The organism is Nostoc sp. (genome assembly GCF_036917395.1).
Classification (GTDB): domain Bacteria; phylum Cyanobacteriota; class Cyanobacteriia; order Cyanobacteriales; family Nostocaceae; genus Nostoc.
Map to the genome: position 1 here is coordinate 1 of NZ_JBALDI010000084.1, position 57,671 is coordinate 57,671.

Here is a 57,671-nt window from a genome sequence, read left to right on the forward strand (position 1 = left end):
ATCCTTCTTTCTATTCACTCTACTTTAGTTCCTATGTACTACTAAAGAGACTTTTTATTGATGTGTGACAGTTAGGGTGCGGAAGGTGGGATCTAAGCTACTTACCAGTAAATAAATTTCCAGCCTACCCTTGGGTATTTATTTAACTTTCATTTATTGTTTTTTTCTTTTCAATCTCTATAATCCGCTTGGAAGCCTACACTTACTGCGAAGCAGAAGTGTAGGAGATGTCACTTGAAATCAATACCTGTTAAGGTGTAATTCCAGTGTGTTGAGCAACTTGGGCAAGTCCTTCTGAGAAACCTTACGTGTACCCGTCTCTACTGCATCAACCCAGGAAACGCTTTTCCCCATCGTTGTAGCGAAAAATGCCCTAGACCAGCCTTTTGCTTTTCTAGCTTCTCTGATCACATTACCTGATAGAGGCTGGATATTGTTTACACTTAGCTGATTTGAGTCCATAGTCAAGCGTGACTGTACTTCTACTGGTAGATGAAAACGCCATTTAGAATTCAGTATTTCACTCCAGTAACCTATAGGTCTTTTAGTGCTTGTGCTGCTTGTTAACCAAGCTGGGCCTGTTTCCAGTTCTGCTTGCCATCCTGCTTCTTTGACAACTTTCAAATCAGTTTCAAAGTCATCAGCCATTTGCCGTCTGAGCTGTCTGTCTTGCTCTGCTGTTGACACTTTATCTGCACTGTAAGCAATCTCCATCAAAGTCTTGCCGATTACACAATCTTGGAATTCCGGCTGGATTTGGAAAGTTAGCCAAACTAATATTCTAGCCGCGCCAGCATTTTGTTTACCAATGCTAAATAGTTTCTGTACGGTTTTCTTGGTAATAATTCCAGTCTGGTAGTGATATTTAGATTTATTGAGGAAGTATTTTGTCCATACTCCAGCTTGACCTATCACCTTTAAACCCACTAGCTTGCTATTGCCAGCTTTATCTGTTTCAAAATCTCGTATTATGCTAACGTCCCAAATCTTTAAATCAGCAACAGTAAAAGCTCCTACTTTCCCCTGTTTAGGCCATGCAATACAAGCTAGTACCTGAGCAGGTTGCCGTAACAAGTCGTACAAAATACTCAATTTTTCATGCTTGCATAAGTCCCTGCGTTTAACAAGCCCTGTGTATTCAAATAGTTGCTTGTCATCTATAATAAAATTGCCTGACCAAGGTTTATCTAAGCTGGCTACTAAAGCACAGTAAATTAGGTGAATTGCACACGCCCTTGGGTCAAATTGATCTATAACAACTAGAGCAGCCTCTTCGGCCAGAGTTTCTGGTTGTGAGGTTTCGGGATTATCTGTTACATAGTAAAAGATTTTTCCTTTTCCACTTTCAACTTCTTTTTCATAGCTGAAAGTACTACTTACTTCAGTTTTCCATGGTAGATTCATTTTTTGAGATAAGACTTCAGCAACTCCATGCAAAACTGACGACAAGGCAGCAATACTAGTCTGATCAGGAAATAAGGAAGCTTTTTTGAATTGTCTGGGTTTAACTGGATACTGCTTATTTAATAGTAATTTTTGCTCATCTTCCTTAGAAGATATCTGAAAAGTAATTTGCTTTTCTAATTTAGCAGTCTGGTCTTCTAGAATTTCTTCACCTTCAGCAACATTAGTTTCGTTTGGATTTGGATTACGGGAAAAGGTAATTCCTATTACCTGCTGAATTAGATGCGAAAATTTTTTATGTAACGTTTTTGCTAACTGTTTCATTTATCTAAAAATCCACTGCTCACGTAGGTAAAAATGGTAGACAATAACTGTGAAAACTGTTGGAATATAACTTCATTCAGCAGTGGTACGCCGCAGTAGGATTAGTTATATGATGTCCAGTTTGGAGTAGGGACTGAAATTCCTAAATCGAGGATTAAAGTCCTGATTACAAGCACAAGTCTATTCTCACCTAATACGGCGAAGTGCGTAGGCCTAGCCCGCCGCAGGCATCGCTCAGTTTGGAGTGGGGACTGAAGTTCCTAAATCGAGAATTAAAGTCCTGACTACAAGCGCAAGTCTATTCTCACCTAATACGGCAAAGTGCGTAGGCGTAGCCCGCCGCAAACATTGCTCAATAAGAAACGTTGCAGTATAGAAACATTAGACTACAACGTTTTCACCAATAACCTTAGAGAATATTTTATAAATATTTAAAGCTGACATCGAGTGTCAGTAACTCTTGCTTTGGGCGCAGTAGTTCAAATAAAAATCCCTGCCACAGTGGACAAGGATAGTAATTTTTAGCTAAAGCTTGTCTGCTAACTAACAAAATCTTTATGGGCAGCGACAAGCATCTGAGCCTGCCTTAAAACGTTTCCGAATAAATAAATAGGAATCTGCCAAGCAGCAACTGTAACTTCTTTGACTATATCCTGTACACTAATTGCTATTAATTCATGCTCTGGCGGCTCTCCTTCAACTGTACCAGACCAAGTAAAAGCTAATAAGAAATCATCGTCTCCAGGCAGAGATCCAATCAAACATTCTTCTGGTGTGGGCTGGCAAATAATTCCATGATCATTTGCAAGTTCTACTAGTCTTTGAAAGTTGTTTAGGTTCGTCATCTGTCTTTTGGATGTAATTTAATCTCAGTTTGAGAAGAAATCATATTTTTACCTCCATAACTCAAGTTAGTTGCTCTATCCCATAAATTACGAATTATTAATTATTTGGTCAGAGTTAGGAGTTATTGGAGTTGGATCAGGCTTAAGTTCAAAATCTTACCGCGATCGCCTGGTTCTATCAGCAACAATTGCTACTGTTTTAAAAAAATCTAGACTACCTACTTTTTCAGTTAACCGTATTTACATACACCTCCCTTCGTTACCATTTCAATATTGATGCCTTAATCTCACCCAGGCTGACGGAGTGCATTGAGAAATGCGTAGACACGTAGCGGTGAGGGAGTCGCATTCTTCTGTCCTCCCACGGTATAAGACTCAATTCGGGCAGCTAAATTAACATGACTGCTAATAACTGTATATTGAGCGCGTTTTTAAGAAATAACATTTTCCAGCACAACCTCGCCTGTATTCATTCCAATTCCCATTTCGAGGATTGGGAAATTCAGATGATTTTCGATTAAATTTCAATCTAAAATCCAAAATCTAAAATCGAAAATTCTTACTCCCCTCCCCCTTTTGGTCACAATATGGCAATATATAAAGTTGTACCTAACCGCCTACGTAGAGGTTTAACGTGGATACCATTGCAATTCCTGCTCTAAATCGGCCAGTGGATGCCACGGTAGAAATTCCCGGTTCTAAAAGTCTTACTAATCGCGCACTGCTTGTTGCTGCTTTGGCACAAGGTGATTCCATTTTAGAAAATGCCTTATTTAGTGAAGACAGCGAGTATTTTGCCAAATGCATAGAGCAATTGGGCATTCCCATTACTTTGAATCCTGATCAGGCACAGATCCAAGTCGCGGGAAGAGGAGGCGACATTCCAGCGAAACAAGCAGATTTATTTGTGGGTTTGGCAGGCACAGCAGCACGGTTTATCTCGGCGTTGGTGGCATTGGGTAACGGCGAATATCGCCTAGATGGCGTTCCCAGGATGCGAGAACGACCGATGGGTGACATGTTGACGGTGCTGCAAACGGGTGGAGCAACCGTTAACTTTGAGGGAAACTCCGGGTTTATGCCCTACACCGTGTATAGCCAGGGATTCGCTGGCGGAAATTTTCGCTTGAAAGCTAACCAAACAAGTCAGCAACTTTCGGCATTGCTGATGATTGCGCCTTATGCTCAACAAGATACGAGCATTGAGGTTGAGGGGACATTAGTTTCTCAGTCTTACGTCAAAATGACCTGTCGTTTGATGGCAGATTTTGGCGTGGAGGTGATTCAAATCAGCGATAATCAATTTCAGATCAAAGCAGGTCAACGTTACCAAGCTCGACATTACACAGTAGAACCTGATGCATCAAATGCCTCTTACTTTTTTGCCGCCGCCGCCGTCACGGGTGGACGGGTGCGCGTCAAACATTTGACCAAACAATCGTGTCAGGGTGATATTCTGTGGCTGAATGTTTTAGAACAGATGGGTTGCCAAATTAAAGATTCGGATGATTACACGGAAGTGACGGGGCCGAAGCAATTGCAAGGCATCGACATTGATATGAATGATATATCAGATTTAGTGCAAACATTAGGAGCGATCGCCCCCTTTGCCAGTTCACCTGTTACCATCCGCAATGTGGAACATATTCGATATAAGGAAACCGATCGAATTCGAGCTGTTGTCACAGAGTTGCGTCGGCTAGGAGTTGAGGTTGAAGAATTTGCAGATAGACTGAAAATTGAGCCTGGCGCGATTACCCCAGCGGCGATTGAAACCTATCACGATCATCGAATGGCGATGGCTTTTGCTGTCACTGGCTTGAAGGTTCCAGGAATTGTAATTAAAGATCCTGGCTGTACAGCGAAAACCTTTCCAGATTACTTTACCCGATTTTTCCAAATGTTAGAACAATAAGAGATTGACCAGTATTCTCTGTCGTCGGGTCTGTTATACCGTTCGCTTTTAGCGTTCCCGGAGGGCAGGGGAAACGCATCTAAATTACTCTTGATTGTAACCAAGGTTAAGAACCAAGGAAAAAATCAGCATTTATCGTTTGGTTTGCTTTCCGAGACTCAAAGCGATGTCTACGACGGGCTACGCCTACGCTAAGTACAGCATTTCATTATATTCGTAGCGAATTAAATTTGGCAATACCTTGCAATGCTAATGCATCCCGATACAATGCTAATGCGTCAGCTGCATTGTTAATGCATCCCGATACAATGCCAATGCGTCAGCTGCATTGTTAATGCATCCCGATACAATGCCAATGCGTCAGCTGCATTGTTAATGCATCCCGATACAATGTTAATGCGTCAGCCGCATTGTTAATGCATCCCCCTGCGTTAAAAACGCTACGCTTTTACGCAAAACTGTACTAACAACACCCTCAACCTCAACTATCGCTTTCCTAAATCCATATTCCTGGATCAAGCCTGCTGTATAATGCCAAAAATAATTATTAATCTTCAAGCAGATTCTGCAAAAATTTTTTAATAAGAGTTATTTCTGCTTTGTTCATATCAGTATGACATTGTTCCTTTCCGAGCCAGAATCTTTAGTACAATCCTCTCCGAATCATTTGTACTTGGATAGCTTACCTAATTTTGGAAAATTAGATAGCCCTGTTCATGATCCGCACAAGCATAGCCAGGGAAAGCGACAGATAATCTTGCTTCGCTCTGGAATTTATCTGGTGATTGATCAATACAGCCTGCAAGAAAACTTGATCGTTGAAACTGCTCCTGGAAAACCTGGATTTGATTTGGAGTTCAGTTTTATGGTTGCGGGGGATAATAACACTGAGCAGACACTCGCTGGAGAAAACTTTTTGTGTCTTGGATTTGAACCCGGAATCAGTGGGTTAGTTGACTGGCAAGCAGGACAAAGAATTCTGAAATTTGATATTCATATTAAGATTGAGGCATTTTTGAAAGCGATCGCCCATTGTTTAGAGCTGGTCGATCCGAAGCTGAGGCAGTTTCTTGAACATTCAGATAATATAGATTGTTTCCAAATGGGTGTTAACACACCTGCAATGTGTACAATCATTTACCAAATTCTGAATTGTCCCTATCAAGGGCTAACACGGCAGTTGTATCTTGAAGGTAAGGTGCTGGAACTGATGGCGCTACGTTTGGATCAGTACATCCAGAAGGAACCACAGCCAAGCCAAAAGTCATCATCAAAATCACAAGAGCGCGATCGCCTGCACTACGCCAAGGAAATCCTCATCCACAACTTAGAACATCCGCCATCTCTGTTAGAACTTTCTCAACAAGCGGGACTCAATACTCGCAAACTCAAAGAGGGCTTTCGACGAGAGTTTGATACAACGGTGTTCGGCTATTTGCATAGTCATCGGATGGAACAAGCCAGGAAATTTATCGAAGAAGGGCAAATGACTGTAGCAGAAGTTGCCTACGCGGTGGGCTATGCGAATCGCAGCCATTTTGCAGCAGCGTTTCGCAAACGGTTTGGCATAAATCCGAGTGAGTTTTTCAAGCAAACACAAAAACGGGAGATTTGAATTGTTCCGCTGAGAGTCATCGCGGTTCCGCTAAGAGCCACCTCAATTTGTCAAATCCTCTATTCTCAGGTAATAAGAATTCTTCCTGATAATTTTTTGTGGGAATTGTGCAACCGCGTGTGAGGTGAAAGCGTGAAGAGGAAGCAACTGTGGCAACTACTAGCGATCATAGGATGGATAGGCTTGGCAATTCCGGCATATGCCAAAGAAGTACTCCAACCAATAAGACGACTGCAAGTAAGCGATCGCGCAATCATCCTAGTGCAGTCGCCAGCATCAGAAATAGCGCCTTTAACAAAAGTTGTGCAAGTTACGGCAGTCAAGGCAAATCCTACTGATAAAGGTGTAGAGGTGATTTTACAAACTGACAAAGGTCAAAAGTTGCAAGTAGTAAATCGCAGCGTTGACAACAGCTTTATCGCTGATATTCCCAATGCCCAACTGCGATTAACCAAAGGTGATACCTTTAGATTCCGTTCAGAAAAACCGCTTGCGGGAATTATTGAGATTACAGTTACTAACTTTAATGCCAATACTATCCGGGTGACGGTAAGAGGCGAGGCGGGTGTACCAATTGTCGAGTTGTTTGACAGTCCAGACGAGGGTTTAATTTTTAGTGTTGCGTCTTCTATACAGCCACAAACACAACCACCTCAAAGTGACACTAAACCAAGTCAACCATCAGCTCAAAGTGACGAACCGATTGAACTGGTGGTGACAGGTGAGCAAGACACAGGATATAGCGTACCGGATGCATCAACAGCAACTAAAACTGATACCCCATTACGCGATATTCCCCAGTCGATTCAGGTGATTCCCCGCCGAGTGATTGAGGATCAAAAAATCACTCGCCTATCTGATGCTCTCCGCAACGTAGCAGGTGTGATAACTAGTGGTAATCGTCGGAGTTTGGCACCTGATTACGTCATTCGCGGATTTACGACACAAAACACTCTGAGAAATGGGTTTGCTTTTCCTGGTTCATCCACAACTCCAGCAAACGCATCAGCGGTGTCTAATAATATTGAGCGAATTGAGGTCTTGAAAGGCCCTGCTTCAGTGCTGTATGGCAACCTGGAACCGGGAGGAGTGGTGAACTATGTGACAAAACAACCGCTAGAAACACCTTATTACGCGGGCGAATTTATTGTTGGCAGTGACAGTTTCTACAACCCCACACTCGATTTTTCTGGGCCACTGACAACGGATAAACAATTGTTGTATCGCGTCAATATTGGCTATGAAAATTCCGGTAGCTTTGTTGATTTTGTGAATCGGGAAAACTTTTCAATCGCGCCAACCCTAAGCTACAAAATTGGGGACTCTACCACATTGAATTTTGGCTATGAGTACATTAGACAGGATGGAACGCCTTATGAAGGTTTTCCAGCAAACCCCCTAGTTTTTCAATTACCACGTAACCGTTTTTTGGGGGAACCAGGCGATCGCCAGCAGAGTGACACTCATAATATTAATTTTGCAATTTCTCATCGCTTTAATGACAACTTAGAAATTCGCAGCGGCTTTTTTACTCAATTTACCAACTCCAAAGGCTCGTCATTTCGGCTAGATTTTGGAGATATAGACGGTTCGTTAGCACCAAGATTCTACGAAACAGGCACAGACGACAATCAACTATACTCCCTGCAAAATGATCTGATCTGGAAGTTTAATACAGGCAGTGTAAAGCATCAACTACTGTTTGGACTTGAATGGACTCAATCTATTGGTCACTTTAATTATGATGATAACTCTGCTGATTATTCAATTGATATCTTTGAACCAGTTTATGGCGCGACTATCCCTAGAGAGTTTAACTTTTTTTCATCACAAAAGAAAGAACGGAATACCATTGCTCTTTATCTCCAAGATCAAGTCACGTTACTCCCAAATTTAAAGTTATTAGTTGGGGGTCGATATGATTTCAATAAACAGACTGATATCTTTATTGAATTTAATAATATCAATCCTGATGAACCAAGTGTTTTTAATGAAACAAATGAAGTTGATGCTAACGCTTTCTCACCCCGCGTTGGTATTGTCTACCAACCCATTGAACCTGTATCACTCTACGCCAGTTTTAGCAGGTCTTTTGTTCCTAATGACTCTCGTACCAGAACTGGAGAAATTATCGAACCCACTCGCGGCACTCAATATGAAGCTGGTATCAAAACCGAACTTTTGGACAACAAATTATCAGCTACTTTAGCTGCCTATGAAATTACAAAGACAAACATTCCGACAACAGATCCACAAGATCGTAACTATTCGATTGGTGTTGGTGAAGTTAAGAGTCGAGGGGTTGAATTCAGTTTAGCTGGAGAACCGTTACAAAACTTGAATATTATTGCTTCTTTGTTTTTTAACGATACATTTGTTAGCGAAGACAATAACTTACCAGTCGGTGACAAACTCATAAATGCGCCTAGTCAAGGGGCGAGTTTATGGATGAGTTACGAAATTCCAAAGGGAGATTTCAAAGGGTTAGGCTTTGGTGCGGGAGTATTTTATGTGGGAGATAGAGAAGTTACTTTACCTAACACATTTACAGTTTCCTCTTACGTTCGTACTGATGCGGCAATTTTCTACAAACAAGATAACTGGCAGCTTGGGCTGAACTTTAAGAATCTATTTAACAAGCGGTATTTCGAGACAGATGGTTTTATCCAACCTGGTGAACCATTGACTGTGCTGGGATCGATTTCAGTGCGATTTTAACTAGTTAGGACGCTATTCTTTGCTGCTTTTCAATGTTTTTAACTGTGATTCACTTGAGTTCCTTAAGTATATTTTGACAGTCAATTTTAAGCCCTTGAGTAATCCATTATGACATCTACCAAACTTTCCCAAAACAACACTATCACCCCTAAAAGGCTCCGTAACTTTGTATTTTATCTGCACCGTTATCTCGGTCTAGTTTTGGGACTAATTATCGTGGTAATTGGTGTGACTGGCACATTGTGGATGTTTGATGCAGAAGTTTATCGTCTTATCCTCGGTAAAAGGTTGACACAAGTTACACCACAAGGTCAACCGCTACCATTAAATGTGCTGGTAGAAAAAGTCCAAGCTGCATATAGTAGTCAGCCAGACTTGAAAGTTAGCACGATTAGCCCTGATTACTTTCAAACAGGCACTTCACCTGCATCCGTAGGCATAATTGACAAAAACGGCATCTCCTTAGATGTACTTCTCAATCCTTATACAGGTGAAATTCTTGGCACTCATCAAACAACAGGTGACTGGCTCGATATTGCTGGTCAATTACATATTGGCTCAGTCGCAGGTCATACAGGTGAAATAGTTTATGGCATTATTGGTTTGCTGATGTTTATTTTGTGCATCACAGGAATCTTTCTCTGGCCTGGTTGGCGCAAGTTAGTAAATGGCTTCAAAATCAAGCTCAACGCCCATCCCAAGCGAGCAAACTTTGATATTCATAAAGTAGTAGGTATCTTCGCAGCTGTATTTCTAGCGATTCTAGGCTTTACAGGCTTCTGTATGAATTGGGGAAGCATGGTTAATCCAGTTATCCATGCTATTACTTTTTCTCCTTCTCCACCAGAACCAACCCTGGTTTCTGTGCCGATTCCTGGTAAGAAACCAATTTCACTTCAACAAGCAATTCAAATATCAAATACACCACTTCCCGGTGCTGTAACCCCAATTATTTGGCCTCCCACTACACCGGAAGCCCCCTACGTTTTTCGCAAGCGCTTCCCTGAAGATTTAAATGGATCTGGTTCGAGTGAAGTTTATATAGACCAATACAGTGGGAAAGTGCTACGGGTCAGGAACATCCGTCAGTCATCCAGAGGTGATAAGGTGATTGAGTGGATTGGAAACCTACACTTTGGTCATTATGGCGGACACACAACAGAAATTATCTACGGTTTGGTTGGTATCACTCCCACCATTTTGCTGATTACAGGTTTTGTGATGTGGTGGTATCGCTATAAAAGGAAAAATAGGAAACAACCAGCTGAATTTTATGATCAATAATTTTTGGGCTGATGAATCACAAGATGAGCGATCGCACAGGATAGTATCAACCCACATTTCGCACCTCAACCAATAGTACAAATAAACTATATCAAGGTGAGATATGAATTTATATACTCATCTTCCCAATCCCCAGTGCAACCAGTCCCCATTGCCGCTTATCCCCAGAGAGCGCCACGTGTTCCCCAGTCCCCAGTTCAATATAAATGTTTTAGTTAACTGTTATGAGCTAATTTGTAAACTCAACTAAAGTACTTATCTTGTAAGGGTTTCAGGAATTTAAGTCAATAAAGCACTTATTCTCTGAAACTCAGATATAGTAACGAGTTGAGTATCCTTAAGATTATCTTTACGAATCAGATCTAACTCTTTCATTGGCAAACTTAAATTCTATTTTATTTTACCTCTAATTAAAGTCTGCTTAAACTCATGATTCTAAAATAGGGTGACTTCAATTATTTGGAGACTAGTTTCTTTTTCTCAAAAAGGGAAAAAGCATTGATTCTCATCACTGATTAGAACAGTGATGAATACCCATTTGGAAAATAAACAAGTTAGAAACAAACTATTTCTATACCTTGCAGTGTGCATTGTTTACAGAGGTTTATGGTAATAAAAACTGAGATGAAATTGGTTACACGATTAGTGCTTGCTGCTACTTTAACTTTAGGTTTTGCTACTGAAAATGCAAAATCTGCATCTGCTGCAATTATTAATTACGCTTTCACAGTTGATAGTCCCGTAACAAAGGGAAATGGCTTTTTTAGCTTTGATGACTCAACTTTCAGTAATGAAGATAATCCTGTAGCTACCATTAAGTCACTCTCATTCCAATTTGACGGTGATTCTACTGTTTATACTGAAAAAGATGACACCCAATATCCAGAATTTCCCCTGGTATTTCCAACTACGTTCTTAACTGGACAAACATCTTTAGCATTAGACTATCTGTTCAACGATAAATCTAATCCTTCCAGTTCTATAAGTTACGAAATCATTGGTGATGATTTTACAATTTTCTCTAGAACCTCTCCAGATGCTGAACCGATATCAGGTAGAGTTTCGTATACACAAATACCTGAACCTACGCCCTTAATTGGTACTCTCTTTGCTTGTAGTCTGGGCTGGATGATGAAGAGAAAAGTAACATCAATGAAAAAGGTTAGATTTTAACCTTAGTTAAGTTGATATTAACGCTTTCTTTGCCAAGGATTAATCTTTTCCTAATATGCTTTGATGTGGCAAAACAACATCTAAGACATTGATGCCAGAAGAAAAAATTGGGAATTAAAACCTGATTTTGGTAAGGGAGTTAATTACGAAGTTTGCCTAAAACCACCCTGCCTTCTTCGTGTTAGCTGTTGCTGCGTTTTAACTTACCTGTTAGTCAGGAGTAGAGAATGGTAGATTACCGGAATTTTGAGCAGTTCCTACACAGTCGAATCAAACGACGCAATTTAATTATCGGGGCAGGAGGATTGTCTGGTTTGGCGATCGCTAACCAATTTTCTGCTCAAAGAGTGATCGCTAGAAGCAGATTTTCCAATTATCCTTTCACTTTGGGTGTAGCGTCAGGTGATCCCTATCCAAGTAGCGTAGTGATCTGGACTCGTCTCGCTCCTGAACCCTTAAACGGAGGTGGAATGCCACCTGCTAATGTACCAATTCGCTGGGAAGTAGCAACCGATCCCGATATGAGGCGCATTGTCTCCAGAGGTACGGTACTGGCAACTCCACAACTAGCTCACTCAGTTCGAGTTGTAGTAGAGGGACTGCAATCTGATACTTGGTACTGGTATCGGTTTCTTGTCGGCCAAGAAGCTAGCCCCATTGGCCGCACTCGTACAGCTCCTCTAGCAGGTGGCTACTTAAATAAATTAAACTTTGCCCTTGTCTCCTGTCAGCACTATGAGCAGGGGTACTATACTGCCTACAAATATATTGCCCAGGACGACCTCAGCTTGGTAGTGCATGTTGGAGACTACATCTATGAAGGAGGAATATCAAACAATCGCCCCAGAAAGCATAACAGTGCAGAAATTCTAACCTTGGAAGATTACCGCAACCGTCATGCCCTCTATAAAACCGATACCAATCTGCAAGCAGCTCATGCAGCGTTTCCCTGGATTGTTACCTGGGATGACCATGAGGTAGAAAACAACTACGCCAACAACATCTCGGAAGTTGATACTGAACCAGATCAAAATCGGGCAATCTTCCTGCAACGACGGGCTGCTGCCTATCAGGCTTACTACGAACACATGCCACTGCGACCCTTCTCGCGTCCCGTTGGCCCCGATATGCAACTTTTCCGTCGGCTTTCCTTTGGTAACTTAGCCACCTTCCATGTCCTAGATACCCGTCAATATCGCACCGATCAGCCATGTGGTGATGGTACTAAAGAACGTTGCCCAGAAAATTTAGATCCGAATGCAACGATTACTGGCAAGCGTCAGGAAAATTGGCTATATGATGGTCTAAATAGCTCACAAGCTAAGTGGAACGTTTTGGCCCAGCAAGTTGTAGTTGCTCAGATAGACATGAAACCAGGGAAAGGCGGAACCTACAGCATGGATAAGTGGGATGGTTATGTGGCTTCCCGCGATCGCCTCATGCGTTTCTTAGAACAGCGCAAACCATCTAATCCAGTAGTTTTATCAGGCGATATCCATTCCAACTGGGCGATGAATTTAAAGGCTGACTTTAATAACCCAGAATCTACTACAGTCGGGAGTGAATTCGTCTGTACTTCAATAACCTCCGGTGGAGATGGGGCAGATACCACCCCAAATGTTCAAGCTTACTTACCCGATAACCCACACATTAAGTTCTTCAACGGTCAACGGGGGTATGTTCGCTGTGCGCTGACTCCCACAAGCTACAAGACAGACTATCTAGTTTTATCAAACGTCACAACTCCATTTGGCACGATTAGTAAGCGGGCTTCATTTGTCGTTGAAGATGGTCGTCCCGGAATACAACAAGTCTAATCGTTTAATTCCCAGGTATTGAAACCAGATAATCACACATGGATACAGATAAATCATTAGTATTTATCTGTATCCATGTGTGTTTTCATTTTCAGAAAATTGACTTTTGTAAAAAGTTTAATCTGTTTCTGCATAGATGATCGCACTTACAGCCGCCATATTTTTCTCAGGCTTTGCAACGAATCTTCTTGTCGCTGCTCAATAACTGCTGGAGTCCATTCAGATTGCTGTAAAACTTGGGTTGTCAGAACAAAAGGCACGATACTTGTATTGCTAACAAAATACTTCTTTTTCTTTTTATCAAAATCGTAGTTTTGCGCCTCAGCATTCTTCTTTCGAGAGAGCAACACTAAATTACCTATGCGATGCACATACTGAATACGCTCCTCATCATTCGGGAACCATTCAAGCCATATACTCCCTTCGCTGGGATTTTGAGGAAGAACATGCTCAACCGTAATAACTGGATAGTCATAAGTCGCTTCCCCTTGAGAAAGCGTAGAGTCAAGGCGCAGAAGAACATATTGCCTAATTCGCTTGATCTGATATAAATCTCCATCAAGCGTTTTAATAATTCGATTGATTTCTTGAGGAGTTAGCTGTAAGGGTGACTCAAGTGCATATAAATCTACATTTTCTTCAATAGCAGCAAGAAGTTTAGCATATCGTCCGATCCTGTCGTTAATATCTGCCCGCAAAATGAATAAGCCTGCTGCTAATCGCTCAATATCAGTAAAAAATTGTTTTAATTTATCAGGAGCGTGGCTATTTTTAGAAAAATAGAGAATTGCTGGCGGAATCCAATCAAAGTTGTCTATTTGGTTCAACCATCGAAGCAAAGAATTAATCATTTCTGCATCTTTATCACTTCGGTAATTTGCCGTATTGATAATTTCTAAAGCATCAGAATAAGGCTTTAATACTTCCTCAATAAATTTCTGTGGCTCTATCTTAGGCAATATATCTTCGCGAAATTCTTTGAGAGTTGTCTTACGCGGTTTAGCCTTACGATCAATCATGCGGATATGGGCAAATAGTTCTTGAAACTTCTCTCGACCTAAATCTTCTTCTTCCGTTTCCCAGATTTTTGTGTATTTCTCCTGTTGAGATGGAGGAATTGAGCCAATAACCTCTGATTTAAGAAAATCACTGAGCGAGAGGTCTAAACCACGCGCATTTAGAATAGAAAATATACGATAAGCAGAGTCAAGATCAGGCGTAGAAACAACTACTAAGAAACAGCACGTCATTAAATATTGACTAAAACGACTTCGCTGTTGCTCAGAAAGTTGACCTAATTGCTCAAGGAAATAACTTGCATTGGCTTTAATGTTTTTTTGACTATCGCTTAACTGGAAAGTATCAAGTTTACAAAGTTTATCTAACCCATTTTCGCATTGTACATAGGAGCGAAAAAAATCTTCATCTCTTTCTCGTAACTTAAGGCGATAACAATCGTATGTTCCTTCAAACTCATCGCCTTCTTGATAAATATATTTTGTAAGTCTTGATGCATTCTTTTCACTGAATAAACTTCGTAAAACAGATAAAAGAATTGTAATCGTCGTCAGACGTTGCTGACCATCCACTACATCTGCTTTAGGAGCATCTTCACTCTTAATCAGAACTATACTTCCTAAAAAATAAGGATTGGCATCAGTTACAGCTTCTGAACCATCCCCTAAAAAAGACAATAAATCAGTTAACAACTCACTTGCTTGGTCTTTTGTCCATGCATAAGGACGCTGATAAGCCGGTATGGAAAATGCGAAGTCGTTACTAAAAACCTTTAATAGTGCTTTCTCTGTGGCGTGAATGGCTACTGGCATAAAATTTCAAGTACTCCCTGAGTATAATCTGATGCAAATTTCCCTAATCAAACGCAGTTTAACTCACTCATTACTGCGATCGCCAGACTGATATCACGAGTAGTGTTATCGCTATTTGACGACAAGGGAATGCCATAAAATGGCTTTTTGCGATCGCACGATGTTTTCAATCTCAACCGCAGAACTGTTAGTACTCAGCGCCTGTAAAACCGGACTAGAAGAAGATATGTCGAGCAGATTTTTCTTCAGCTTTTCTTTATTCACTCAATGTTGCATTTTTTTTAACATCTGTTACATTACTTTACAGACAGTTACAACTGCTACAACACTTGAACTTTGGAGTTTTACTCATGTCAGGTTTAAAGAATCCTGCACCTATTGTTTCAGAAGATCCTAATGCTGTGCGTTTTGGCTTCACTCCTCAGAGTGAAAATTGGAACGGTCGTCTTGCAATGATTGGTTTTCTATCTGCGATTTTGATTGAAGCTTTTTCTGGTCAAGGCTTACTCCATTTTTGGGGCATCCTCTAAATTGATGTAGGCTTTTCGCCTATACTTGACACTCATCTCATGTCTGGCGAATTACTTGTGATACCTACGTGACCTCTCCCCTAGCCCCTCCCCTACTAAGGGAGGGGAGCCTGTAACTTTATTAGCTATAGGCGGGGTGAGGTTCTCTTATTATGGACAATACAACGGAGATATCAGATTGAAAATCTCTTTCCCTGTCACCTATTTTCAAGCTAAATATGAGATTTTTCCGGTTGAGCCAAAATATAAGTGAATAATTACTTTACGTTGAATATGTATAGCTAAAACTCATGGAACTACCCCAACGCGTATCAGTCCGCTACAAAGACGCGTCCTTCAATACTAATGAAATCCGCTTGAGAACCTTCCGGCTTGGGTTACAAATATGGGAAGAACAAACCAAACCTAGAAAAACAGAGCTTTATCAGTTTATATCGTCTTGCTTAAAACAAGTTGACCGCCAAGATCGTTTTATGTTTTCTTTACTGTTCATAGAATTAACAGACCTTATACGCAATTCTTCGTTGGAGAGAGGAACGAAAGAGATTCTGATTAAAACAGCTTTTAGGGAGTTTGGTTGTGCGATAACAGATTTTGAAGACGCTACCAAATAAAGTTGGTCATGGGGGGTGCTGGTTTTGCGTAGGCATAGCTGAACCCAAGCATTACCCTGAAGTCAGCTAACCTAATTGAGTAGGATATGTATAGTAAGCAGCTTTCCAATCAGATTAGTTTTTTTGCTGAATGCGCGGATGAGTAGGTGTTGGGGAAGAGGTGACTACAAAGATGGCTGAATTGCCCTATATGCAAGCACTTAAGAGCGATGCCTGTAGCGGGCTACGCCTACGCATTTCTAAACCATCCGCGCACCTTATGGGGACTAGTTTTCAGCCATTTGCCTTTAGCCAAATTACAACTTATAGTGTTAGGATTTGTCCATTCGCGCAACTGAACCTTAAAATCAAATATGGCAAGGCTTTCACAAGCCAGCGATTGCAATTACCTAAAATCCTATTAGGGATTGAAACGGCCAATGCTTTATCCCACGATCGCTTGGCGATGGTTTTGAATAATCACCTCTAATATAAGAATCCGACTTTAGTTTTACTAGCCATACTGAGGGTATAACCCATCTCAGGTCAGGTTTTGATCCTTATCCGATTTCAAAAATAAAATATAAATCTTAGTAGTAGTGACAAAAGTAACTATTTAAACATGACTTTTATCACAGGCGTGTGTCTGATTATTTCGATTACATTGAGAATATACAAATCAAGTAATGCAAGGCACATTACATTAAAGGATATATGAACCGATTTAAATCTATTCTACTTGGAGGCTTATTAGCAGCTGCCTCAATTGCTGCTTTTTCTCAAAATGCGAATGCTGCTGAATTTAAATCTGAGCATGATCATTTGAATCGTAATACTGTAGCTTTTAATAACAGTAAAGTTCAATACAAACGTCAAGTCCGTGAACAACGCGCTCGTGAATTGCGTGAACGTCAAGCTCGTGAACGACGCGCTCATGAATGGCGTGAACGTCAAGCTCGTGAACGACATGCTCGTGAATTGCGTGAACGTCAAGCTCGCTTTCATCACTAAGAAAATAAATTCTCGCTCATATTACCTTAGGAGAATAGCAATACTCTCCTTTTTTTGATTGGCATAAATCTGTTCAAATCAATCCTGTTATTATCTTTTAAATAAATCTATTAAATATCTTCGGAGATTGGGTTACTACCGGATTTAATATTTTAAAAAGCTAAATCAAAACTGCAATAATGGTTATCTATTTGATGGTAACTATTACATCTAATGCTGTTGAAAATATGAAGATTATTTGCATTAAATCTGATTTGAAAATATAAAGATTATTTGCATTAAATCTGATTTGAAAATTTGTTTTTAATACAGTTCGCTACAATTACTATAGTTTTTATTTGTTAATTTTTGAAGAGGTCTAACATTGAATATGGTAATGCGTCTTCCCATAGTTGCTGCTACCTTCATGGTTGCCAGCATTAGTATAGGTACACTTTTGGGCGTTGCAGCTCCCGCTTCAGCTCAGGAGATAATCACTTGTTCAAGTCAGAATAATCGCAGGAATACTTGTTCAATACCTACTAGAGGTAGAGTGAGGCTTATTAGGCAATTGTCTGACACCAGTTGTAGAGGAAATTGGGGCTATAGAGGTAATCGTATTTGGGTGAAAAATGGTTGCCGAGCTGAGTTCTCAGTTGGCGATCGCAGAAACGGCAGAAATGGCAGATATGACAGAAATGACAGATATGACAGAAACGACAGAAACGACAGATATGACAGAAACGACAGATATGACAGATAGGAAATTGGGTATTTGGGGTGATCCTACCGAAACGGTCTAATTAGATGCGATTGACTGTAATCTTTGTATAGCAATAATTTCAGCAAGGTGTATCTGGAGTGATATCAGGCTAATTCCTACTTTCAATCAGCAACACCCAAATTCTAGCTAAAGTTACAAGCTCCAGCTCCCCTCCCCTAGTAGGGGAGGGGTTGCTCTTGAGAGGTTACGCAGGAATCACAAGTAATTTACTGAACATGATATCACCAGCGATCGCTAATAAAGAGATGCCAACACCTTATCTGCTGCTGCCCGGAATGCAGTTGCTGCACCAGCACTCATATCGCGTGGCGCACAGATGCGATTTCTCACATAGGCGAGTGTGATCGCTCCAACCGCAGACACAATCGGATCGGCATTGTCTTTGCCGCCTACGCGCCCCCACGGCAATGCTGCACCATTCGCATTGATGAGATAGTCAGCCAGCAATCTGAGGTGAAAATCAACCGCTTCTTTAACGGCTGTTGTGTCGCCATTGACCGCCAATGCTTGCACCCCAGAGTTTTTCAGGATGTCTCCTAAAGCAACTTCTCGGTTATCAGTCAACCTCTCAGCCGCTTCTGCCCGAAATTGGATTTCTTGGCTAACTGCTGGGTCAGGGGCTAAGGGATTGCCGATTGGTGTCACGCCCCATCTGCGACGCAAAAGTAAATTGTTGGTCGTATCATCCGATTTGACGCGGTGATAAGCGGGACGCTGTTTAAGTGCTTCAAACCAAGCGTTGATGCGAGGATACCGGGGATTTCCCTTGAGTTGATATCCCCGATAAACGGGTAAGTTAGCTGCCAATCGGTCTAAATGGGGGCTATAGGTAATATCTACCAAGCTAAAGGTTGACAAAAAGTAGGGACCAGGATACTTTCCGAGAAGTTCCTCCAGTTGGTCTAATTTCGCTTCAAAAGCTGCCTTTAAGCTTGCTAATTCATGAGGATCTTCAGGGGCTTGTCTAAGGAATTTGTAGGCGATTTGTACACCATTGGTTTCACCATCCTCAACCCACTGCCTAGCAACGGCGTTTTCCTCTGGGTCTTCAGGGAGCAAGGTAGGCCCAAATCGTTCTTCTAATGCTAACAGAATGTCTTTGGATTCATAGACTAACTTTCCCTCAATTTTGGCAGCCGGAACAAGGGTTGTGGGAACTAAATCAGTATACCATTTAGGTTTGTTAGTCAAGTCGATAAACTCTGTCGCAAAGGGAATTTCTTTTTCTTCCAGAGCAAACCAAACCCGTTCGCAAAATGGACACCAAGAGTTAGTATCCCGGTAGAGCAGTACTGGCGGTTCTGTATCTGGAGGTAGTTTATGAAGACTGCTAGGGATGGGAGCGGTAGAAGGGGACTGTCCTGGTCTACGCACCCGTCGAGCAGGGGTATTTTTTTGAGCAATTTCTAACAGTTGTTCCCAATTAGATACTGTGTCTTGAATTGACATATTTCACCTGAGTTTAAGTTAACTTTTTTAGGGTGGGCACTATCCCAACGATATAAGATAGGAAGATTTTAACTATTACAAGGACGTATAATTTAGAAGCTCCGATTGTCAGTCAAACCCTTGATTGACTATTTGCATTGATTAATCGCATTAGTAAAGCTTCCATCCCATAAAGGTTTCACGTTATCGTTGGGATGAGCCTGCACGATAAGATGTGTCGGCTACATCTTGCTGGGAAGCGATCGCTTGTCGAGAAATCGGCAGCACATGCGATCGCCGCTGTTTTAACCCTTCTTTGGCCTCTTTAAGGACAAAGCTTTCATCAACTGCAATTGCTTTTGCATAGTTTTTTGACCACGTGTCTATATGCGATGCTTGCGAATCTTGCGATTTCTGGATGCGGCAGAGGAAGTCTGCGATCGCACTCGGCGCTGCAACAATCGTAAAATTGCCGCTGAGAATATTTTTCGCTGATTTGAGTACCTTGGCTCCATCTTTCTGGGCTTGCTGGATTGCATAACCGTAGGTAGCCCAGGCATCTAAATCACCTCTTTTGAAGGCAGAGAGTCCCTCTGGAATAGTTAGCGCCACGGCATTAAACTCTAATTAGTAACTCCGGTAAATCTATAAATTTACCGGAGTTACTAGTGATTATCACATGAAAATAGTTTGAAAGCAAGATTTAATATATAGCAATCCTAAATCATTTGTGAGAACGAAAATCTCTGAAAAGCCTATAAATACGTACTTTTAATCTCCGTAGTTTCTCACGTTTCAATTCTGATTGGTATATGTATTTTTTGACTTGTTTAAGATAATACTTGCAATTTCATCGAGTGTAGCCCAAGAGTGAAGCATCCCATCCAATTAAAGCGCTACCAAAGACTAGCCATGCAGCATTGATGCCTAAGTAAACAGCTAAAATGGCTGAGACGATCGCGATCGCCAAGCCAAGAAAATCTACAAATGGGGCTTGTGGTAACGTTAAAGTGGCTGCCTCACTTACAGGGTATTATTAAGATAAATTTTATACACTTGTATTAGCAATTCCGTTCAAAATCTAGGGTTTTCCGTAGTGAAAGTTCTATAACAGTTCGCTTATATGATTTGCCTACATGAGATAATTTCCTCTTAATTGTTCGACATAGAGAAAATTAGCTCAATATTAGTATGCAGCAAGTATCAAGCGATAGTATGGAGTTACCAATTCATATCAGTGCTAAAACAGTTGCTCGACGTTTAAGTGTCATAGTTATCTGCCTCACCTTAGCAGGCATTCTAAGTGGCTATTTCTGGCTCTGGGAGTTTCCCTTTCCAGCTAGCAAATGGTTTTACGAACTATTTAGCCTAGATGGAGAATTTAATATTCCTGCCTGGTATTCTTCATTCACTCTATTATTTTGTTCGGGATTACTTAAAGTAATTACCGCTATGAAGACAAAAGACCGCTATTTTGTTTACTGGAAAACTCTATCTTTGATATTTTTCTATTTGAGCTTGGATGAAGCATTTAGTTTTCACGAGATTTTGATCATTCCGTCAGTGCGAGAATCGCTTCATCTCAATCCTATATTTTTTGAAACCTGGGTTATCCCTGGTATTGTTTTAGTGGGAGTTTTTGCATTTAAATATCTAAAATTTTTGCTCCATCTCCCTTACAAGATTCGGTATTTATTTCTGATTGCCGCAATTGTTTATGTGGGTGGAGGCTTAGGTATGGAAATGGTGGGTGGACTTTTGAGAGTAGATTTTGGACGACACACCTTAATAACGTTAATTGGCATATTTGTTGAAGAGTTTTTGGAAATGGTCGGAATTGTGATTTTTATTTATGCGCTGCTAGCTTACCTTAGTAGCTTGAGAGAAAGCATTCAACTGAAAATCTATGTATCTGAAAAGTAATATGAAGTCCAGATAATCATATGATGTCCGGCAAATTAACCAATCATGGCTACTTACCTTCGAGCAAAGTCCAGAAGTAGCCATCTGGCGCAACAAAGGAGAAACTAGTCTCGCCAAACTCATTACTAATAATGTCTGTAACTTTTTGTACAGTACTTGCTTTGATGCGATCGCAATACTCCTGTATTCCCTTAACTCGATAGGTATATAAAGACATACCCAAGCTACCTGGTTGGGCTGCCTCAAAGCGCGATTCTAAATTAATATCTTCTGGGAATCGAATGATGTAAAGCCTACCACTGCGTGCAGCCATCAGGTCAGACTTAGAAGAACGGGGATCATCAAAGGTTGTGACTATAAACTTTTCACCCGGGTCAAGGTCAAAAATATCTCGACCTGCTGGCGAAGATTCATAGCTAGTTTCGACACCATCACGCACACGTAGCAAACCCAAAACTTCTTCATAAAACTTCAGGGTTTCTTTGCTGTCATCCTGAACAATGATTCCCATATGGGTAAACTGACTAGCCTTGAGAGCAGCATTATGGTTAACTTGTCCGTAATCCGGCAGTGTATAACCAAACCGTTGAAATAAAACCTGTCGAGCTAAGGGTTGCAGTAGCAGCATTTCTCGCACACCAACTGCTGGCTCAATAAAAGGACGGCTTTTCCTCTCTTTGTTGTAGATAACTTCCCAATAAGGGTTAGTGTGCCTAATAGGCAAACCTGCGGCTTTTGCATCCTCTATATGATTTAAGATACTTAAAACATCCGCTGTTAAGGTTGTTGCCCAGCGATTTCCTTTAATTTTCATCGACGCTGTTCCTAAACCTTGATGCGTGGGGTTTTGCCAAACCATCAGCCGAATCAAACCATGATCTGAATTTTGATGGTAGAGGCGGATTGAGCGTAAAGATGAATTCACCCCATATAATTGATTGGCTACATCTGCGGTTAATTCACCCACTTGACCAATGCGATAGCCAAATTGATCCCAATACTGAATTGCAGAAATTGGCTCTGGGATGCCGATACAGACTTCATAGATCCCTTCAATTGCAGTTTGTTGTTCTTGAGTCATAATCAGTGCTGAGTTAGGAGTTATTAGTTTTCCTCGTACCTATGCAGAGCATAGGTACGAGAGAAAAGCAAGGATTCGAGTATTCAAAACGACTTTTTACAGCAGTTTTTATTTAAGTAAGTCGTCTCATTGCGTCTCTACGGCTAGTTAAGAGGCGGCAGCCCTTTCTATTAGGCATTCCCAGTCAGAGACTCTTGACGAGACAATTTCTAAAAGCTGATTCTAGACTGGCTTTTATCTGAAGTTGACACGTATCAGCATTGCTGTGCCTATAGGGCGTGGTCTATTTACCTGAAAACAGCTATAAACATTTATAAAATTTATGTAAAGCTTAAGTATTATTAAGCTCCAAAGTTCTCTGGAGTAAGCTATAATTTTAACTTATCTATTTTAAAAAGCATTTCTTTAATATAAAAGTGTTTTTTTTACCAAAAAATTTGATATTGAAATCTAACTTAACGACAATACCATCTTAAGCTGAAAAGTATCGCAACATTTACCAAAAAAATCAGTAGTTTTGAAAAAATATTTGATTAAAGGTTACAAGCATATTTCAATGTATTATAAATCGCATTTATTTGAGATTTTGAAGATTTGGTAAAGAAGTTTACATAACCTTTCCCTCGTGATAATTAAATAATTACAGCTATTACAGCTTGGTTAAAAAAAATTTGGAGAAAAAAACAAAATATTTGACCTAATTACTTACCATTTGGGTAATCCATTCAGGCATTTTCAGAAAATAAATTATCTAATTCTGTAAAGTAGGTATCTCGTTCGCCCGTAACCAAAGCCGGGTTTTCGACCCAGCCCACAATAAATAGTTAGATACTTTTTATTTGGAAATCCGTAACCAAATCAATAATTAATGTTTTGTAAATAGGATTACGCAAATAGCAAGTAATCTACATTGAACTGATGAATAGTTCTTTGACTGAGGCTGAACTTACGTATTCGTGAGAAATTCAGGAGAAATAACATGACATTTATTTTCGGCACTACAAGTCCTGACAATCTCTTTGGGACTTCAGGAAATGACACGATAGTTGGTTGGGCTGTTGGTGGTAATGCCAAAAGTACCTCCAGTAACGACACCTTGAATGGTGCAGCTGGTAACGATTCCCTCGCTGGTGGGACAGGAAACGACACCTTCAAAGGCAGTCAGGGTAACGACAGCATTAATGGTGGAGACGGCTTTGATACCGCAGACTACAGTCAACTAGGTCAAACTATTACCTTGTCAGGTGTTGGAACCATTCAAAAAGCTAGTGGATTGGGGCAAGACCAACTCTTTAAAGTAGAAAAGGTTATTGCTAATGCTAATGTTGCCAACAACACCATAGATGCATCCCAATCTTTGGCTGGGGTATTTATTACCGTTAACCTGCAAACCCAAAGTTTGGCTGCCAATAACGTTCCTGGTTTGGGAAGATTGCCATTTACTGTAGTCAACTTTGATAATGTCATCGGCACAAATGCAAATGACATCATTGTTGGCGACAATCAAAATAACCGATTATCCGGTAATAACGGCAATGACACACTTGATGGCGGCACAGGTACTGACACCTTGAATGGGGGAGCAGGCAACGACACTTACATTGTTGACACTACTACTGACACCATTACGGAGGCTGCTAATTCAGGCACAGATATTGTCCGGTCTTCTGTCACCTACACACTAGGCGTCAATATAGAGAATCTGAGGCTGACGGAAAATAGCGACATCAGCGGGACAGGTAACAGTCTTAACAACTTCCTTTTTGGTAATACTTCTAACAACACTTTGAATGGTGGAGGAGGCGATGACACTCTAGATGGTAATAATGGCAATGATATTCTCAATGGTGGTGACGGCAATGATAGTCTACAGGGTGGGCCAGGCAATGACGTACTCAATGGAGGATCTGGAAACGACATCCTCATCGGTGTTTTCCCTGGTAGTCCGCTTCCACCTGGATTAGGGGAAATTGATAACTTGACTGGTGGATCTGGGGCAGACAGATTTATCTTGGGGGACGCTGTAAATGCTTTCTACGACGATAACAATACTACGACTCCTGGTTTTGGGGACTTGGCTACTATTAGTGACTTCGACCCTAGCCAAGATCAAATTGAACTCAATGGACTTCCAGAGGACTACCGCCTGCAAGTTGTTGGAAGCAACACACGAATATTCTTAGACAAACCGGGAGCAGAGCAAGATGAAATCATAGGTATTGTGCAGGGGGTAGTGGGTCTGACACTTAGTAGTAACAACTTCACTTTTTTATAAGCAGGAAAATGCTGGAGAAGGTACAAACAACACACTCGGCAGCGCTGAAGGGTTGGGTTCCTTATCATCAGGCTCAGACATTAATCTTTCAACTCAGTTAGCAACAGTTCAACCGGGGAACACGGCAATCTGTCCCCCCTTACCCAACAAGATATTATTTAGCAAGTCAGTACCCATTGATCATTTCATCCCGTAATTTCTAAAGCTTTTTCCCTGATTAACAAGATTTAGCCACAAAATCATCTGACTATTTGATGAAGAAAATAATGAATAGCACCAAATCATTCAACCAAGTTAAACGCAGATTTACTGATAAGTTCGTTTTCAAAGCGTGCTTTTTAGTTGCCAAAACACTGTTATTTACAATAGTGATGTTAAATAATGGCACTAGTGTAGTAAATGCTGCACCTCAAGCCTTGCGTTCTGATATTAAAATTCGCAAGATTATATCTACGTTATCGACGATCTCTCCTTCTGTTCGGATTGCAAAAGATCCACGAAACAATACCCTCTATTACTTAAAAGCAAATGGTGAGATTTATCAAGTTAATTTAGCCTTATCTACTAGTACACTTGTGTACAACTCTAGTAATCATAAGCTAGATGAAACTCAAGGTATGGCTATTGGTCCCGACGGGACAATTTATTTAGTTGGCAATGCAGACCTTGTGAATGACCAGACCAAAGCAATTATTGTTAAAGGGGTAATAAACTCAGGTACAGGAGTTCGCATCTGGTCTGTTTTGGCTACGAGTGCAGGCTATCCCAAAAGTAAAACAGCCTATGACCATCGCTTCAACGGCGTGGTTGTTAGCCCAGATGGTAAGTTTATCTATGTGAATAGCGGTTCTCGTACCGATCATGGTGAGGTTCAGTCTGCTGGTGGTCTATATCCCAATACTCGCGAAGTAGGATTAACCGCCTGTATACTCCGCCTTGCTAGTAATGGCCAAAATCTCTTTCTTGCAAACAATCGAGCAACCTTAAAGACAGCTGGCTATATTTTTGCAGAAGGAACACGCAATACTTTTGATATGGCTTTTGCGTCTAATGGTGATTTGTTTGGCACTGAAAATGGTCCCGATCGCGACATGTCAGAAGAATTAAATTGGCTACGTTTAGGTCATAATTACGGCTTTCCCTGGCGTATAGGCGGGACAGACAATCCCCAACAATTCCCGAATTATAATCCTCTCAAAGACCTTTTGCTAAATCCTAAATTTGGCGCAGTTACAAAAGGCTACTATTATAACGATCCAAGCTTTCCGGCTCGGCCTAATATCACCCTGACTGAACCAATTCGTAATTTGGGACCGGACGCAGACAGTTTCCGCGATCCTCAAGATGGCAAAGTCAAAGACGCTAGTGTTCTTGGGCAAACTTTTAGCACTTTTACAGCACACCGTTCTCCTTTGGGGTTAATTTTTGAAACACAAGGAGCAATGAGTCCGGAATTCAACAAAAATGGATTCGTATTGGGTTGGACACCAGGCGACCCCACTGGCGAAACACTAGCAGGCCCTTTTAAAGATCCCAGCCAGGATCTGTTGGATTTGAAATTGATTAAAGTAGGAACTACCAACTATCAACTTCAAGCCAAGCGCATTGTCCAAGGCTTCAGCAATCCCATTGATACTGAGATTATCGGCAATAAGATTTATGTTCTGGAATACGGTGGGATTCAAGGAATTTGGGAAATCTCTATGCCCACTAAGTAAATCTCAATTTAGTTTATATTGTTCCAAGTTTTGGTTTATATAGCCAGAATGCGTAGGCGTAGACCGTCGCAGACATCGCATCCCAAACCTGCAAAATGTCCCTCAGACTGAAAGTCGCTGGCTCACAATAGAAAGTCAAATTCCTCTAATATCAGGTTCGGTTAAACACTTATAATATCTGTAGGTTGGGGAGCCACTGCGCCCTTCTCCCTTGGCGTTAGCCTCTCCCTTTGGGAGAAGGGGAGACGCCAAGGGCGATAGCGAAGCGGTAGCGAGTCATCGAGCGTCTGCGGTTTCCCGACTTATACCCCTACGGGGATCTTGCTACGTGCAGCGTCTCCCTTAGGAGAAGCAAGTGGCGTTTGAGGAACGAAACCCAACATTAACAAGAAGTAAGTGTTGGGTTTCACTGGCGTACCCCTACGGGGATCTTGCTACAACCCAACCTACATTGATAGATTTTATTATAAGTAATCACCCGAACTTGATATTAGAGAGCATTCGCCTTTGGAGGAAAACTTTTCGATTTACTGGAATTATGCAAAAATTGCAGTTCAGATGTAGTGAGGTCGCGCCATTGACCCAATTGTAGGTCATCTAATTGTAGGTGGGCTATGCTGACCCTGACCAGTCGCAAAGTCGGAAACCCTACAGCCGCAGTCATGCGCCGTACTTGGCGGTTTTTTCCCTCTGTTAAGGTCATTTCCAGCCAAGCTGTGGGTACATTTTTGCGAAATCTAATTGGCGGGGTGCGTTCAGGTAGCTGTGGTTCTTCTGGTAAAAGCCTAACTTCTGCTGGTTGAGTGCGGTAATCTTGAATTTCTACACCTGTTTGCAACCTTTTTATCGCATCTGCATCTGGAATTCGCTCTACCTGTACCCAGTAAGTACGTTTATGACCAAAACGCGGATGGGCGAGGCGATGTTGCAATTGCCCATCGTTCGTTAACAGCAGCAACCCTTCACTATCCCAGTCTAAGCGTCCCACAGGATACACATCAGGTACATCAATATAATCTTTCAGGGTGCTATGCGTGGGAGCATCTTTTGTAAACTGGCTGAGAACGCCATAGGGTTTGTAAAAAATAATATATCGGTAATGATTTGTCATTGGGCATTGGGCATTGTTATTCTTCTCTTGCTCCTATTCTCTAACGTGACTAAAACATTTTTGAGGGGGAAATAAGCCTTCAAATACGCCCCCACATTAAGATGCGTTTATAGGGGAAAAAGAACGGATGCTCATCTTCTAGCAACTCGAACAGTTTCTGCTGATAACCTTCTACAAATCGTTCATAGGTTTGGGCATCTAGTTGCGATTCATATACTGTTAGCAGTGTCCCACGATACCACTCTACTACGGCTTCTCGTGAAGGCAGCACATGTCCATAAATCTGAAGCTTTACTTCCTGCTTCACAAACCCTAATTTATAAAGCAGTTTGGCGTATGTTTCTGGAGAAAGTACCTCTAAACGTCGCACATATCCTCCCAATTCTTGACTAAATTCCTTTGCAGTTTCAACTGCTATCTTATGCACTGGCTCATTATCCATCGTTGGTATTTGTATAGCAAGCTGTCCACCAGGTTGTAACTTGCCCCGCAATTTCTCAAATAACGCCTCATGTTCCGTCAACCACTGCAATGCTGCATTAGAAAATATCACATCAAACTTCCCATCTCCTGGGTTTTCCTCAATTTTTCCTTGCTCAAACCGTAATCCCTTGCCTTCAAACTGACGAGCCTTTTGCAGCATTTTATCAGAAGCATCTATCCCTAAAGTCTCTTGTGCTGCTAGGGTGTCGTGCAGATACTTCGTTAATTTTCCGGTTCCACATCCTAAATCGAGAACTCGTAAGTTTTCTTGCCGATGTACCATGTTTACCAAGTCGTAGAACGGACGACTTCTTTCGGACTCAAATCGTTCGTATAGTTCTGGATTCCATTTATCTGGCATCTGTTGATAATTCCTAATTCGTAATTTGTAAGCCGTATTTTTTGATGTAAACGACAAAAAACGATATCGTCAGAAATTGTGGGTTGAAATTTGCTTAAGATACGCACCCAATACTTCTCTACGAGAGGCTGCGCCCTAAGCGTAGCTATGCCACAGGCTTTACGACGCCGTTCAGTACAAGTGCCCTATGACTAATTACTTTCGCTCCAATGTTAATGCAATGGCTAGCTACATTCCCGGTGAGCAGCCCCAACGCGGTACACTGATAATTAAACTCAACAGCAACGAGAACCCCTATCCTCCTTCTCCTGCGGCACTAGCTGTATTGCAGAATATCGATGGCGAGTGGTTGCGCCGGTATCCAGAACCTTTCGGCGGGGAATTCCGGCAAGCTGCAAGTAAAGTTTTAGGAGTTCCTAGTGATTGGATCATTGTCGGAAATGGCAGTGATGAATTGTTGAGCGTGATAATTCGAGCCTGTGCAGAACCTGGGAAGAAAGTAGTTTATCCAATGCCAACTTACGTGCTATATCGCACATTAACAGAAATGCAAGCTGCGGAAATTATTGAGATTCCCTACAGCGAGGACTACAGTTTACCTTTGAAAGAACTGGTTGCTGTCGATGGTTCTGTGACATTCATTGCGTCGCCTAATAGTCCATCGGGGCATGTGGTAGCAACAAATGATCTAAGAAAATTAGCCAGCCAGTTATCTGGAGTTTTAGTGATTGATGAAGCATATGTAGATTTTACCGAAGAGAATGCATTGGGTTTGGTAAAGGAATACGAAAACGTCATCGTAATTCGCACACTTTCTAAAGGGTACTCGTTGGCGGGATTGCGGCTGGGCTTTGGGGTGGCGAATCCCAAACTGTTGCAGGGGTTGTTTAAGGTGAAGGATAGCTATAACATTGATGCGATCGCTTGTGCAATTGGCTCTGCTGCTATTACTGATCAAGCTTATAAAAATGCTTGTGTGGCAAAGATTAAAGCATCGCGGACTAAGTTAGCAACAGATTTAAAACAATTAGGTTTTCATCTTTGGGATTCCCAAGCTAACTTTTTGTTGACACAGCCAAGAGAAAGAAACGCAGAATATCTCTATCAAAAACTGAAGGAACGGGGAATTTTAATCCGCTACTTCAAGCAACCTGGACTAGATGATAAATTACGCATTACTGTTGGTACTGATGAGCAAAATCAGGCTTTAGTGGAGGCGTTGATTTATTTGTTAGATACTGATACTAATTTTGTATGAAGATGCGCCAAACTATATAAGGAACGTAGACGCGTTGGCGCAGCCTCTCTAAGAGTTGCGGCTTGCCGCAGGCTACCGCAAAGGGCGCATAGACACGAAGTGGCTTCCCGCAGGGTAGGACACAAAGAAAGAAATAAGAAGCCAAGAAAATTTGGCGCAATGGCAAGCCATTCATTTAGCGATCCACATTCGTCAGCTTCAAAATGGCTAAAGCTAATCCAGCGAATTTGTGATGGGTCAATGATCTTTGCCACTGCATCACGTACCAGTGAAAACATTCCCTTTAGACCAGTATGAAACAATAATGGTTCTTCGTCCTTCACTAGAAAGTGGATGAATTACATATCTATTTTTGGGTCATAGGTTGAGATACGATAGATATCTGGGGCAATTTCGGTAATGCTAGTCATAGTTTTTAAATTCACACTGGCAATAATGAAACATGGGCTGAAACTACTTTCCATCCTTCGGTAAACCTATACCAAGTCTGGCTTTGTCGCCCGAAACGTTCTACACCATTAATATTGCGGCGAAACTCTAAAGTTACTGTTGCTGCATCTTTGCCAAAGGTTACAACCTTGAGATTCGAGATTTCTCGCTCTATTTTCGGGCTTGGTCGAGAGGCGCGAAAGTTACGAATTTCATCGCCGCCATAGAGGTTTTCTGTGATCCCAAACCGCACCACTTCTGACGCATCCCAAAACAAGCTATCCATTACCTCCAAATTGTTATTACAAAGAGCTTCTTCATACTTGAGGTGCAAATTAGTTACTTCAGCTACAACGGCAGGGTCATTTACTATAGTCATTGTTGTTACCAATTTTGGCTGTATGGCTGATTATGTAGTCTTTTAACTCTGCACTCTTGATCACTTCAGGTTCTTTTAAGACCTGTCTACACCTAGATTTAGACGAACCATGTCACGGAAGACAGAGATTTGCTGCATAAAGAGGAGTGATCCCACAATGCAAATACTGGCACCGAGGATCACAGTATTGGTAGTACCGATGCTGGTTCCCAGTCCACCGGCAACCAGATTGCCTATGGGTACTGCGCCTGTAGATGCCATGACGTAAAGTCCTGTAATCTGCCCTCGATTCTCATCAGTCACCAACAACTGGAGTATTGTGCGACCGGAAATTATCTGCAAAATGAACCCGAAACCAGCTACAAACAGTGAGAGTAGTGAAAGCCATAATATGTGGGATAGGGCGAAGATAATCAGGCTCACCCCCATAAGGGCTGTCCCAAATGCTAGAACTTTTCCTAACTCAAGCACGCTCTTATGCCTACTTAAGTAGATACCGCCAGCTAAAGTTCCCATACCTGAAGCTGTCATCAAAAAGCCAAAAGTATTGGGGCTGCCGTCTAGAACATCTCTGGCAAAAATGGGGCCTAAAGCCAGATAAAATGCCCATACACAGCAGACTAAAGCCGACCCAATTAAGACTGACCGGAGTGGCAAAAAACCAAAAGCGTAAATGAAGCTGGCTCTCAATTCTTCTAAAGGTTTTCGCGTGGAAATAACAGCTTTTTTGGGGGCAAGCCGCATCGCCAAGAGGGCAAAAATTACCGCGATATAACTGATAGTATCAATCAGAAAACAAGCGCCCGAACCAATAGCCGCAATCAATATGCCCGCGATCGCAGGGCCAAGCATCACCGAAACGCTGACCAGGGAGGAGTACAAGGCGATGCCTACGGCGGGCTGGGCCAACGCATTACCAAGATTTTCTTTATTGACCGTTTCTGGTAGAAATGCCTGTCGGGTAGGAATATCGAAGGCGTTGATTATCCCTTGCAACACACCAAGAAGTGCAATCTGCCAGACGTTAATAGTACTATTCAAGGCCAGCCAAGTTAGAGCAAAAGACTGAAGCATCCCCAAAATCTGGGCGACAAGCAGAATGCGATGACGCTTCGTGCGATCGGCAACAATTCCACCCAGAGGAATCAAAACAAGAGTGGGAATTTGGCTGGCAAAACCCACCAGACCTAGCAACCAGGCAGAATCGGTGAGGCGATACACCAGCCAGCTAGTAGCCACCTGGGTCATTGACGTACCAATTAGAGAAATTGCCTGACCTATGTAGTACAGGCGAAAATTTCTGGAACTAAAAGCACGAAGCATGACCTGCGATTTTGTTGATGCTTCCATACGTTACCCCTCAGTAGTTCCCAATCCTTAACCGTGAATAAAAAAGTAGGCAGTCATACTGAAGGCAACAATCATGACAAATTTCCGAATTAAGTGTGGTTCAAGTTTACGAGCATAATGGGCACTTAAATAACCACCAAGAGAGCCACCTACTGCCATCAAAATAGCTTGATGCCAAGCAATCACACCTGCAAAAATAAATGGAATAATCGCAATACCATTAATACAACTTCCTAAAAATGTCTTAAAGGCATTCACGGTATGAATACTTTTGATACCTAAAAATGTCAGAGTTGCCAGCATTAAAATTCCTAAACCTGCGCCGAAAAAACCGCCATAAATTGCGATCGCTAATTGAGCCAGTACCAAATTAAATAAGGGTACAGATTCAGGCGATGACTTCTGGCTTTGACGCTGTAACCACTTTTTGAAAGGTTCACCAAAGGTAAACATCAGGGTTGCCAGCAGTAACAGATAGGGAATAAGCTTTTTAAACACATCTGGAGAAGTATATAACAAAGCTACGGAGCCAATTACACCACCAACTAAACTGACACCACATAAAAGTAAAAAATCTCGCCGCTCGATGTCTAAATCTTGACGATATGCTCCAGCACTTGCTAGAGCAGCCACCCAAATTGCTGTATTGTTGGTGGCGTTAGCTGCGATCGGGGATACACCTGTAAAGATGAGAGTTGGAAAGGTGATAAAGCTTCCACCACCTGCGACAGCGTTTAACCCGCCTGCAATAAAAGCGGTACTAATGAGAAGTAAACTATGGAAAAGTGTTAAAGATGGTGGCATTATTTACGAATTATAAGTCTAGGAATATCACTTGGAGAATGAGCAATTAAGTCAGCACCATGAGCTTTCAATTCCTCCTCAGTTCCATAGCCATAGGTAACGCCAATTGAAGCAATGTGATGGTGCTTGGCTCCAATGATGTCATGTGAGCGATCGCCTACCATCACCACAGTGGAGGGTAAAAGTTTTTCTGTTAATAAAATATGGTGAATTAAGTCGCCTTTAACGCTTCGACTTCCATCAAGTTCACTACCATAAACACCATCAAACAGCAACGGTAAGCCAAAATATTCAATAATCCGCATAGCATAAATGTATGGCTTGGAAGTTGCGACAAAAGTTTTATAACCAGCAAAACGAATGGCTTTTATAATTTCTGGGATCTGTGGATAAAGGGAGTTTTCAAATAATCCAATGGTGGCAAAGCGACGACGATACAGTAAAATGGCCTGTTCAATTACTGTGCCATCTAAGGTCTTCAATAACTGCGAAAAGCTGTCTTTCAGTGGTGGGCCAATACACCAATGCAATTCATCAGCTTCCGGTAGTTTGTAACCGAGTTCAGATAGAGCATACTGAATGCATCGAGTGATACCAAGCTGAGGATCTGTTAATGTCCCGTCTAAATCAAAAAGGACAGCGGAGGAAGGCATATCTTATACAAATTCGTAATTAACAAAGTCATATTTATTCTGGATTTACAGGAGAGCATCTGTAGCTTGATTTTGGAGAATTGGTATTACATAAAATATTCTAAAAGCTCCAATCCCCGCTCTCCAGTCCCCAGCTTGATCACAATTTAACTTTTATATTTGAGCGATTTTACAAAACCTTCGGCACTAAGTAACGCGATCCCCAATGTGACAATACCAATCCCTACGCTCTGAATCACGTTTAAAGTTTCGCTAATCGTTACCCATGCAACTAGTGCCGTCAATGCTGGACTGCTAGAGCCAATTATGGAGGCGGTAGATGCGCCAACCATCCGAATGCCCACATTGTTTAGAGTGTGTCCGATAAAACTGACCAGACCCGAAAATATGCTGCCAATCCATAGAGGTGTCCAGTCAAGTTGGGCGCTCTTAGCTGGCCAGAATAGTAAGCTAACACCAGAGAGCAGTAGAGTACAGGCAAAACTGATCCAGGTAAAGGGAACTGGATGGAATTTTTCCAAACATTTTTGAGCAATGATGCAATAAAAAGCGTAAACGATCCCAGCACTAACACTAGCGAAAATGCCGATTGCAATGGTATGACTACTGTAGGTGGCAGAAGATTGGGGAATGGTGAGAGCGCTTCCTACTAGAATAATCCCTATCACTAGCCAACGGAACAATGTGGGGCGATCGCCAAAAAACCTCCAAGACAGCAGCGCTGTAAATACGGGATAGGTGAAGAAGAGAGTCAAGGCAATGCCTGTGGGAATTAAGCCAATAGCAATGTAGAGTGAGGCAATATACACAAACATCAGTACCCCACAGCCAAGAGCTTGGATTAGAATATCCCTGCGTTCATGTAGTACGCTGGAGGCGGCATTGCGATTGAATAAGTCTTTTAATTCTTTAAGAGCAGATGGATATAGCTTGAATGATAGAGATGCCATGAGTGGAACTACAAGCAGCATTCGCATGAACATCAGCAAGAATGAATTCTGCAAATCTGGTTTAACATATCCACCGAGTAAAAATAAACCGAGTACGAGATGTTCTGAAAATAAAACTCGGACAGTAACGTTGTGAAACGTTAAAACAAAGGAGGATAGTAGAACCGTTAGGATGCCCAACACTATAAAAAGTTTCCTTAGAGACGACCTGATTGTATTGTTAAAACCTAACAAATCAGATGAAGTTTGAGGAAATCAAAGCCGTCGCTTCAAAAACACTGCCAATTGTTCATGAAAATCTTGCTTATTAAGACTCTGGTATTGTTACTTGCATAGAGGGGCGATAAAAAAGCGCGATCGTTATTAGATACTGAGTTCAGAATTCAGGAGTCACGAGTCATTAGTCAGTGGAAAGTTAAGCCAGCAAAAGGGAATAGGGAGATGAGGGGGGAGCAAAGAAGCAGGGGAGTGGATTTCAAAGACTCATTAACGGAGTTCAAAGACTCGTCAGCGAGTATTAAAGACTCGTCGGCGAGTATTAAAGACTCATTCACGAGTATCAAAGACTCGTCAGCGAGTATTAAAGACTCGTCAGCGAGTATTAAAGACTCATTCACGAGTATCAAAGACTCGTCGGCGAGTATCAAAGACTCATTCACAAGTATCAAAGACTCGTCGGCGAGTATCAAAGACTCATTCACGAGTATTAAAGACTCGTCGGCGAGTATCAAAGACTCGTTCACAAGTATCAAATACTCGTCGGCGAGTATCAAAGACTCATCCCCTATTCCCCATGCCCAAGTATTATGCAGTCACTGCCTCACGTCGGTTGTACCCAGAAGCATCTCCTTTGATAGCCTCACTTTGTTTACCATCGATGCCAACTGGGAGATCCCCGACAATTGTGACTCGTTGAACGTGGCGCGGCTGGTCGCCGTAATCTGCGATCGCATAATGTTGAGTAGCTCGGTTGTCCCAAAAGGCGACATCACCAACTTGCCAACGCCACCGGACTGTGTTCTCAGGACGTGTTACATACGCTTGCAATAATCGGAGAATATCATCTGATTCAGTTGTTGATAAGCCGCGGAACTGACGCACAAATCCGCCGATGAATAGCCCCCGCTCCCCAGATTCGGGATGGATGCGTACAACTGGATGCAGAGTCTCGTATACGGTCGAGGTGAAGACAGCCCGGTAAGCCTTGGCATCTTCAGGTAGGTCGAATGCAGTTGCATAGTCGAATTTGTTGCTGTGTACTGCCCAAAGTTGGTCTGCGAGATTACGCAGATGGGTAGGTAAATCTTGATAAGCAGTTACAGAGTTTGCCCAGATTGTGTCGCCACCAGTCGGGGGAATGTCAAGCGCTCGTAAGATAGAGCCGAGAGGAGGACGGTCTACGAATGTCACATCGGTATGCCAGCTATTGGCGCGGGAAGTGGTACGACCATAATTCAGGTCTAAGATTTCTGGATTTTCTGGAAGCGCTGGTACAGTGGGGTGGGCTGTAGTGACTTCACCGAAACGACGAGCGAAGGCGACTTGTCCAGCAGCATCGAATTGTTGCTGACCACGGAAAAAGATCACTTTGTGTTTGATTAGAGTCTTGCGAATATCGCTGATGATGTCATCGCTAAGGTTAGAACTCAGATTAACACCGATGATTTCAGCACCGATACGTCCTGCAACTGGTTTGATATCAAAGTATTGAGAACCCATGTTTTTTATCTCCAAGAAGTTTATGTTTGGGACTAGCCTTTTTAAGGTGGGTGAAAATTTGGATCAAGAAACTCCTCTTTAACCTCTTAACTCTGTGTCGCGCCAGTTGCTTTAAGTCGGGAAACCCGCCCAACGCCCTGGCTTCTCTGTGCCTCTGTGGTTAAATAAAAGATTTTTAACCGCAGAGACGCAGAGGGCGCAGAGAGAAAAAAGAGATTTTACAAGTCACCTTGCAAAGACTAATGTTTTTATTTAGGTAGTCGGCAGTCATTCAATTTTGGATTTTAGATTTTAGATTTTTCCTTCAATCCAAAATTTAAAATTAGCAATATCTGCTGACTTCTGACTTCTTTAAGCTGCTAAACACCAGGGGTAGATCCGCCATCAACGATAATCTCTGTTCCTGTAATCGATGCAGCAAGATCAGACACCAAAAATAACGCCAGCGCAGCAATTTCTTCTGGCTGGGCGATTCTTTTTAAAGGAATACTTTGGATATTTTGTGCCTTCACTTGCTCGACAGTGATTCCTTGCGCTTGGGCGTTTTGCTGGGCTAAAGTTTCGGCACGCTCTGTAGCTGTAGCACCGGGCGATATGGCATTAATGCGAATGTTGTACTCGGCTAACTCTTTAGAAATGCCCTTTGTGAAGTTGAGCAGAGCTGCATTGCTTGTGCCACCAGCTAGGAAGTTAGGACGAGGTGTCCGTCCTGCACCACCAACTATATTGACAATTCGCCCATCATCCCGACTTTTTTGATGGGGGACGACGGCTCTAACTAGGCGGATATAGCCCAATAATTTTAAGTTCCAAGCATCCAAAAATAAATCATCAGTTGATTCAAGGAAAGACCCAGCACGGGCTGACCCAGCATTATTAATCAAGATATCAATCTGACCAAACTGGGCCAATGTTGTTGAAACAACTTTCTCAACATCCTCTGCTTTAGCCAGGTCGGCGCTGATAGCAATCACTTTCGCCCCTAGTGTGGGTAGAGACTGGATGTCAGCTACTGCATTTTCTAGTCTTTCTTGATTTCGGGCTGCGATCGCTACATTCACACCCTCACTATAGAGTGCTTTGGCGATGGCTAAACCAATTCCCGCACTTCCTCCGGTGACGATCGCTGTTTTACCTGATAGTTTTAGCTCTAAACTCATACACAGTTACGCTCAAAAATGTAATTTACTTGCGAACCAATAATATTGCCGATTGAGAGCCTGATTGTGGATATCCAAGATGACTTGGCTTTCCCCTGATGTACAACCCGGAAGTATTTTGATTTCTGTATCCCGTTTTTCCAAGTCAACACTACAGATGACGGCGGTGACTTTTTTACCAGACAAACTACCTATCCAGACATCAATATCGGCTCCATCTCCAGAGCGAGTATTTTCCAAGTATCCATAGTCCAGTGGATAAACAAAGGATGGATAATCTGGATGTGATGTCCCTTGTGGGCGATCTATCTTGAGATTACTAGCGGCTACAAGCTGATCTAGTTTGAACCAGAAGTCAGCATAATTCGTAATACTCAATTGGAAATGTGCAATACAGCCTTGCCAGGAAAACGCCTGTCGAGTAGTTGTTGCGCTACATCAGCTATTTGTGTCCAAGAAGCTTCTAAATCAATGTGAGGACGCAACTGACCTGCTTCTACTAGACTCAAAAGCCGTTTTAGACCGACTGCGGCTGATTCAAATCTCAGTTCATCGAAAAGACGTAAACCATACAGGCTTACACTACCAGTCCCAAAGAATTGGGCAGCGTTGAATGTCACTTCATCTCCCCCAGACACTCCATACAACACAGTTTTTCCATCCTGTGCTAGTAAGCTAAGGGCTACCCCCAAAGTCTTACCACCCACTGACTCTATAATTAGATGATAGGGGCCATACTCGCTTGCGGGTGAGAGGTCTTCGCTAATCACCACCGATTGTGCCCCTGCTTCCTTGACCAGAGTCTCATAGCCAGCTTGCCGAATGTGTGCCACGACGTGCGCCCCTGACAGCCGCGCCAATTGGATAGCAAAGTAACCAACACCTCCTGATGCACCTGTAACCAGAACTGGGCGACCTAACAGCGAACCGCCTTTAAGCACAGCATGATAAGCGGTTAAACCCGCTACAGGCAGTGTGGCAGCTTGAGCAAAGGATACTGATGGCGGTACTTCTGCTAAGGCGTTGGTGGGAACAGACACGAGTTCTGCCCAAGCACCGGCACGGCGAAAGCCAACTACACGCGCCCCTTGAGGAGGCCCTGAACCATCGGCAGCAGGGGTTTCCACTACACCTGCCAAGTCCCAACCAGGTTGCCAACCAGCCTCAGCAGAAGTTGAACGTTTCACCTCTCCCCGATTCAGGGAAATTGCTGCTACCCGCACTAAAGCTTCATCTGGAGCAGGTTTTGGTGCAGTCACTTCACTCAGTGCCAAACGCCCCGGCACATTGGGATCAACAATCACAGCACGTATTTTGCTCATAAGGTTGCCCTGGCTTAGAGATTAATTTCTAGTTCGTTGGTTCGCAATGTACTGCCTGCAATAGATAAGCTCGATAGATTAACTATTTCTTCTTAACTGCAATCCTGTAACTAGGTTAACGAAATTTCATAAACTACGGTAACTCAATAGGTTTATAGTATTTTATAGATGTAAAAAGAAACCTATCACAGATAGCCAAAAGAATCAAGCACCTTGGGAAAAGATTTGTTTGATGAATGCTTGTATCTATTGCTGTGTTGTAAGCTAGTCGCTCTCAACCTCCTGCCTTCCATTATGAAAAATCGCCCTTTAGGCGTCTATGGATTCTGATGTACAGTAGGAGAGAATTTAGAATTAAAAAATTTTATCTGTTTTATCTTATAAAACTCAAGCGTTATTTATGGATAACTATTTTAACCATCACTTTCATTTCATAACTGCAAATCGGAAAACTGGAGGACATATTTTAGATGGACAATTTCAAAATGCTAAAGTAGAAGTTGATCCTTTATCAAATGTTGAGATAGATTTGCCCAGAACTGCTGAATTTGACCACGCTAATTTGGGAGAAGGTAAACCTCCTGAAGTCAACAGAGTTGAACGGTAACTAAATATTTTTGGATTAAAGCTATGTCCCTACCAGAAACTATTGCAAAAGAAAAGGATACCCGTCCCCCAGTGGCGATTGGTCATGTGAGATTATATGTGAGTAATGTACCGGAGGCTAGCGATTTTTTCATCAAGATAGGGCTGCGGCTAATCACCCAATCAGAACAATTAGCTGTTTTAGAATTACGGGGAGGAACGCACTTAGTTTTGAGAACAAGTTCAGAGGCGATCGCTCCTGGAATCAATGCGCCTTTTGATCTGATGGTAGATGATGTTTCCGCCACCAGAGATACTTTTAGGAAGTGGGGACTGACTGTTTCTGAAATCGAACCAGGCAGAATCCACAGTTCATTTACTTTGACTGCGCCAGACGGCTATCTATTAACGTTGACTTCCTCACATACAGGCGGTAGAGAAGTTTAACAATGTTAGTCTAGCGTTAGATCACAAGATGAAAATATCCTCTCAACGACTCTGTTTAGAACCACTAAAACCGGATCATGCCGAACTGCTTTTTGATGGATTACAGAGTGTGAGTATATACGAATTTATCGAAGATGTACCGCCACAAAGTGTTGAATCGCTTCGCGATCGCTACATCGTGTTAGCACGTCGTCAATCACCAGATAGAACAGAGATTTGGTTGAATTGGGCTGTCTGGTCTTTTGTAGAGAAATGCTACGTTGGATATGTTCAAGCAACAATTACTGTAGATAATAGTGCAATCCTTGGATATGTGTTTTTCCCTAATTCATGGGGAAAAGGTTATGCACACGAAGCAGTAAAGTGGATGATTAATTATTTAGTTGAGACGTACCAAAATCTTAATTTTTGCGCTGACGTTAATGTTCAAAATCACCGTTCTATTGCTTTATTGCATAATCTGGGATTTGTCCGCTCGACATTATTTGAAAATATTCAGTCTAACCAAGATGAATTTAACCACGAAGTACACTATCAAAAACGCTGATAGATAATTAAATTCAGATTAGATGAATATCAGAGTATTTTACATTTTTCAACACCAAGTCTGCACAACATGACCCTTCAACTGTTGTCCTAACCAAGGTGTATTTTGTGAAAGTGTATAAAGACTTTTCCGTTCGACTTTCCAGGTTTGCTGGGGATCAAATAAAGTAAGTTCTGCTGGTTGATGAGGTACGATCGCACTGACTTTCTGTCCCAAACACTTCGCTGGACTGCTACTTAATGCCCGCCATAATTCTAAAGCTGTAAATTCCTCAGTTTCAACGAGATGCTGCCACAGCAAGGGTAATGCTAACTCTAAACCAATTGCCCCGGCCAGTGCTTCGGCAAAAGCTTGGACTTTTTCTTCGTAGCTATAGGGTGTGTGGTCAATAGCGATCGCATCTATCACACCCGCACGCACCCCTGCACGCAACGCCACAACATCACTAGGATTACCTAAAGGCGGGTCTAAATGCAAGCTAGTGTTATAACTCTTAACTGCTTTTGTATCAAGTAAAAGGTGCATCCAGGTGGTGCTGGCGGTGATGGGTAAACCAGCAGCCTTGGCTGAGGCGATTAATTCCACGCTGCGAGATGTGGAGACACGCATGATATGGACTGGTGTACCGATGGCTGCAACTAATTCAAGCATTGCTGCTAACGCAGTAGTTTCAGCGCTGGCGGGTATTGGGGGTAAACCGAAACGCAGAGCATCTGGCCCTTCTCTGATTACACCATTTGCTGCTAATTGGCGATCGCTAGGCCAAAATGCTACTGGTTTACCTAACGGCTGGAGATACTCTAACACTCCCCGCACCAGCGCCAAATTTTCTAAGGGCTTACCATCCGTAAAACCAACAACTCCAGCAGACGCTAAATCTGCCAATTCTGTCATTTGCTTCCCAGCAATATTTAGGGTGATAGCACCCCAGAGATGAAGCAAGGGAAGACCAGAAGCAGAAGCAGCCAAATTAATTTTCTCCTTCTCCCTCATCTTTCCATGTCTTTTTTGCTGCAACTGTGCCACAAGCGCAGGGTTGTCAATAACTGGGGATGTATCGGGTAAAATGCTAACTCTAGTAAAGCCGCCAGCAGCCGCAGCTTGTAAAAGAGACAACAGGGTTTCCCGTTCTTCAAACCCTGGTTCACCAGAGTGGCTGTATAAATCCACTAACCCAGGCCCGAGAACTAATCCCTGACAATCTCTAATTTGAGTATCAGAATTGATTTCAGAAATGTGCGAAGCCACTGCTTGGATATAACCATCAGCAATCAACACATCAAAGAGTTCGTCGATTTCAGAAACTGGGTCGATTACCCGTACTTGTTGCAGCAGTTCAGTCATAAAAGTTTTTAGTTAGGAGTTAGGAGTTATAAATTATGAGTAAATCTTAAGTAGAGTGCATTACGGTTTCAGCCTAAGGCACCATTTTGTAATAACTTTATTCTTCACTTCTAACTCCTAACTCCTAACTTTATTACAATGCCCCAGCTGCGGTTTTATCTAGTACTCCTCCACCCAAGTGAGTAGTAATGTTCATCGCTTGCAGTACTGGTAAACCATCTATTCCACAAGGGTAGTCGATAACACTGACTGCGCCATTACCCTGGCGAAAATTCCAGAAATTTTCCAGCGATAAACCTAGAATGTGACAAAGCAAGGTTTTATTAGTAGCATCATGAGCTACTACTAATACAGTTTTGAGTTGATTAGTTAATGCTGCTTGCACAATTGATTCCCAAGCTGCAACGCTGCGTTCCCACACCTGTTGCAAATTTTCCCCTTCAGGCATTTGCACTTGGGCCGGCACTAACCGCCAGCGTTGCAACTCTCCCGGAAACTCTTGCTCTATCTCTGCTTCTAATTTTCCTTCCCAGAGTCCGTGGCTGATTTCTCTTAAATCATTTTGCAATTCTAACTTTAGATTAGGATGGTGTTTTAAAATAATCTCTGCTGTTTCTTTAGGGCGCAGCATTGAGCTACTGCAAGCATTATCAATCGCTACCTCTTGGAGAAATTCGCCTGCTTTTTGCGACTGTTGTCTACCGTTGTCGTTGAGGGGGACATCAATTTGTCCTTGAAACCTGGTTTGGCGATTCCAGTCGGTTTCGCCGTGACGCACCAATAATAACCGTATTCCTTGATGATCTGGTCGCAATGAGGGTAGAGATTCCCCGGTATGTTGCGTCTGATTTAAGGATTCTAGCTGGACTGGTTCCCCCAATCCTCCAGCAAAATTTAGTACGGTGATGCCACAGTTAGATTGCTGTATTGAATGGTAGCGACTTGCAGGGATGGATAGCGCTGTGCTAATCAGGGCGCGATTAATGCCGTTATGCCCCACTATGAGAATAGTTTCGCCTTGATGGTGGGACAAAATTTCTTGCCAAAACTGCCGTGCTTGTTCGTATAAAGCAAGAACAGGAAAATGTTCTCTTGTTCCTTGTGCATCATTCAGCAGCATCCGCAGTTCGTCAGGGCGTTGATGCCAAGTGCGGTAGTCTTCGGCAAACTTTTGCTTGACTTCGGCACTCAGCAGTCCTTCCCATAAAGGCAAGTCGATTTCCAGCAGTAAATCAGAAACTTGGAGTACAGCAGACTGTTCACGATGAGTAGCTAACTCACTATAAATAATATCTGCTGTGTGTTTTGCTCTTTGCAGCGGACTGCTGTAAATCGCATTAAATAAAATATTACTGAGGGCTTTGCCAACAATACTTGCATCGTTACGACCTTTTTCGGTTAATGTTGACGCATCAGTGCGCCCCTGAATACGCCGCTCGGTGTTATAACCGCTTTGACCGTGGCGCACAATGATGACACGAGTCATCTCAAAGCCCTCCTCTATCTAGACGATTAATTCTACTGCAAAATGATTGAAGAATTATCGACTCAGGAAGGCGGATTTCGTAAGGTGCAACACTTTATACTTGTATAAAAGGTAGGATGAGCAACAAAAACCGCCGTTGTGTTAACGATGCTTCCTAACAAAACTGTTTTTATCTAAACATAAATATTCGCTCTAACTCTAGTACAGCTTGGCGTCAATCCAGCTACCATCCATCAGTGATAGGTTAAGGTCATGAATAATTTGTCAATAAGTAATAGTGCTTAAAATAAAACCAAAAATCCGGTTTGAAAACACAATTTTCGCTCCTGCGATCGCCTAATGTTTAAACCGAGCATTCGTGTGGTAACTCTAGCTTCTCATGTCACTCTGCCTCAATTCTTGCAAAGCTTTGTCTAATCTCGATTTCACCCACTTCTGTCAGGCACTCAGGGTGTAGTGAAGGACATGCAGCAGAACCTGACGGCTGAAAGTTCAGCGACGGCGGGAGGAAAAGCAACCTCTCTGCGTCAGACACTACCCCGCCATTCGTTGTAGCGCTTTGTTAGGCTCAGTGGCCCGAGAATGGAGGTGGACAGATTTCCATTGTTTGAATCAAGCCATGCTCAATGGTATAACGATGACCAACGTGCTCATCGGAAAGAACTGTTCCAGCTAGGTCGCGCACGACTTGATGCACATCGACTAAGATCCGCCCGGAATCCTCGCGGTGAAAGGAAATCGGCTCAACGTGCGGATTGATGCCGGACCATTGCCTCGTCCAGTAAGCGCGGACTGCTTGATGTCCATGGACATAATCGCCTTCAAACGCTTTCGGCCAAGCCACCTCAGGAGTCGTTGTGGCGAGGGCAGCGTCAATATCTCGCGCGTTGAAGGCAGCGTAAGCCGCGCGTATCAGTTCAATTTCCGGTGCAGATTTATCTGGCATAAGAGGTGTGGTGAAGGACATGCAGCAGGGCTTAACAATTCTTATGCAGAACGCTTCCGCATAATATCCCGCAGCGGGTGGATTAAGCCGAATAATTCTGTATAACACCATAACACCTTACATCACCTCGACATTCCGACACGGCTTTTAGGGCATGGTTGGGGCAGTCGTTGGGTGTGTGGCGAGTCTTTCGCCACAATGTACTAGCTTTGTTCCATTCTGAAGGTGCGCCCTGCACATGGACTGCTGACTAGAAGCTGAAAAAGGCGTCTACACTCGTAGGGTATCTCCACTAAAAATTACAGCGTCAACCTTGATGCTTGATTATTTTCTGTCGATATCTAACTGTACTTCCAATCCATCATTGTCACTCCCAGACTGAGCAGGTGTTAAGAAAACAGAAGTATCTGGTAATGATAATGATTCGTTAAACTGGATTTTGACTGGAGTTTTATTACCTCTTCTATTATTGTTGGAGATGCTTGCTGGATTAGTTTGCTCAAAAAACCTTCCAAAGTCATCTTGGGCTGTTCTATTATCAATTCCAATTAGAGAATCACCAGTTAATCTGTATTGTTCTAGATTTGAGCTTGATGTTGGTGACTGGGCGTACACCTGGCTTCCTAAGCTTGCAAAGGCTGCGGTAATTCCCAACAAAGCAATAATTTTGGTGTTCATTTGTTCTATCCAAATTATCTTTGATATTGCTTGTCTTTATTCTCTGGCTAAATTATTTTAATTAACTCTATCGTTAGGTTCTACTACAATAATTATATTGCGTATATACTTAGCTCGTCAATGATTCCTGCTCTGTGTTGCGTAAAATAAACAAAAAAAATATTAGCCAAGCTATAACCTTGGCATTCCTTTAGGCAGTGCGATTATCTAGTTTAGTTTCTAGACGAGCGCGGTTGAGTTCGTTGAGATATGCCAGGATTAAATCAGGGATATTTAAGAGTCACAGTAGGATGATCGCTCTCAGCAAGAAAAGCGATCAAAGATAGTAAAGTCATCGAAAGATAAAAGTTAAAATTTGTTTAAGCGATCGCTACAGTAGATAAAGCGGTAAAATTGCGACACCGATAGCGAACGCGAACAGCGTCTCTAAGAGTTGCGTTAGCGAGCCTTGCCTACGGCACGCTGGGGCGAACGAGCGTCATAGCCTATCGTAGACATCGCTAACAAGATTTGAACAAACTGATCTAACCGACGTTTCCAGATAGTACGGGGAGTAGACTGACGTTGCAGGATTAGTAGATTTTCTCGAATTGTCGCTGTAGTGGGATGATTAACCCCTAAAATGCGATCGCACATTGCCAAGGCTAGGGTGTAGAGGGGTTCGGCTTCGCTGTACCGCCCAAAGCTATAACCAAGCCTTGGAAATTTTTCCCAATCTCAACTTTTATCATAGGTCAAATTACCTAAATGCGATCGCGCATTTGGAGTCAGAGTAATTAAATCGTCAATATTGCGTTTCATTGTGTCGCAAATCGTATCTAGAGGTAAGTCGTTAGGGTCATAACCAAAAGGGTTTTCTATCTCCAAGCCGATGGCTTCAATGCCAAATACTGTAAAACCAACCAAAGCAGCAATTAAACCTGTCCACCAACCCAAACTATCCACTATTTGAAAGGGTATTAGGAAACAATATAGTAACGATAATTGCTTAAGATGAATGGCATAAGCTAATGGCATAGGTGTTTTTAAAATCCGTTCACAAGCACCTAAATTATCAACCAGATTATTCAATAATTCTTGCATAGATGTTAACTGATAGTTATTAAGGCAATTGCGATGATACTGCTCCTGTAAATAATCTCCTATCCAAAAGGCAACCTCTATGGGGGGATTATTCATAATCTTCAGTTTTATATACTTAGTAGATGGCATTAAATCTTCTAACTCGCTATTAACTGCTTCTCCCCGCAAATGTAATTTGGTTGTCACAGCAAAAGCTACCAATAAATTTAATGCTGTAATTTTATTGCCTTTATCTTCTGGTGATATTTCATCAATTGATACCCAAATCTGCCGGGCCAGATTTCGGATGTTATTTACTAGAGATCCCCAGCATTTTCTCCCTTCCCAAAATCGCTCATAAGCAGTATTTGTGCGAAATACAAGTAACAAACCTAGAACAATACTAGGAATAACACTTCCTAAAATAGGTTGGGATACAGGCATCTCAAAATGGTCAAGTATAGAAATCAAAAATCCGAAAGCTCCGCACCATAAAATATGTTTGTAAATTGCTTTCATCACCGAACCTTTAAGTTGTAACTTGGTGCGTAGCCATGTGAATTTTTCGGCTGTCATGCAATTACCCTAAAAGAATATTTAGTGAACCGATAGATTAAACATCGATACTTTCAAAATAATAACTATAGAAATAGCACAATTGCCAAAGAGGATACTGTAATAAGTAGTGTTGGAAAGATCACAGTATATGCTGGCGGCAATGACTGTATCCTACCTTCTGTGACAATCCACTGAGGTCGGAAGGGGGAGCAGGGAAGGCAGTGCGTTGCACGGGTTAAGAGCGTTGTAGCAACTGCCGTGAGGCAGGGGAAGGATTATTATATAAAAGTCAAAAGCGATGCCTACGGTGGTCACTGACTTGTACTGAGCATCTCGGCTTGCTTCTCTTCGAGAGGCTGCGCCAACGACTGCGCCCAACACAAGTCGCTCAATGGGGCCGCAGCCGAAGTAAACCTCATCTATGTTGAGAACCGTAGTTTTTGCCCTCACCCTAAATCCCTCTCCCAAGTAGGGGGAGAGGGACTTCTTTCCGGCTCCCCTTCTCCCAAATTTGGGAGAAGGGGCTAGGGGATGAGGGTTTTTTGTTTTCATACGGAAAGAACTACAGTTTTCAAGGTGGATGCGGTTTAGTTGAAGTAGCTTTGCCGTACTCCTACGGGGATCTTGCTAGCAAGAGCGTCTCCAAGAGTTGTGCTGGCTACGCCTAAAGCAGCAATTGTAAATAAATGTAAAGATTTCTCAGTGGCTGCATAAATCCTGTGCCTCACCCCGATAAATCGATAGAACAAAAAGTACATGGCTATCGATGATGGTTATAGAACATTAGTCTCTATCATGTATGCCAGTAAATTAAAAAGTTCTAACCTGTACAAATCCTGCCCTGTAAATTGAATGTTTAGACATAACTAAATAAGTTATGTCTTTTTTTTGTAGTTAGTCTCAAAACGTTGAATTTCAATCAAATAACCACTGGGATCACGGAAAAAACAGTGGTAAATGTTGTACTTTTCATTTAGTGTAGGTGGCTTTTCAAACTTGACGCCACGTCCTTTGAGATACTCAAACCACTCATCCACCTGCTGTGTTACCAAGGTAAAAATGACACTTGATTGCTTGTCGGCTGGAGGATCTGATGTTTTGGTTGCTTGACACAATCCCAAATATCCAGAGCCACTAACAGTATAAATTCGACAGGTTCCTTGATCAAGCCACAATTCCAAGCCCAGCTTTTGTTGGTAGAATTCTGTGGATGCATCGAGATCATGGGTATAAAAGAAAGTAACCTGCTGTTCAATTGGCGGATGATCAGACATAAAATACATTTGAGTATATACCCCAACGACATCTGCCGATCGCATAGGTAAAAATTGATTGATGTTAGAAACCTGTTACTGCTCCAGAATGCCTTAAGGGCCTCTGGAGTTTCTTTTTGGAAAAAGCAATCGGAATTTTCCAAATCATCCGGATATGCCAGAACACGGCTGAATACGGATACATACTGAATTATTTATATCTAATACAGGGCATCACTGTTGATGTACCCCTCCTAGCAAACAACTCTCGCAAAGCAGCCTCAGATAAACTAGGGCTGTTTTGCGTTACTTCAAACAGAAAAGGTGTGTAAACGAGAAGCACAGCAGTTGATCCTCAAACATCCTTAGCTTTATTTGAGTGTATACCCTGATGACGTAGGATGCTATCACGGTGAAAATTTGATATAGGTAAATGCGTATCTTTCCTGGCTCCAGATTTGTCACAAATATTTCTGGAGTTTTTTCATTATTGGAGTTTAAAAATTACCCAGCTAGTCTAGACTTCAGTGAATATTTTACTTTTCTATAGATTGATAGAATAAAAAAACATTCGCGAACCTCTGCTGGTTTTACAATGGTTAAAAATTTTGCCTCTGGGTGTAAATTTGCCAGCAGGAGTACTGACGCTAGGAGAAATATAAAAAGCGATCACTCCTGAATCAAAGAATTCTGAACACGCATACTTTATCTCTGCGGTAAAATTAATATAAATTAGGAATTGTTATAAAATTACTGAGAAAGTATGGAAATCTCAAATTTTACTCCTCAGAGAGAAAACTCACAGCTACAATCTTCGGAAACACTTTTACAAGCTAAAACCATCAGCCGTCGTGAGTTCATGAAATTGTCATTAGAAGAACGACGATGTATATTGGCAGCACAGGCTGAGTTAATGTTATTACATTACGAGCAAGATAGAGAATGGCAGGAATTACAGACAGGAGACTTGATTGATTATTAGATATTTTGCTCCTAAACGAGGTGAGATTTGGCTTGCTAATTTCGATCCGACAGTGGGAGCAGAAATTAAAAAAGTCCGTCCAGTTAAGCGATCGCACTCTTAATCTTGACTAAAGCAAAGTGCGATGTCTGACGACAAGGCGCTGCGCGTCTACGCACTGAATATAAATATTTATTTTGTTGTATATGTCACAAAAATATCCTTTTTCATCTCTACTTCTGCGGCTGCGTCTGGATTATAAGCTGGTGATAATAAAAAACCTGCAAAAGACGGTAAAGTAACTCCAGTTTTGGAACTACATGAGGGATAAAATAATGTGTAAAATGGCTCGGCTACAGAAGGAGTCCCAAGTTTAACACCCATAGCAGTTGCTAAAGCCTGAGCACGACTTTGAGCGTCTTTCATAGCTGATTGGTACACTGAACTCTGCAAAGCTTGACAGTCATTGACTGCGTACTCAACGCCCACACTCTTGACAGAAAGATTTTCAATTTCGCTGGTGGACTTGTTCGCTGTAGCAACAATTTCCTGGACGCGATCGCGTGTTGGTTTTTCCAGTCTCACCAATATCTTGGCGTTATTTTCACTGGAATTAGTGTTAAGTTGCACTTGAATTTTATCAGCACTAATCCCTTTGGCAACTAGGCTATTAACTATAGGCTGGAGAGTTGCTTTAGTTAGTGATTTTTTGCTTGGTAAAGATTCTGCTGCTGTTTTGTAATTTAAGAGTAGAATCGGTGAGGATATGCGGCGGACTGACCCTAGAGATGACGGTTGCGTTTCTAAGTTATTATTGCTACCTCCACTACTGATTAGCAATTCAATATCTGCTGTATCTGCTGGCACTCCCACCACCCCTTGACCGATTACCATTAATGAATGGCGATCGCTTGCTGGTGGGTAAAATAATTGGGCATTAGTGACTTTGGGCGTTAACGCTCCCACGCCGACAGTCACGGAAATACTTAGCATTAGAGCAGTTATTTTTCTCATGTCCTGGGAATGTCCTTTGAACTTAGTAATTGTCAAAGTTTACACCTCAAGAGCAATATACTGAATCCTTTATCCAAATAATTCAGGACTTACGCACTCAAAACCTGAAACCTCGTTCGCGTCGCGTGCGCGAAGCGCGATCCCTCCTAACCGTACTAAAAAAAGCAGGGTGGTTTCATCCGAAAAAAGAAAAATACATTAGGACTTACGCAAAAAACCTCTCAAATCATTCCTCCGTGTCGCGCCAGTTGCTTCTCCCAAGCCACGGGATTTTTTCACCACTAGCACCGGATATCCAGCTTGACTTAACTGCTGGGCGCAGACTAAACCAGCTATTCCGGCACCAATCACTGCAATATCAGTCATGAGTCAATAGTCCTTGGTGATTGGTTATTAGTCATTGGTCATTAGTTATTGGTTATTATCAAAGGACAAAATTACTACTAATGACTGCTGAAAGCTAATAGTAGAATAAGGTACACAAAGCTGCACGGAACGGAGGAAGGGAAATTGGATGAAATGAGGGCGGCGCTAGAGTTAGCGACCGAAGAAGAATTGCAAGACTTAACGGCAATTCTATTTAGTCGTAAGTTCAATCCCCTAGACTATGTACACACACCCGAACCCATCGAAGTACAAAGCCAAGACCGTAAAGCTTGGTTAGACGCACTAGAGGGTCGCTTTCGTTTTTTAGCGGCAGATGGGATGACAGTATTACGGGGACGCACAGGGCAGGTAACTTACCGACAAGCGCTAATTCAAGTATGTAAGTATCTAAAAATTTCCTATTCTAATCAGCTGGCAACTATTGATTTAGAAGCAGAAGTATTTTTGCATCTGCTAGGACAAGTGTGGAAAAAATTACCTGAACAGGAAAAGCAAAAATTGACTGTACGGGTGCAGCATCAGCTGTTCAAATCAGAACTAAAACAACCGCTACCACTTTTATTGCAACGTGACCCCTTAGGGTTACTTTTCAAAGGCGGTAGTGCGATCGCGGTTACTTCCATGCTCCAGCCACTTGTACTTAAGCAAATTGCCCGTCAATTTGCCATCCACTTTGCTACCTATGAAGTAGCCAAACAAGCGGTAATTACAGGTTCAGAAGCAGCTACAACCCAATTCCAAAGCTATGTAACTATGCAAATGGCTCGACGGGGTATGACTGTGAGTGCAGCTCGTTATGGGGCAACCCGCAGTATGTTTGCTGTGATTGGACCGATGATGTGGGCTTGGTTTTTTGCGGATTTAGGGTGGAGAGCGATCGCCACTAACTATGGTCGGATCATCCCTACCATCTTTGCCTTAGCTCAAATTCGCCTCACTCGTGAGGAATATTGGGAGCCAGCTTGAACAAAGCTTTTTACTATTTCAAGTCTCGTTGGCAATCTTGCTGGAATTACTCTCTATGGGCACTGTTAATCTTCCCATTGAGTCCTTTCTTGGGGGCTGTGACTATAGTTGTTGTATCATTAATAACTTTACTGAAACAATACCAGAAAATTAGTCGCCGCCCCCTCAACTGGGGATTTGCCCTTTTGAGTGTGTTGCTGGTCATAAGTGCTGGGTTTGCCGATGACAAGACCGCAGCTTTCCTCGGCTTATTTAATTTATTACCATTCTTTTTAGTTTTCGCTGCCCATAGCACTCTGATTCAAACATTTGCCCAATTGCGGCAAATGGCTTGGATTTTGGTGATCGGTTCCATGCCAGTGGTAATTATCGGTTTGGGACAGTTATTTTTAGGCTGGAGTTTGAAGTTCGAGATTTTGTGGATTGTCTTAGCTTGGACGATCAGACCAGGAGGAAATCCACCAGGTCGCATAGCCTCACTCTTCTTGCACGCTAACACCTTCGCTGCTTATCTAGCGATAGTTTTCATCTTGGGTTTAGGGTTGTGGCTCGAAGAATGGCGATTGGGGATTAGGTATCGAGGATTGAGTATTGGAAAGAATTTAGTCTTCAGTTCCCAGTCCCCAGTCCCCTTTCTCTTTTTAACCGTGGCGATGATTACAAATTTCATTGCTTTGGTTTTTACTAGTTCGCGCAATGGGTGGACGATCGCTATTTTCGCCTGTTTAGCTTATGCACTCTACCAAGGTTGGCGCATTCTTGTAGGTAGCGTTGCTGCGATCGTCTCTAGTGTGGTTTTAGCAGCTTTTGCTCCCTCACCAGTCGCTCAATTTTTTCGTCAGTACGTTCCTGCTTTCTTTTGGGCAAGGTTAAATGACGATATGTATCCAGATAGACCAGTCGCTTTAATGCGAAAAACTCAGTGGGAGTTTGCCTGGTTTTTAGCTCAGGAACATCCTTGGACTGGTTGGGGGTTACGCAGTTTTAGTAGACTCTACAAAGCCCAGATGCAGATTCCCTTGGGTCATCCCCATAACTTTTTTTTGATGTTATCTGCTGAAACTGGTTTTCCCAGTACTTTTTTATTTTGTGGCTTACTTGCTTGGATTTTGATTACAAGCGTGCAATTACTGCGAAAGTCAAAATATATAAATACAGAAGACAGACTGATATTTTTCAGTTATCTTCTGGCTTTTGTTGCGTGGGTTCTATTTAATACAGTTGATGTAACCCTCTTCGATATTCGTTTGAATGCGCTCTCATGGTTAATTTTGGCTGCCATTTGTGGAGTAGTACATCGTTATAACCAAGAAGATAGGTTTGCATCTCATCCAAATTAGTCAGTTAGGAAATAGCGCTCAGTAACTTAAAATTGCCATCAATTTCCGTGTATGCACTGGGGACGTTTATAGTTTTAAATTAATAAGATTATTATATTCACGTCTGTGACTGTGAGAGTGACTAATTAGGTATTAGTCGCTGTTGCTGATTGTTGGGAAGGTGTAGGGACAATCCTTTGCGGTTTTCCTGCATGACGGGCATCTCTTGTAGATGCCCTTTTGTATATTTATTATTTTATTCTTTAAAAAATATTGAATTTGACGGAATATCTGAAAAATTTTTATCTTTCATCAAGGAAAATAAAACATGATTATTTAAATTAAACTAGGTCTTTCCAACCCGCCAGAACCTATTTATTTGTATGTAAAAAAAGGAGAATTAAGCGGAGAATCCTACCTGTGGTATAACTACGATATCAATAATAAAATAACTATTCCTGTGCAAGAAACAGGGTTGACTGGGTATATATCTGAACTTAAATTAACGACGAAAGAATTTAAAGATATCTGAAAGATTGCGAGGCTGGGGAAGTGAGGCAGAGGGAGAACAACAAATGACCAATAACCACTCAGACAAATAAGTAAGTGGGCAAGAATAAATCAAACAAGATTAAGCAATGTAAAATTAATTAAATTGGGTGATAGTAAGCGGCTCCAGCCCTATTATAAGGGCTAAAGCCGCTTACTATAAACCTTTAATTATTCACGCCTACTTACTTAAGTTTCTCTAACTAAACCGGATTGCAATAACCTTTTTGGTGTAAGCTCTCGGTAAAATGGGTGTGTCGGTAACGAAAAAAAAGACGCCTCCATAACCAATCTTATGCTTACAACAGCTGACTTTCTTCAGTACACCCAATGGTCGGGTATAGCCACCTTGGTATTTGCTGCCTTAGCAGTTTTGGCTTTTATTCTCAAATGGGGCATCCGCTTTCGGCTGGTGGGTACGACTGGCTTTATGCTGGTAGTGACAGCTGGTTTATTTGCACTCTCAATAGTCCCCTTGAGTCGGACTGTGATTCCCGGAGCAGTCCGGTACACTTTAGTTTATGACAATGGGTCAACACAAGCGGTGATTGCCACATCACCCCAAATTACACCCACACAATTAGAAGCAACTTTACGTCAAGCAGCTAGTAATCTCTTCTCTTATGGTCGCTCAGGTACACGCGAAGACGACAAGTTGACAGTTCGCGCCCGTACCATTATCCACCCGGAACAAGGGGCTTCTGTACCAGTTTACTTGGGTGAGGTGAAGCGATCGCTCGTTTCGCATCAAAATTCTCCAGTTACAGTCGAAATTTACACAGACAAATTCGCTCAATTGCCAAAACCTACTGCTTAAGAGGAGCAGGGGGGCATACTTCGACACTTCGGCATGGTTCGACTGCGCTCACCAGCCGCTCAGTGCATGGCTGCGCTCAGTAAGCAGGGAAGCAGAGGGGCAGGGGGGAATTGGACAATTTTTTCTTCAGCCCTCATTCTCTTTTCCCTCATCCTCCCAGAGAACAAAATAATTTACCTGTTATCAGAATGACAAAATTTATTTTGTATTTACTGATACATTAATAGTTATTTTTAGATTAAGATATTCACACTTTAGTGCTTCCACTGTCAGAAAAGGTCAATCAGCGTGCAAGTAATGGGTACTGAGAGTTTAGATTAAGAAATATCAAGGTTTTGGCAAACTAGATTATATGTCTAATCAACTTTCTACTCAACGTTCTTTGTCTACTCAAACCTCTAGTTCATTATTTCCGCTCACAGTTGCCCCAGCAAAAGTAATCCGTGGTTCTGAGGTGTTGCAAGCAGCAGCAGCAGAGATCGCCTGTTTGGGAAGTCGTCCCTTAATTGTGGCAGGTGAATCTACTCTCGCCATCAGTCGAAAAAATTTGCAGCCAGTTTTAGAAACGCAACAGTTACATACTGCCCAAGCTACCTATGGTGCAGATTGCTGCGAAGCTAGCCTGAAATCCTTACAGAAGACGGCAAAAGAACATAAAGCTGATGTAATTATCGGTGTCGGTGGTGGCAAAGCCCTAGATACAGCTAAATTAGTCGCGCAGCAGTTACAGTTGCCAGTGGTAACAATTCCGACATCAGCGGCTACCTGTGCAGCTTGGAGTGCCTTGTCGAATGTTTATTCAAAAGACGGGGCATTTCTCTACGATGTGGGGCTGTCTCGTTGTCCCGATTTACTGATACTTGATTATGACTTGATTAATACTGCACCACAACGGACTTTAGTAGCTGGAATTGGTGATGCGATCGCTAAGTGGTATGAAGCCTCAGTTAGCAGTGGGCATTTGCAAGACACTTTAATTATTGCTGCGGTGCAACAAGCACGAGTTTTGCGAGATATCCTGTTGCAAAAGTCAGCCGCCGCCCTGAAAGAACCAGGTAGTGAGGTTTGGCGAGAAGTTGTAGACGCCACTGTTTTACTCGCTGGGGTAGTTGGGGGACTTGGAGGGGCGCAGTGTCGCACAGTTGCAGCCCATGCCGTGCATAATGGTTTAACTCATATTTCAGGACATGGCAGTATTCATGGCGAAAAAGTTGCTTTTGGGATTTTGGTGCAACTGCGTTTAGAAGAAATGCTACAAGGCAATCAACTAGCTGCATCGGCACGACAACAGTTGTTAAAGTTCTACACAGAAATTGGACTACCCCAAAAATTAAGTGATTTGGGATTGGGCAATATTACATTAGGCGAGTTGCAAACAGCCGCTGAAATTGCTCTGGTTCCTAATTCTGACATCCATCGACTACCATTTAAAGTCGCGCTAGAACAGTTGATGGCGGCAATGGTTTCCACCACTGCACCCATAGATAGTAGAGACATGAATCGAGTTTCGCCCAAGGGAATGAGTGACGAGGTTGAAGAATGAGTTTAAATTGGATTGTCCCAGCAGAACGTATACAAAAACTGCCACCTTATGTATTTGCCCGTTTAGATGAACTGAAAGCTAAAGCACGCGAACAAGGGCTGGATTTAATTGATTTGGGTATGGGAAACCCCGATGGTGCGACACCAGCACCAGTTGTAGAAGCAGCGATCGCCGCTTTAAAAGATCCCGCCAATCACGGTTATCCTCCTTTTGAGGGGACTGCTAGTTTCCGCCGGGCAATCACCAATTGGTATCATCGTCGCTATGGTGTGATTCTCGATCCCGATAGCGAAGCCTTACCACTGCTGGGTTCTAAAGAAGGATTAACCCATCTAGCGATCGCCTACGTTAACCCAGGTGATGTTGTTCTGGTTCCTTCCCCAGCTTATCCCGCCCATTTCCGCGGTCCAGCGATCGCAGGCGGGAAAATCCACAGCTTGATTCTTAAACCAGAGAATGACTGGTTAATCGATTTAGCTGCAATTCCCGACGAGGTTGCTAGAAAAGCTAAAATTCTCTATTTCAATTATCCCAGCAATCCCACCGCCGCCACTGCCCCCCGCGAATTTTTTGAAGAAATCGTCGCCTTCGCCCGCAAATATGAAATTTTGCTGGTGCATGATTTGTGTTATGCCGAATTAGCTTTTGATGGTTATCAACCCACTAGCTTGCTAGAAATTCCTGGTGCGAAAGATATTGGTGTGGAATTTCACACCTTATCCAAAACCTACAGTATGGCAGGTTGGCGCGTCGGGTTTGTCGTGGGTAACCGCCATGTAATTCAAGGTTTACGGACGCTGAAAACTAACTTAGATTACGGCATTTTTGCAGCATTACAAACAGCAGCTGAAACCGCCTTGCAACTGCCAGATGTGTATTTGCACGAGGTACAACAACGCTACCGCACCCGTCGTGATTTCCTCATTCAAGGATTAGGAGAGTTGGGTTGGGATATCCCCAAAACTAAAGCGACAATGTATCTTTGGGTAAAATGTCCCGTTGGCGTTGGTTCCACAGATTTTGCCCTGAACGTGTTGCAGCAAACTGGTGTTGTTCTTACCCCAGGTAATGCCTTTGGGGTTGCAGGTGAAGGTTATGTAAGGATAAGTTTAATTGCCGACTGCGATCGCTTGGGTGAAGCTTTACATCGCTTTAAGCAAGCTGGTATCCGCTATCAGCCTGAAGCCGTAGTCTCTGCTTCACAATAGAGATAGCGTCCCCTTATCGATAATTCGCGTCGATCGCAAATGGCAGAGGGATTTACGCGAATACTAGGAGAAGGTAAAGTTGCTGTTGCTAGTTCGGGTTTGGCAGCAAATCAAGTAGATCCCGTCACTGTTGAAGTGATGGCAGAAATTGGTATTGAAATTAGCAATCAGACTTCTAATATCAAGTTCGGATAATTAGTTATGATTCCCACAGTCATTGCACCCCACCAAAGCGTAGCTTTGGTGGGGTGGGGTTCTTGGGGTTTTTTTATTTGACCCAACAACGAAGTCAGGATTTATACTGACTTTTCATAGTATCTGGAAAACCTCACTTCTATTTCTCTTTCCTTTTAGGAGAGAGACTTTGAACTTACCCCCTTCCCGCGTCGGGAAGGGGGTAAGGGGTTAGGTTTTTCGTGGGCTTTTTCAGATGGCGTGAAAAGTCAGAGTATAAATCAAGTTGAGAATTATCCGGATTGATGGACAAAAACAGTGTAATTACTAAAAATAAAATGTAATAAAAATTACAAGGTCATTTGATTTAGTATAAATAACTTTATGTTGTCTGATTTAGATTTAGTTCGAGAGTTTGTATACAACTCTATCCAGAAAAAAGATATTTTATTGGCAAATCGTTCTTTAACAGCACAAACAGTTTATAATATCAACCATCTGGCAACAAAGGCTGAAGGCATAATTGCCACTGCCCAACTAAATACTACACCAACTGAATTCTTAATTCGGTCTAACTTATCCCATTGGGAATTACTAAATCAGGCTTTATCAGAATGCAATTATCTCCTTAAAGGAAACATAGATAGTTGTGGTTTCTATCACTATCAACACTGCCAAATCCCTAAAAACTATAGGTTGCAATGTACTAAATCTGTCATTTTATGGCGAGCTTGGTGGAAATATCGCAAGAATATTTTACGACTAGGAATTCTATCGGATCTTTTAATCCAGACAAGAGATTCATGGTATCCAATCAGAGATTTAACCATTAGTGATGGACTTCTGTATATCAAAACTTTAGGAAATGAAATAGAAATTCATGCAGATGACCTAGTGATTTGGTTAAGCAAAATTAATCATTAGTCAAAAACTTCAGCCCTCCCTACCCCTTAGAAGTCAATAAGCTTGGGTTAAGGAAATTTATCTGTTTAGGCCTTAATGACAAAAGCCCGGCATGAATTGCATAAGCAATTACAAAGTGCTTAAACAACAGGTGTTTCGGCTTTTCAAGCGTGCCATTCGTCTCTGAGTTAATTATGTCTTTTTCGAGCTTCCAAGGGTTGTAAGTTAGTTTGCAGATTGCTACAACTACAAATCAGGTTTGCGATCGCTTGAATTAATTTAGCAGGCTCTACTGGTTTGGTGATATGCTGCTCAAATCCGGCAGCAATTGCTTGTTGATAATCAACCTCAGCTGCGTAAGCTGTGAGAGCGATCGCTGGAATTCTCCCTCCCATCTCTGGTGACATGGCTCTGATTTGACGTATCAGCATATAGCCGTCTACTTCCGGCATTCCAATGTCGCTTAACAGCAGATTTGGCCCGAACTCAGGCATGACTTGTAGTGCTTGTACAGCCGATGCTGCCTGAGTTACTACCGCGCCAGACTGCTCCAGAATGAAAGCAATTAACTCTCGCGTATCACGCTCATCATCCACAAGCAGAACTTTTACCCCATTTAGATTAGGCGAATCATCAGGTTGTTGCTCACCCTCGTGGCTATTTAGATAAATCTTGATCAGCGGTAGCATGACTGTAAAG

At 42.2% G+C, this 57,671-nt stretch carries 54 protein-coding genes and 4 pseudogenes (1 of these 58 running past the window's edge); 28 read left to right on the forward strand and 30 right to left on the reverse strand.

The window, feature by feature from the left end; translation table 11 throughout:
• Positions 1–240: 240 nt before the first annotated feature.
• The 3 genes and pseudogenes from V7K46_RS29125 to V7K46_RS29135 all read right to left on the reverse strand — a co-directional run.
• Entirely contained in the window at positions 241–1,728 is a 1,488-nt protein-coding gene (locus V7K46_RS29125; protein ID WP_335119461.1) for a helix-turn-helix domain-containing protein, read from the reverse strand.
• A gap of 539 nt (positions 1,729–2,267) precedes the next feature.
• Positions 2,268–2,573, reverse strand: a complete 306-nt coding sequence (locus V7K46_RS29130; protein WP_298909598.1) for a hypothetical protein — start codon at positions 2,571–2,573, stop codon at positions 2,268–2,270.
• 353 nt (positions 2,574–2,926) lie between these two features.
• Positions 2,927–3,076 (reverse strand): annotated as a pseudogene (locus V7K46_RS29135) (adenylate/guanylate cyclase domain-containing protein); the annotation flags it as partial.
• A 131-nt stretch (positions 3,077–3,207) separates the two neighbouring features.
• On the opposite strand from V7K46_RS29135, the gene aroA reads away from it, so the two are divergent.
• The 6 genes from aroA (at position 3,208) to V7K46_RS29165 (ending at position 13,095) form a co-directional block, all read left to right on the forward strand.
• A complete protein-coding gene (aroA, locus tag V7K46_RS29140) occupies positions 3,208–4,488 on the forward strand; it encodes a 3-phosphoshikimate 1-carboxyvinyltransferase (RefSeq protein ID WP_335119464.1) in 1,281 nt (426 codons plus the stop codon).
• A 613-nt stretch (positions 4,489–5,101) separates the two neighbouring features.
• Positions 5,102–6,103, forward strand: a complete 1,002-nt coding sequence (locus tag V7K46_RS29145) for a helix-turn-helix transcriptional regulator (protein WP_335119466.1) — start codon at positions 5,102–5,104, stop codon at positions 6,101–6,103.
• A 132-nt stretch (positions 6,104–6,235) separates the two neighbouring features.
• Positions 6,236–8,821: a TonB-dependent siderophore receptor gene (locus V7K46_RS29150; RefSeq protein WP_335119468.1), complete on the forward strand. Its 2,586-nt coding sequence runs from the start codon at positions 6,236–6,238 to the stop codon at positions 8,819–8,821.
• A gap of 108 nt (positions 8,822–8,929) precedes the next feature.
• A complete protein-coding gene (locus tag V7K46_RS29155) occupies positions 8,930–10,105 on the forward strand; it encodes a PepSY-associated TM helix domain-containing protein (RefSeq protein ID WP_335119470.1) in 1,176 nt (391 codons plus the stop codon).
• 606 nt (positions 10,106–10,711) lie between these two features.
• Positions 10,712–11,278, forward strand: coding sequence for a PEP-CTERM sorting domain-containing protein (locus V7K46_RS29160; RefSeq protein WP_335119472.1), 567 nt, complete (start codon positions 10,712–10,714; stop codon positions 11,276–11,278).
• A gap of 227 nt (positions 11,279–11,505) precedes the next feature.
• A complete protein-coding gene (locus tag V7K46_RS29165) occupies positions 11,506–13,095 on the forward strand; it encodes an alkaline phosphatase D family protein (RefSeq protein ID WP_335119474.1) in 1,590 nt (529 codons plus the stop codon).
• 146 nt (positions 13,096–13,241) lie between these two features.
• On the opposite strand, the gene V7K46_RS29170 is transcribed toward V7K46_RS29165, so the two are convergent.
• Both V7K46_RS29170 and V7K46_RS29175 read right to left on the reverse strand, forming a co-directional pair.
• Positions 13,242–14,924: a DUF262 domain-containing protein gene (locus V7K46_RS29170; protein WP_335119476.1), complete on the reverse strand. Its 1,683-nt coding sequence runs from the start codon at positions 14,922–14,924 to the stop codon at positions 13,242–13,244.
• Between the two features lie 111 nt (positions 14,925–15,035).
• A complete protein-coding gene (locus V7K46_RS29175; protein ID WP_335119478.1) occupies positions 15,036–15,188 on the reverse strand; it encodes a hypothetical protein in 153 nt (50 codons plus the stop codon).
• An 86-nt stretch (positions 15,189–15,274) separates the two neighbouring features.
• Between V7K46_RS29175 and V7K46_RS29180 the strand changes: the two genes are divergently transcribed.
• The 6 genes and pseudogenes from V7K46_RS29180 to V7K46_RS29200 all read left to right on the forward strand — a co-directional run bounded on the left by V7K46_RS29180 (position 15,275) and on the right by V7K46_RS29200 (position 17,840).
• Positions 15,275–15,454, forward strand: coding sequence for a high light inducible protein (locus tag V7K46_RS29180; protein WP_334963262.1), 180 nt, complete (start codon positions 15,275–15,277; stop codon positions 15,452–15,454).
• A 290-nt stretch (positions 15,455–15,744) separates the two neighbouring features.
• Positions 15,745–16,068 (forward strand): hypothetical protein, encoded by a 324-nt coding sequence (locus V7K46_RS29185; RefSeq protein WP_335119480.1) that lies wholly within the window; start codon positions 15,745–15,747, stop codon positions 16,066–16,068.
• Positions 16,069–16,240: 172 nt separating this feature from the next.
• Complete coding sequence (locus tag V7K46_RS29190) at positions 16,241–16,537, forward strand: hypothetical protein (RefSeq protein WP_335119482.1); 297 nt, start codon at positions 16,241–16,243, stop codon at positions 16,535–16,537.
• A gap of 224 nt (positions 16,538–16,761) precedes the next feature.
• Complete coding sequence (locus tag V7K46_RS29195; protein ID WP_335119484.1) at positions 16,762–17,058, forward strand: hypothetical protein; 297 nt, start codon at positions 16,762–16,764, stop codon at positions 17,056–17,058.
• Positions 17,059–17,464: 406 nt separating this feature from the next.
• A pseudogene (locus V7K46_RS32230) lies at positions 17,465–17,647 on the forward strand (DUF3011 domain-containing protein); the annotation flags it as partial.
• A gap of 22 nt (positions 17,648–17,669) precedes the next feature.
• Entirely contained in the window at positions 17,670–17,840 is a 171-nt protein-coding gene (locus tag V7K46_RS29200; RefSeq protein WP_335119486.1) for a hypothetical protein, read from the forward strand.
• Positions 17,841–18,055: 215 nt separating this feature from the next.
• Here the strand turns inward: V7K46_RS29200 and V7K46_RS29205 are convergent, their stop codons facing one another.
• Positions 18,056–19,270, reverse strand: coding sequence for a glutathione S-transferase family protein (locus V7K46_RS29205; protein ID WP_335119488.1), 1,215 nt, complete (start codon positions 19,268–19,270; stop codon positions 18,056–18,058).
• Positions 19,271–19,453: 183 nt separating this feature from the next.
• Positions 19,454–19,861 (reverse strand): hypothetical protein, encoded by a 408-nt coding sequence (locus V7K46_RS29210; protein ID WP_335119490.1) that lies wholly within the window; start codon positions 19,859–19,861, stop codon positions 19,454–19,456.
• A gap of 579 nt (positions 19,862–20,440) precedes the next feature.
• On the opposite strand from V7K46_RS29210, the gene V7K46_RS29215 reads away from it, so the two are divergent.
• Entirely contained in the window at positions 20,441–21,172 is a 732-nt protein-coding gene (locus V7K46_RS29215) for a hypothetical protein (protein WP_335119492.1), read from the forward strand.
• A 49-nt stretch (positions 21,173–21,221) separates the two neighbouring features.
• On the opposite strand, the gene V7K46_RS29220 is transcribed toward V7K46_RS29215, so the two are convergent.
• Positions 21,222–22,253 carry a VOC family protein gene (locus V7K46_RS29220; protein ID WP_335119494.1) on the reverse strand — a complete coding sequence of 344 codons (1,032 nt, stop codon included), beginning with the start codon at positions 22,251–22,253 and terminating at the stop codon, positions 21,222–21,224.
• Positions 22,254–23,232: 979 nt separating this feature from the next.
• Here V7K46_RS29220 and V7K46_RS29225 point away from each other — a divergent pair.
• Both V7K46_RS29225 and V7K46_RS29230 read left to right on the forward strand, forming a co-directional pair.
• Entirely contained in the window at positions 23,233–24,528 is a 1,296-nt protein-coding gene (locus V7K46_RS29225) for a calcium-binding protein (RefSeq protein ID WP_335119496.1), read from the forward strand.
• 266 nt (positions 24,529–24,794) lie between these two features.
• Positions 24,795–26,246 (forward strand): PQQ-dependent sugar dehydrogenase, encoded by a 1,452-nt coding sequence (locus V7K46_RS29230; protein WP_335119498.1) that lies wholly within the window; start codon positions 24,795–24,797, stop codon positions 26,244–26,246.
• Between the two features lie 490 nt (positions 26,247–26,736).
• Here the strand turns inward: V7K46_RS29230 and V7K46_RS29235 are convergent, their stop codons facing one another.
• On the reverse strand, positions 26,737–27,357 hold the full coding sequence (locus V7K46_RS29235; protein WP_335119500.1) for an rRNA large subunit pseudouridine synthase E: 621 nt from the start codon (positions 27,355–27,357) through the stop codon (positions 26,737–26,739).
• A gap of 79 nt (positions 27,358–27,436) precedes the next feature.
• Positions 27,437–28,201 carry a methyltransferase domain-containing protein gene (locus V7K46_RS29240; RefSeq protein ID WP_335119503.1) on the reverse strand — a complete coding sequence of 255 codons (765 nt, stop codon included), beginning with the start codon at positions 28,199–28,201 and terminating at the stop codon, positions 27,437–27,439.
• Between the two features lie 187 nt (positions 28,202–28,388).
• Between V7K46_RS29240 and hisC the strand changes: the two genes are divergently transcribed.
• The gene (gene hisC / locus V7K46_RS29245; protein ID WP_335119505.1) at positions 28,389–29,459 is read left to right on the forward strand and encodes a histidinol-phosphate transaminase; all 1,071 of its coding nucleotides are present in this window, start codon (positions 28,389–28,391) and stop codon (positions 29,457–29,459) included.
• On the opposite strand, the gene V7K46_RS29250 is transcribed toward hisC, so the two are convergent.
• The 10 genes from V7K46_RS29250 to V7K46_RS29295 all read right to left on the reverse strand — a co-directional run bounded on the left by V7K46_RS29250 (position 29,426) and on the right by V7K46_RS29295 (position 38,225).
• Positions 29,426–29,782 carry a hypothetical protein gene (locus V7K46_RS29250; protein ID WP_335119508.1) on the reverse strand — a complete coding sequence of 119 codons (357 nt, stop codon included), beginning with the start codon at positions 29,780–29,782 and terminating at the stop codon, positions 29,426–29,428. The two genes, hisC and V7K46_RS29250, sit on opposite strands and share 34 nt — an antisense overlap.
• A 98-nt stretch (positions 29,783–29,880) precedes the next feature.
• The gene (hpxZ, locus tag V7K46_RS29255; RefSeq protein ID WP_335119510.1) at positions 29,881–30,267 is read right to left on the reverse strand and encodes an oxalurate catabolism protein HpxZ; all 387 of its coding nucleotides are present in this window, start codon (positions 30,265–30,267) and stop codon (positions 29,881–29,883) included.
• A 75-nt stretch (positions 30,268–30,342) separates the two neighbouring features.
• The gene (locus V7K46_RS29260) at positions 30,343–31,617 is read right to left on the reverse strand and encodes an MFS transporter (protein ID WP_335119512.1); all 1,275 of its coding nucleotides are present in this window, start codon (positions 31,615–31,617) and stop codon (positions 30,343–30,345) included.
• Between the two features lie 27 nt (positions 31,618–31,644).
• On the reverse strand, positions 31,645–32,421 hold the full coding sequence (locus tag V7K46_RS29265) for a sulfite exporter TauE/SafE family protein (RefSeq protein WP_335119514.1): 777 nt from the start codon (positions 32,419–32,421) through the stop codon (positions 31,645–31,647).
• The gene (locus V7K46_RS29270; protein WP_335119516.1) at positions 32,421–33,074 is read right to left on the reverse strand and encodes an HAD family hydrolase; all 654 of its coding nucleotides are present in this window, start codon (positions 33,072–33,074) and stop codon (positions 32,421–32,423) included. Before V7K46_RS29270 ends, V7K46_RS29265 begins: the two co-directional genes overlap by 1 nt.
• A 146-nt stretch (positions 33,075–33,220) precedes the next feature.
• The gene (locus V7K46_RS29275; protein ID WP_335119518.1) at positions 33,221–34,207 is read right to left on the reverse strand and encodes a DMT family transporter; all 987 of its coding nucleotides are present in this window, start codon (positions 34,205–34,207) and stop codon (positions 33,221–33,223) included.
• Between the two features lie 621 nt (positions 34,208–34,828).
• Entirely contained in the window at positions 34,829–35,743 is a 915-nt protein-coding gene (locus V7K46_RS29280; protein ID WP_335119520.1) for a TauD/TfdA dioxygenase family protein, read from the reverse strand.
• 359 nt (positions 35,744–36,102) lie between these two features.
• A complete protein-coding gene (locus V7K46_RS29285; RefSeq protein ID WP_335119522.1) occupies positions 36,103–36,903 on the reverse strand; it encodes an SDR family oxidoreductase in 801 nt (266 codons plus the stop codon).
• Positions 36,904–36,915: 12 nt separating this feature from the next.
• Positions 36,916–37,281, reverse strand: a complete 366-nt coding sequence (locus V7K46_RS29290) for a hypothetical protein (RefSeq protein WP_335119524.1) — start codon at positions 37,279–37,281, stop codon at positions 36,916–36,918.
• On the reverse strand, positions 37,278–38,225 hold the full coding sequence (locus tag V7K46_RS29295) for a zinc-binding dehydrogenase (RefSeq protein WP_335119526.1): 948 nt from the start codon (positions 38,223–38,225) through the stop codon (positions 37,278–37,280). The genes V7K46_RS29290 and V7K46_RS29295 overlap by 4 nt, the downstream gene beginning before the upstream one ends.
• Positions 38,226–38,625: 400 nt before the next feature.
• Between V7K46_RS29295 and V7K46_RS29300 the strand changes: the two genes are divergently transcribed.
• From V7K46_RS29300 to V7K46_RS29310, 3 genes are read left to right on the forward strand one after another with little or no spacing between them, the layout of a single operon-like run.
• The gene (locus V7K46_RS29300) at positions 38,626–38,832 is read left to right on the forward strand and encodes an acetolactate decarboxylase (RefSeq protein ID WP_335119527.1); all 207 of its coding nucleotides are present in this window, start codon (positions 38,626–38,628) and stop codon (positions 38,830–38,832) included.
• 23 nt (positions 38,833–38,855) lie between these two features.
• Positions 38,856–39,257: a VOC family protein gene (locus tag V7K46_RS29305; protein ID WP_335119529.1), complete on the forward strand. Its 402-nt coding sequence runs from the start codon at positions 38,856–38,858 to the stop codon at positions 39,255–39,257.
• A gap of 28 nt (positions 39,258–39,285) precedes the next feature.
• A complete protein-coding gene (locus tag V7K46_RS29310; RefSeq protein ID WP_335119531.1) occupies positions 39,286–39,804 on the forward strand; it encodes a GNAT family N-acetyltransferase in 519 nt (172 codons plus the stop codon).
• Positions 39,805–39,852: 48 nt separating this feature from the next.
• Here V7K46_RS29310 and V7K46_RS29315 read toward each other — a convergent pair whose 3' ends face one another.
• The 7 genes from V7K46_RS29315 to V7K46_RS29345 all read right to left on the reverse strand — a co-directional run bounded on the left by V7K46_RS29315 (position 39,853) and on the right by V7K46_RS29345 (position 47,197).
• The gene (locus V7K46_RS29315) at positions 39,853–41,148 is read right to left on the reverse strand and encodes a dihydroorotase (RefSeq protein WP_335119533.1); all 1,296 of its coding nucleotides are present in this window, start codon (positions 41,146–41,148) and stop codon (positions 39,853–39,855) included.
• 133 nt (positions 41,149–41,281) lie between these two features.
• Complete coding sequence (locus tag V7K46_RS29320) at positions 41,282–42,634, reverse strand: histidine phosphatase family protein (RefSeq protein ID WP_335119535.1); 1,353 nt, start codon at positions 42,632–42,634, stop codon at positions 41,282–41,284.
• 568 nt (positions 42,635–43,202) lie between these two features.
• Positions 43,203–43,580, reverse strand: a complete 378-nt coding sequence (locus V7K46_RS29325; protein ID WP_335119537.1) for a nuclear transport factor 2 family protein — start codon at positions 43,578–43,580, stop codon at positions 43,203–43,205.
• Between the two features lie 324 nt (positions 43,581–43,904).
• Positions 43,905–44,258 carry a hypothetical protein gene (locus V7K46_RS29330; protein WP_298904022.1) on the reverse strand — a complete coding sequence of 118 codons (354 nt, stop codon included), beginning with the start codon at positions 44,256–44,258 and terminating at the stop codon, positions 43,905–43,907.
• 438 nt (positions 44,259–44,696) lie between these two features.
• The gene (locus V7K46_RS29335) at positions 44,697–44,894 is read right to left on the reverse strand and encodes a hypothetical protein (RefSeq protein ID WP_335119540.1); all 198 of its coding nucleotides are present in this window, start codon (positions 44,892–44,894) and stop codon (positions 44,697–44,699) included.
• A gap of 81 nt (positions 44,895–44,975) precedes the next feature.
• Positions 44,976–45,896, reverse strand: coding sequence for a bestrophin family protein (locus V7K46_RS29340; protein ID WP_335119542.1), 921 nt, complete (start codon positions 45,894–45,896; stop codon positions 44,976–44,978).
• 857 nt (positions 45,897–46,753) lie between these two features.
• On the reverse strand, positions 46,754–47,197 hold the full coding sequence (locus tag V7K46_RS29345; protein ID WP_335119544.1) for a VOC family protein: 444 nt from the start codon (positions 47,195–47,197) through the stop codon (positions 46,754–46,756).
• A 697-nt stretch (positions 47,198–47,894) separates the two neighbouring features.
• On the opposite strand from V7K46_RS29345, the gene V7K46_RS29350 reads away from it, so the two are divergent.
• Complete coding sequence (locus V7K46_RS29350) at positions 47,895–48,113, forward strand: hypothetical protein (protein ID WP_335119546.1); 219 nt, start codon at positions 47,895–47,897, stop codon at positions 48,111–48,113.
• The gene (locus V7K46_RS29355) at positions 48,103–48,216 is read left to right on the forward strand and encodes a type II toxin-antitoxin system PemK/MazF family toxin (protein ID WP_335119548.1); all 114 of its coding nucleotides are present in this window, start codon (positions 48,103–48,105) and stop codon (positions 48,214–48,216) included. The genes V7K46_RS29350 and V7K46_RS29355 overlap by 11 nt, the downstream gene beginning before the upstream one ends.
• Before the next feature lie 68 nt (positions 48,217–48,284).
• Here the strand turns inward: V7K46_RS29355 and V7K46_RS29360 are convergent, their stop codons facing one another.
• Together V7K46_RS29360 and V7K46_RS29365 are read right to left on the reverse strand one after the other, a co-directional pair.
• A complete protein-coding gene (locus V7K46_RS29360) occupies positions 48,285–49,106 on the reverse strand; it encodes an SIMPL domain-containing protein (RefSeq protein ID WP_335119550.1) in 822 nt (273 codons plus the stop codon).
• Between the two features lie 231 nt (positions 49,107–49,337).
• Positions 49,338–49,472 (reverse strand): annotated as a pseudogene (locus V7K46_RS29365) (FAD-dependent oxidoreductase); the annotation flags it as partial.
• A gap of 144 nt (positions 49,473–49,616) precedes the next feature.
• On the opposite strand from V7K46_RS29365, the gene V7K46_RS29370 reads away from it, so the two are divergent.
• The 7 genes and pseudogenes from V7K46_RS29370 (at position 49,617) to V7K46_RS29400 (ending at position 56,993) form a co-directional block, all read left to right on the forward strand.
• Positions 49,617–50,459: a YaaW family protein gene (locus V7K46_RS29370; RefSeq protein ID WP_335119552.1), complete on the forward strand. Its 843-nt coding sequence runs from the start codon at positions 49,617–49,619 to the stop codon at positions 50,457–50,459.
• Positions 50,441–51,799 (forward strand): O-antigen ligase family protein, encoded by a 1,359-nt coding sequence (locus V7K46_RS29375; protein WP_335119689.1) that lies wholly within the window; start codon positions 50,441–50,443, stop codon positions 51,797–51,799. Before V7K46_RS29370 ends, V7K46_RS29375 begins: the two co-directional genes overlap by 19 nt.
• Positions 51,800–52,622: 823 nt before the next feature.
• The gene (locus V7K46_RS29380; protein ID WP_335119554.1) at positions 52,623–53,144 is read left to right on the forward strand and encodes a Ycf51 family protein; all 522 of its coding nucleotides are present in this window, start codon (positions 52,623–52,625) and stop codon (positions 53,142–53,144) included.
• 352 nt (positions 53,145–53,496) lie between these two features.
• The gene (locus V7K46_RS29385; protein ID WP_335119556.1) at positions 53,497–54,687 is read left to right on the forward strand and encodes an iron-containing alcohol dehydrogenase family protein; all 1,191 of its coding nucleotides are present in this window, start codon (positions 53,497–53,499) and stop codon (positions 54,685–54,687) included.
• Positions 54,684–55,895: an aspartate aminotransferase gene (locus tag V7K46_RS29390; protein WP_335119558.1), complete on the forward strand. Its 1,212-nt coding sequence runs from the start codon at positions 54,684–54,686 to the stop codon at positions 55,893–55,895. Before V7K46_RS29385 ends, V7K46_RS29390 begins: the two co-directional genes overlap by 4 nt.
• A 15-nt stretch (positions 55,896–55,910) precedes the next feature.
• Positions 55,911–56,072, forward strand: a pseudogene (locus tag V7K46_RS29395) (arsenate reductase/protein-tyrosine-phosphatase family protein); the annotation flags it as partial.
• Between the two features lie 381 nt (positions 56,073–56,453).
• Positions 56,454–56,993, forward strand: a complete 540-nt coding sequence (locus tag V7K46_RS29400) for a hypothetical protein (RefSeq protein ID WP_335119560.1) — start codon at positions 56,454–56,456, stop codon at positions 56,991–56,993.
• 167 nt (positions 56,994–57,160) lie between these two features.
• Here V7K46_RS29400 and V7K46_RS29405 read toward each other — a convergent pair whose 3' ends face one another.
• Positions 57,161–57,671 carry the 3' portion of a PAS domain S-box protein gene (locus V7K46_RS29405; protein ID WP_335119562.1) on the reverse strand. It continues 3,089 nt past the right edge of the window, so 511 of the gene's 3,600 nt are visible here — the last part of the coding sequence; its start codon lies off the right edge, out of view; the stop codon is at positions 57,161–57,163.

Bases quoted from the DNA above. Each gene is read 5' to 3' on its own strand.
- V7K46_RS29125 (WP_335119461.1), bottom strand. From the start codon at position 1,728: ATGAAACAGTTAGCAAAAACGTTACATAAAAAATTTTCGCATCTAATT.
- V7K46_RS29130 (WP_298909598.1), bottom strand. From the start codon at position 2,573: ATGACGAACCTAAACAACTTTCAAAGACTAGTAGAACTTGCAAATGAT.
- V7K46_RS29145 (WP_335119466.1), top strand. From the start codon at position 5,102: ATGACATTGTTCCTTTCCGAGCCAGAATCTTTAGTACAATCCTCTCCG.
- V7K46_RS29155 (WP_335119470.1), top strand. From the start codon at position 8,930: ATGACATCTACCAAACTTTCCCAAAACAACACTATCACCCCTAAAAGG.
- V7K46_RS29160 (WP_335119472.1), top strand. From the start codon at position 10,712: ATGGTAATAAAAACTGAGATGAAATTGGTTACACGATTAGTGCTTGCT.
- V7K46_RS29165 (WP_335119474.1), top strand. From the start codon at position 11,506: ATGGTAGATTACCGGAATTTTGAGCAGTTCCTACACAGTCGAATCAAA.
- V7K46_RS29170 (WP_335119476.1), bottom strand. From the start codon at position 14,924: ATGCCAGTAGCCATTCACGCCACAGAGAAAGCACTATTAAAGGTTTTT.
- V7K46_RS29180 (WP_334963262.1), top strand. From the start codon at position 15,275: ATGTCAGGTTTAAAGAATCCTGCACCTATTGTTTCAGAAGATCCTAAT.
- V7K46_RS29185 (WP_335119480.1), top strand. From the start codon at position 15,745: ATGGAACTACCCCAACGCGTATCAGTCCGCTACAAAGACGCGTCCTTC.
- V7K46_RS29190 (WP_335119482.1), top strand. From the start codon at position 16,241: ATGGCTGAATTGCCCTATATGCAAGCACTTAAGAGCGATGCCTGTAGC.
- V7K46_RS29195 (WP_335119484.1), top strand. From the start codon at position 16,762: ATGAACCGATTTAAATCTATTCTACTTGGAGGCTTATTAGCAGCTGCC.
- V7K46_RS29200 (WP_335119486.1), top strand. From the start codon at position 17,670: ATGGTTGCCGAGCTGAGTTCTCAGTTGGCGATCGCAGAAACGGCAGAA.
- V7K46_RS29205 (WP_335119488.1), bottom strand. From the start codon at position 19,270: ATGTCAATTCAAGACACAGTATCTAATTGGGAACAACTGTTAGAAATT.
- V7K46_RS29215 (WP_335119492.1), top strand. From the start codon at position 20,441: ATGCAGCAAGTATCAAGCGATAGTATGGAGTTACCAATTCATATCAGT.
- V7K46_RS29220 (WP_335119494.1), bottom strand. From the start codon at position 22,253: ATGACTCAAGAACAACAAACTGCAATTGAAGGGATCTATGAAGTCTGT.
- V7K46_RS29225 (WP_335119496.1), top strand. From the start codon at position 23,233: ATGACATTTATTTTCGGCACTACAAGTCCTGACAATCTCTTTGGGACT.
- V7K46_RS29230 (WP_335119498.1), top strand. From the start codon at position 24,795: ATGAATAGCACCAAATCATTCAACCAAGTTAAACGCAGATTTACTGAT.
- V7K46_RS29235 (WP_335119500.1), bottom strand. From the start codon at position 27,357: ATGACAAATCATTACCGATATATTATTTTTTACAAACCCTATGGCGTT.
- V7K46_RS29240 (WP_335119503.1), bottom strand. From the start codon at position 28,201: ATGCCAGATAAATGGAATCCAGAACTATACGAACGATTTGAGTCCGAA.
- hisC (WP_335119505.1), top strand. From the start codon at position 28,389: ATGACTAATTACTTTCGCTCCAATGTTAATGCAATGGCTAGCTACATT.
- hpxZ (WP_335119510.1), bottom strand. From the start codon at position 30,267: ATGACTATAGTAAATGACCCTGCCGTTGTAGCTGAAGTAACTAATTTG.
- V7K46_RS29260 (WP_335119512.1), bottom strand. From the start codon at position 31,617: ATGGAAGCATCAACAAAATCGCAGGTCATGCTTCGTGCTTTTAGTTCC.
- V7K46_RS29265 (WP_335119514.1), bottom strand. From the start codon at position 32,421: ATGCCACCATCTTTAACACTTTTCCATAGTTTACTTCTCATTAGTACC.
- V7K46_RS29270 (WP_335119516.1), bottom strand. From the start codon at position 33,074: ATGCCTTCCTCCGCTGTCCTTTTTGATTTAGACGGGACATTAACAGAT.
- V7K46_RS29280 (WP_335119520.1), bottom strand. From the start codon at position 35,743: ATGGGTTCTCAATACTTTGATATCAAACCAGTTGCAGGACGTATCGGT.
- V7K46_RS29285 (WP_335119522.1), bottom strand. From the start codon at position 36,903: ATGAGTTTAGAGCTAAAACTATCAGGTAAAACAGCGATCGTCACCGGA.
- V7K46_RS29295 (WP_335119526.1), bottom strand. From the start codon at position 38,225: ATGAGCAAAATACGTGCTGTGATTGTTGATCCCAATGTGCCGGGGCGT.
- V7K46_RS29300 (WP_335119527.1), top strand. From the start codon at position 38,626: ATGGATAACTATTTTAACCATCACTTTCATTTCATAACTGCAAATCGG.
- V7K46_RS29305 (WP_335119529.1), top strand. From the start codon at position 38,856: ATGTCCCTACCAGAAACTATTGCAAAAGAAAAGGATACCCGTCCCCCA.
- V7K46_RS29310 (WP_335119531.1), top strand. From the start codon at position 39,286: ATGAAAATATCCTCTCAACGACTCTGTTTAGAACCACTAAAACCGGAT.
- V7K46_RS29315 (WP_335119533.1), bottom strand. From the start codon at position 41,148: ATGACTGAACTGCTGCAACAAGTACGGGTAATCGACCCAGTTTCTGAA.
- V7K46_RS29320 (WP_335119535.1), bottom strand. From the start codon at position 42,634: ATGACTCGTGTCATCATTGTGCGCCACGGTCAAAGCGGTTATAACACC.
- V7K46_RS29325 (WP_335119537.1), bottom strand. From the start codon at position 43,580: ATGCCAGATAAATCTGCACCGGAAATTGAACTGATACGCGCGGCTTAC.
- V7K46_RS29330 (WP_298904022.1), bottom strand. From the start codon at position 44,258: ATGAACACCAAAATTATTGCTTTGTTGGGAATTACCGCAGCCTTTGCA.
- V7K46_RS29335 (WP_335119540.1), bottom strand. From the start codon at position 44,894: ATGTGCGATCGCATTTTAGGGGTTAATCATCCCACTACAGCGACAATT.
- V7K46_RS29340 (WP_335119542.1), bottom strand. From the start codon at position 45,896: ATGACAGCCGAAAAATTCACATGGCTACGCACCAAGTTACAACTTAAA.
- V7K46_RS29345 (WP_335119544.1), bottom strand. From the start codon at position 47,197: ATGCGATCGGCAGATGTCGTTGGGGTATATACTCAAATGTATTTTATG.
- V7K46_RS29350 (WP_335119546.1), top strand. From the start codon at position 47,895: ATGGAAATCTCAAATTTTACTCCTCAGAGAGAAAACTCACAGCTACAA.
- V7K46_RS29360 (WP_335119550.1), bottom strand. From the start codon at position 49,106: ATGAGAAAAATAACTGCTCTAATGCTAAGTATTTCCGTGACTGTCGGC.
- V7K46_RS29380 (WP_335119554.1), top strand. From the start codon at position 52,623: ATGCTTACAACAGCTGACTTTCTTCAGTACACCCAATGGTCGGGTATA.
- V7K46_RS29385 (WP_335119556.1), top strand. From the start codon at position 53,497: ATGTCTAATCAACTTTCTACTCAACGTTCTTTGTCTACTCAAACCTCT.
- V7K46_RS29390 (WP_335119558.1), top strand. From the start codon at position 54,684: ATGAGTTTAAATTGGATTGTCCCAGCAGAACGTATACAAAAACTGCCA.
- V7K46_RS29400 (WP_335119560.1), top strand. From the start codon at position 56,454: ATGTTGTCTGATTTAGATTTAGTTCGAGAGTTTGTATACAACTCTATC.